This is a genomic window from Streptomyces doebereineriae (assembly GCF_031845645.1).
Lineage (GTDB): Bacteria > Actinomycetota > Actinomycetes > Streptomycetales > Streptomycetaceae > Streptomyces > Streptomyces canus.
Window position 1 is genome coordinate 112,805 of the sequence record NZ_JAVREZ010000020.1, and the last position, 57,671, is coordinate 170,475.

The window sequence follows — 57,671 nt, forward strand, 5'->3', positions numbered from 1 at the left end:
GCGATGCGAGCGGCCGCCGCGCTCGGGGCGGGTGCGGACGCGGAGGACGTGGTGCAGCAGGCCTTCGTCAAGGCGTACTGCGGGCTGGGCCGCTTCAAGGAGGGCTCGGCGTTCAAGCCGTGGTTCATGTCGATCGTGGCCAATGAGACGAGGAACACAGTGCGGACGGCGGCGCGCCAGCGCACGCTCGCCGGCCGTGAGGCGGCCTTCGCGGAGGCCGGGCCGCTGATACCGGAATCGGCGGACCCGGCGGTCGCGGCCGTGGAGATAGAGCGCCGCGCCGCGCTGGGGTCCGCGCTGGAGAAGCTGAGCGAGGAGCACCGTCTCGTCGTCACCTACCGGTATCTGCTGGAGATGGACGAGTCCGAGACGGCCCAGGCCCTGGGCTGGCCCCGGGGGACGGTGAAGTCCCGGCTGAGCCGCGCGCTGCGCAAGCTCGGCAAACTGCTGCCGGATTTCGAGCCCCGGGAAGGGGGTGATGAGCGTGAGTGAGTCCTACGGCGGTGAGGGCGCGGGGGGAAGCGCGCGTGAGCGTGCGTCCCGGCTGCCCGAGGAGCTGCGGGCGCTCGGGCGTTCGCTGGACGCGCCGGGTGCGGGCGGGGCCGAGTCGATGGTGGAGCGGGTGCTGGAGCAGATACTCGCCGAGCGGCTGCCGGTGCCGGTGGCCCAGGCACCGGGTCCCGGTGAGCGGCTGCGGGCGGTGCGGCTCTGGACGCGGATGCGGTGGCGTTCGCTGGCCGCGACCCTGTGCGGGCTGCTGGCGGTCCTCGCGCTCACGCCTCCGGTGCGGGCGGCGGTCCTGGACTGGTTCGACTTCGGCGGGGTCGAGGTGCGGTACGACCCGTCGGCGGTGCCTTCGCCGGGGGCCGAGGTGCCCGGCTGCGGTCGCTCGGTGTCGCTTGCCCAGGCCGAGCGGCGGGCGGGGTTCGAACCGCTGGTGCCGTCGGCGCTCGGCGCTCCGGACGTGGTGACGGTGACGGCCGAGCCACGGGGGCGGTCTCTGGTGAGCCTGTGCTGGCGTGAGCGGGGGGACACCATCCGGCTGGACGAGTACCGGGCCCGTCTGGACATCGGCTTCGCCAAGAGTGTGCGGGAGCAGCCGGAGTGGCTCTCGCTGGACGGGGACTCCTCCGAGCCCGGTGGGGCCCATGACACGGCGCTGTGGTTTCCGCGGCCCCACCTGCTGAGCTTCTGGCTGGTGGACGCGGCCGGCTCCCACTACACCCGCGAGCAGCGGACCGCCGGGCCGACGCTGCTGTGGATGCACGGGTCGGGTGTCCTGGACATGCCGGATGTGACGCTGCGGCTGGAGGGGGTCGCGTCGAAGGCGCGGGCTGTGGAGATCGCGAAGTCCCTCGGTGAGCCGGGTCACGAGGGCGCGGGGAAGTCCTCGGATTAGTGCGCGCGGGGTGGGAACCCCGACGGGCCGGGCGGTGTACCAGAAGTGACACGCGGCTCGCGGACGGGCCGCACGGGGATCGTCTGTTGGGGGCCGGTATGAAGAAGCGTGTGGCTGGACCGAGGGGCCGTTGTCGTGAACTGGCGGCGGGATCGGGTGCGTTGGCGGTGGCGCTCGCACTCACGGTGTGGGGTGCGCCCTCCGCGTCTGCGGGCGGACCGACGAGCGTGCTCGTGGTCTCGCCGGAGAGCGGGGAGACGGCGTCGCTCTACTTCTCCGACGACGAGTACGGCGAGTTGGAGCGTCTGCTCGGCCCTCCGGGTGCGGGCGCCCGCACCGAGCCACCCAAGGTGAATCTGCTGGCCGCCCGGCAGATCAACGTCACTTGGATGGCGCACGACGTCTCACCGTGGCGGCTCGACCAGGTCTTCCCGCTGGCCGACACGGACGAGGTGTGGATACACACCGCGGACCAGGTCCCCGAGTCAGTGAACGGCCACTGGCACCGCACAAAGAATCCACCCCAACTCCGCGCACTGTTGAAGGAGTTGGGAGTGATGGGCAATGCCTACGGCGAGGGCCATGCCATCTTCCCGACGCCCGGGCAGGAACCGGGAAGCGACGCGGGGGCGGTGGCCACGGAGGCGTCCGCGGGCCCGTCCTCCACGGTGGACGACGCCACCGAGTGGTGGTGGGCACTTCCGGGGCTTGCGGCCGGAGCCGTACTGGCGCTGGTGCTGCGGCCGTTCGCTCTGCGGATGCGAGGGGACCATGTGCGCCGGGAGCCGGGGCCTCGGCAGGAACTGCGTGATCTGTGACGAAAGGAGGTGCCCGCGAGCTGGAGACAGCGAGGCTGATTGATCGAGGGGGATGACAGTGCGGAGCAGACACACAGGGACGCGGCTCGGGCCGCGCAGGGCGTTAGCAGCGCTGGCACCAGTGGTGGTGGCGGTGACCGTGCTCGGGGCGCCGGCGGCCGCGGCGACGCGGGCGACGCGAGGAGCGGGCCTCGACCGGCCCGACCTGGCGATGGTCGTCACCGGCGGCTCGGGCAGGACTGAGGCCGTGCGTTCCGACGAGCCGTACTTCACCCGCCTGTGGCAGCTGCTGCAGCCCACGTACTCGGGCACGGAGCGGGTGTCGGGCGCCTGGGAGGAGGGTCGGTACCCGGCGGTGCGGGTCACCGTCGTGTGGGGGCTGACGGGTGTCGGCGGCTGGCCCCGGACGGATTCGGCGCCGGGGGGTGATGTGGCGGTGGCGCGTCAGGACCAGCTGTTCCTGACGGGGGACGGCACGCCGTGGGTGCGCTCGGATCCGGCGCCGGAGCGGCAGGACGACGACATCCGCTGGCACCGGGCGCCGCGGGCGGTTTTCGATCAGCTGGACCGGGCCGGCCTCGTCGGCGGCGCCGGGGAGGAGCAGGAAAAGGAGGGGTCCAGGAGTTCGACGGACCCGGAGCACGGCGTGTGGTGGGCGGTGCCGGGGCTCGTCGTGGGATTCGCAGCGGGAGCCGGCGGCACGCGTCTGATACGCCGCGCGGCGGTCGGGCCAGGAGCCGGACCGCCGCGGGATGAGCCACGACAGGAACTCATCGATCTCTAGGAGTCACCGGTCTTTGACAACTCAAGAGAGGACGTGTGTCAGCCGAGGTCGATCTCCGGGTACAGCGGGAAACCGGCCACGAGGTCGGTGGCCCGGTGGGAGATCTCGTCCGCGACCTTCGGGTCCAGGATGTGCTGGGCCTTGGAGGGGGCGCCCTTGCTGGTGGTGCCGGGCTCCGTGGTGGTGAGGACACGGTCGATGAGACCGGCGACCTCGTCCATCTCGGCGGTGCCCAGGCCACGGGTGGTCAGGGCGGGGGTGCCGATGCGGATGCCGGAGGTGTACCAGGCGCCGTTGGGGTCGGCCGGGATGGCGTTGCGGTTGGTGACGATGCCCGACTCGAGCAGGGCGGCCTCGGCCTGGCGGCCGGTGAGGCCGTAGGAGGAAGTGACGTCGATCAGGTTGAGGTGGTTGTCGGTGCCCCCGGTGACCAGGGTGGCGCCGCGGCGCATCAGGCCCTCGGCCAGGGCGCGGGAGTTGTCGACGATCCGCTGGGCGTAGTCCTGGAAGGAGGGCTGACGTGCCTCGGCGAGGGCGACGGCCTTGGCGGCCATGACGTGCGGAAGCGGGCCGCCGAGGACCATCGGGCAGCCGCGGTCGACCTGGTCCTTGAGGGAGTCGTCGCACAGCACCATGCCGCCGCGCGGGCCGCGCAGCGACTTGTGGGTGGTCGTGGTGACGATCTGGGCGTGCGGGACCGGGTCGAAGTCGCCGGTGAGAACCTTGCCGGCGACGAGACCGGCGAAGTGCGCCATGTCGACCATGAGCGTGGCGCCGACCTCGTCGGCGATCTCGCGCATGATCCGGAAGTTCACCAGGCGGGGGTAGGCCGAGTAGCCGGCGACGATGATCAGCGGCTTGAACTCGCGGGCCGAGGCGCGCAGCGCGTCGTAGTCGACCAGACCGGTGGAGGGGTCGGTGCCGTAGGAGCGCTGGTCGAACATCTTGCCGGAGATGTTGGGTCGGAAGCCGTGGGTGAGGTGGCCACCGGCGTCCAGGGACATGCCGAGCATGCGCTGGTTGCCGAAGGCCTGGCGGAGCTCGGCCCAGTCGGCGTCGGAGAGGTCGTTGACCTGGCGGACGCCGGCCTTCTCCAGGGCGGGGACCTCGACACGCTGGGCGAGGACGGACCAGAAGGCGACAAGGTTGGCGTCGATGCCGGAGTGCGGCTGGACGTAGGCGTGCCGGGCGCCGAAGAGCTCCCTGGCGTGCTCGGCGGCCAGGGACTCGACGGTGTCGACGTTGCGACAGCCGGCGTAGAAGCGGCGGCCGATGGTGCCCTCGGCGTACTTGTCGCTGAACCAGTTGCCCATCGCGAGGAGGGTGGCCGGGGAGGCGTAGTTCTCGGAGGCGATCAGCTTGAGCATCTCGCGCTGGTCGTGGACCTCCTGGCCGATGGCGTCGGCGACGCGCGGCTCGACGGCGCGGATCACGTCGAGGGCGGCGCGGAAGGCCGTGGACTCGGTGGACAGGGGCTGCTGCTCTGACATGGCGGCCTCCGGGCTGCGTGGCTTGAAGCGGTCACGGATCACGGTTCGGCCCAGGCGCACGGCACTTGGTCACTCACAGGCCGCTCCCCGATGGTCCGTCCCATCCCAGCGCGCCAGTCACGGCCTGTCGGCCAGCCTACCGGGCACGTGGAACGGCCCCGGCGCGGCGTCCACCATGCGAGCGACGGCTTCGAGGCCGGGGCAAGGGCCGGGGCCTCGAAGCCGGGGCGGTGGAGGACGTCAGAACAGCGCGTCGGCGAGGCGTTCGATCTGGTCGGTGTCCGAGGCCCAGCAGTAGAGCATCACCTCGTCGGCTCCGATGCCGACGTAGGCGTCGGCGGCCTCGCGGATCTGCCGGGGTGTGGTGAGCAGGCCGGCCTCCATGTACTCGACGTGGCCACTGAAGGCGTAGTAGTCGCGGAGGTTGCGGCGGGCCCGGTCCAGGGTGTCGTCCGGGCCGAGAGCGACGTTCGCCTGGGCGACCAGGCGGGGGCGGCCGGGGCGGTCGTGTTTCTGCCAGGCCGTTTCGGCGGCGCGGAACAGGTTGGACATGAAGGAGGGCGGCAGGGCGGCGCCGAGGAAACCGTCGCCGAAGCGGCCGACGCGTTCGAGGGCAGCGGGGGCGAAGCCGCCGAACAGTACCTCCGGGCCACCGGGGGTGGCGGGGGCGGGGCCGAGGGGGCCGATGTCTTCGCCGTACGGCTCGCCGGACCAGATGCGGCGCAGCAGGGTCATCTGTTCGTCGAGGCGGCGGCCTCGACGGTGGAGGTCGATGCCGGCGGCCAGGCAGTCGTCCTCGCGGCCTCCGACACCGATGCCGAGCGTGAAGCGGCCGCCGGAGAGGCGGTCGAGGGTCGCGGTCTGCTTGGCGAGCAGAGCGGTGTTGTGGAGCGGGGCGATCAGCACCTCGGTCTGGACTCGGATGCGGGATGTTGCACCGGCGAGGGTCGCAAGGGTGACGAGGGGCTCGGGGTTGTCGTAGACGAGGCGGTCGAGCAGGCCGAGGGTGCTGAAGGGGCTCGCGTCGGCGCGCCGGGCCCAGGTGAGCAGCTGGGCGGGGTCGTCGATGGGGAGGCCGAGGCCGATGTTCATGGGAGAGTCCTCCGGAGGGCGTACGAGATCCGCCGGTCGGCCGGATCCGGTGCCGCCCCTCCGTGGTGCCGCGCGCTGTGCGCGGACCTGCTCCCGTTCTGCGGCGATGGTTCCAGAGAGCGTGTGCGTCAGAGTGTGGCGACCGTAACGCGATCGGACGGGGTGCGACAACGCGTTTTCGCCGGGCGCTCGCGGACGCGGCCTCGGCGACACGGCTCGTGTCCGGCGGACAGCCTAGAGATCAGTGAGAGCCGGTCCGAAGCCAGCCTGCCTCTCGCCACCTCCCCTAAGGTCACTTCGTGCTCTTTGGAATGGTGTGTGCGCTGGGTGCCTCCGTCTGTTTCGGGACGGCCACCGTGCTCCAGGCGATGGCGGCGCGGGCGGCGGACACGGGCGGCCGCGACGGCGAGGGGACGGCGTTCGCGGTGACGCTGTTCCTGCGGGCGGTGCGGCAGTGGCGCTATCTGGCGGGGCTGGCGCTGGACGGGGTGGGGTTCCTGCTGCAGATCGCCGCGTTGCGGTCGGTCCCGATCTACGCGGTGGGCGCGGCGCTCGCGTCGAGTCTCGCGGTGACCGCGGTGGTGTCGGCGCGGCTGCTGCGGGTCCGGCTGAGCGCGGGCGAGTGGGGTGCCGTCGGGGTCGTGTGCGCGGGGATGGCGCTGCTGGGGATCGCGTCCGGGACGGAGGGCGACCGGGGCGGGCCGTCGGCCTTGAAGTACGCGATGCTCGGGACGGCGCTGGCCGTGCTGGGGCTCGCGCTGCTCGGTGGGCGACTGCCGGAGCGGGGACGGGCGTTGGCGCTCGGGCTGGGGGCCGGGTTCGGGTTCGGGGTGGTCGAGGTGGCGGTACGCCTGATCGACTCGCTCGCGCCGTCGGCGCTGCTGGCCAACCCGGCGACGTACGCACTCCTCGTCGGCGGCGGTGCGGCCTTTCTGTCGCTGACCTCGGCGCTGCAGCGGGGGTCGGTGACCACGGCGACGGCCGGGATGGTGATCGGGGAGACGATCGGGCCGGCGCTGGTGGGGGTGGTGTGGCTCGGGGACCGTACCCGGGAGGGGCTGGCGTGGGTGGCGGTGCTGGGTTTCGCCGTGGCCGTCGCGGGGGCGTTGGTGCTGGCCAGGTTCGGGGAGGCCCCGGAACATTCCGCCCCGCATTCCCCTTCCCGAATTCCATAAGGGTTACTTGAGTTACTTCCGGTACAGCTCGACAGAATGAGCCATGCCGACCGAAAGACCGATAAAGGGTCACGATCCGGACAGTCGAAAAAAGCTTCGTTGAATATTTGAACGTGTTGTGAAGGCCTTGCGTATACGACGGCGTGAGCAGTAATCCCGTCACCGTCACCGTGGCCTATCACGTGGTGCCGGGCCGTGAGGCCGACTTCCACTCCTGGGGGTGGGCCATGCTGGCCGCGAGTGCGCAGCAGCCGGGCTTCCTTGGAGGTGGCGTCCTTGTCGACCAAGAGGCGGAGTGGCATGTGGTCTATCGCTTCGTCAGCGAGGGAACGGCCCGGGCCTGGGAGGATTCGCCCGTCCGGACCCAGTGGGACGGCCGGGCGGTGGGCTTCGCCCGGGAGACGGAGCGCAGGAGCGTGCGGGGCTCCAAGACGTGGTTCGACTCGCAGACCACCACACCGAAGCCGCCCGCCCCGCCGGCGAAATGGAAACTGTGGTTCGTGAACATGAGCGCGGTTTTTCCGCCGGTGCTCCTGTTCAATCTGATCGTTCTTCCTTATCTCGGCGGACTCAATCCGCTCGTCCGCACGCTGCTGTTATGCCTGTGTGTGACGGCTCTCGTCACCTGGATTCTCATGCCCCGGCTTCAGCGTTTCCTCAGGAAATGGCTGTATCCGCCGCTCCAGGCCCTTCGCGGCCGGCACAAAAGACGGACCGCATAGGTCCGGAACGAACCGAGGGAGGTGGGCGGGTGAAGACCCTGCTCATCGACAATTACGACTCGTACACGTACAACCTGTTCCAGCTGATCGCCGAGGTCAACGGCGAGGAACCGGTCGTCGTCCTCAATGACGCGGTCGGCGCCCTTCCCGATCTCGGGGCATACCTCGCGCGATTCGACAATGTCGTGGTCTCGCCCGGACCCGGGCACCCGGCCGAACCGCGCGACTTCGGACTGAGCACCGCCGTGCTCGCCGAGTCGCCGATTCCCGTCCTGGGCGTCTGTCTGGGACACCAGGGCATAGCGCTCGGCGAGGGAGGCCGGGTGGGACCCGCCCCGGAGCCGCGGCACGGTCATCTGTCGACGGTCCGGCACGACGGACGGGACCTGTTCCGGGGGCTGCCGCAGGAATTCACCGCGGTCCGCTACCACTCGCTGGCCGTGTCCGAGCCGCTCCCGCAGGCGCTGGAGGCCACCGCCTGGGCCGAGGACGGCGTGCTGATGGGGCTCAGGCACCGCAGCCGGCCACTGTGGGGCGTGCAGTTCCATCCGGAGTCCGTGCTCACCGACTACGGCCACCGCATGCTCGTCAACTTCCGCAATCTGACGGCGGAACGGGCCCGCAGGCCGCGTACGAAGAACACCGCGGTGCCCCCGCCCGAGGCGGTGATCCCCCGGCCCGCGCGGGTCGTCCCGCGCCCCCGGCCGGCTGCGCCCGCCTACCGTCTGCACACTCGGCGCATCGCCGGCGCGGTCGACACCGAGGCCGCCTTCACCCGGATGTACGCGGCGTCGAGGCGGGCGTTCTGGCTGGACAGCGCGCTGGTCGAGGACGGGCGTTCGCGGTTCTCGTTCTTCGGTGACGACAGCGGTCCGCTCGCGGAGTTCGTCCGGTACGACGTCGAGAGCGGAAAGTGCGAGATCGAGCGGGCCGGGCGGCCGACGAGGAAGGTCGCGGCGAGCGTCTTCGACTATCTCGGACGGCAGTTGACGAGCCGCCGGGTGGACGGCGCCGGGCTGCCCTTCGACTTCACCGGTGGCTATGTCGGCTACTTCGGCTACGAGATGAAGGCCGACTGCGGCTCACCGAACCAGCACACCTCCGGCGTCCCGGACGCCTGCTGGCTGTTCGCCGACCGGTTGATCGCCGTGGACCATCTGAAGAGGTTCACCTACGCGGTCTGTCTGGCCGAGGACACCCCGCAGGCCACGCGGGAGGCCGAGGACTGGCTGGAGAGCACGCTGGCCCAGCTGACCTTCGTCGCCACCGAGCCGGACCCGACGGCGATACCGCTGCCGACACCCACCGGAGCCACCGACCCCGGCCTCGACCCCGACCTCGGCGCCGCCGAGCCCTGGCTGGTGCGGGACCGGGCGACCTATCTCGCCGACATCGAGTCCTGCGGACGCGAGCTGCGGGCGGGCACCAGCTACGAGGTCTGTCTGACGAACGCGGCCCGGTTACCCGCCCCGCCGGACGCGTACGAGTTCTACCGGGTGCTGCGCCGGGTCAACCCGGCCCCCTACGCGGCGTTCCTGAGGTTCGGGGACGTCGACGTGGCCGGTTCCTCCCCCGAGCGGTTCCTGCGGATCACCCGGGACGGGATCGCCGAGGCCCGGCCCATCAAGGGCACCGCGCCGCGCGGGGCCGGGCCTGAGGAGGACGCCCGGCTGCGGGACGCACTGGCGTCGGACGCCAAGACGCGCGCCGAGAACCTGATGATCGTCGACCTGCTCCGCAACGACCTGGGGCGGGTGTGCCGGACCGGCTCGGTGCGGGTGACCCGGCTGATGGCCACGGAGACGTACGCGACCGTGCATCAGCTCGTGTCCACCGTGGAGGGGCGGCTGCGGGAGGGGACGGATGCGGTGGAGTGCGTGCGGGCCTGTTTTCCCGGTGGCTCGATGACCGGGGCGCCGAAGCTGCGCACGATGGAGATCATCGACTCCCTGGAGACCGAGGCCCGCGGGGTCTACTCCGGCGCCCTCGGCTATCTGGGGTGCGGCGGGGGCGCGGATCTCAACATCGTCATCCGTACGGCCGTGTTCGCCGACGGGCTGATGCAGCTGGGCGCCGGAGGTGCGATCGTCCTCGACTCCGATCCGGTCGCCGAGTACGACGAGATGCTGCTGAAGACGGCGGCGCAGATGAAGGCGCTGCACCTGCACACCGCGGAGCGGACAGCGGAGCAGCGGCGACACACAGCCGTCCGCGCCGACGCCCGCGGAGGGCACACGGCCACCGAGGAGCCGGTCCGATGACGACTGCCCAGCCCGTGCTGTCTTCGGCGGGGTTCGACGCCCCCGGCAATCTCGCCGCCCAGCTCGCCGATCTCGCCGAGCGGCGCGGCTGGGTGGACCGGCCCGCCTTCCATCAGGGCCACCGCGCCTGGACCCACGGCGAGGTGCACGCGCTCGCGGCCCGGGCGGCCACCGTGCTCGCCGGTCACGGCATCGGGCCGGGTGACCGGGTGGTGTTGGCGTTGCCGGACGGGATCGCCTGGGTGACGGCCTTCCTGGCCGTGGCGCGCCTGGGGGCCGTCGCCGTCCTGGTCAACCCCGAACTCCCCGCTGCCGACCACGCGTTCATGGCCACGGACGCCGGCGCCGCGCTGTGTGTGACGGGGCCGGGTCTGGAGGACCGGTTCGCCGAGCGGCCCCGGCTCGGCTCCGACCAGCTGCTCGCGCTCACCGCCTCCGCCGAGCCGGCCCCCGCCCACCGGGTCGACGCGCACACGCCGTTGTACGTCCAGTACACGTCGGGCACCACGGGCCGTCCCAAGGGGGTTGTGCACACGCACGGCGACCCGAAGGCGTACCACGACCTCATCGGCCGGCGGCTGCTGCGGGTCGGCCAGGACGACGTCACCCTGTCGGTGTCGAAGCTGTACTTCGCCTACGGCTTCGGCAACGCCTTCGTCTTCCCGCTCTTCTCCGGCTCCTCCGCCGTACTCGTGGACCGGCGCCCGACCCCGGCCGCCGTGGACGAGCTCATCGCCCGGCACCGGGTGACCCTGCTCTACTCCGTGCCCTCCGCGTACGCCGCGCTGGTGGCCGACCGGGGCAGCGGGCACGAGGCCTGCTTCGCCTCGGTGCGGGCCGCGGTGTCGGCCGGCGAAGGTCTGCCGGAGGGGCTCGGCGGACAGGTCACCGAGCTGCTCGGTGCGCCGGTGCTGGAGCAGATCGGCTCCACCGAGGCCGGTCACGCCTTCTGCGCCAACGGCTTCGGCCACAACCGTCCGGGCACCGTCGGCCGCCCCGTGCCCGGCTTCGAGGTGGAGCTGCGCGACCGCGCAGGCCACCCGGTCCCGGACGGCACGGAGGGCGAGCTGTGGGTACGCGGCCCGACGGTGACCCCCGGCTATCTCAACCGGCCCGAGGAGACCGAACGCACCCTGGTCGGAGGCTGGCTGGCCACCCGTGACCGGGCGGTTCGCGAAGCCGACGGCACCTACCGGCATCTGGGCCGCGCCGACGACATGGAGATGGTCGGCGGCATCACCGTCTCCCCGCTGGAGGTGGAGGCCGTACTGCGCACCCACCCGGCGGTGAAGGAGGTCGCGGTCGTGGCCGTCACCGACGGGAGGGGGGTCGGCCGGCTGCGGGCGTTCGTCGTCCCCGTCGCCCCGGTCCCCGACGGAAGTCTCCAGGAGGACCTTCTCGGCCTGGCCCGCGCACAGCTGGCCGCCTTCAAGGTGCCCAGAAGCGTGAGCCTCGTCCCGTCGCTCCCCCGCACCCCGACCGGCAAGCTCCGCCGTCACCTGGTCCGCCGGGGCGCCTGGTGACCGACCACGGCAAGGACGCCCCGCAGGCACCGCACCAGCACCGTAGCCGCACCGCTGAGAGGAACGCCCCCATGCGAGAGCAGCAACCCTCCTTCACCGACCGGGGTTTCTACCTGGGTCCGGTGTTCCGCCGGGCGGCCGACCGGCACGGCGCCGTCTTCGTGACCCTGGACCGGCCGCTGGACACCCATCCCGCGCTCGGTGTCGATCTCACCTACACGGCGTTGGCAGAGGTCGTCGAGGATCTGTCCGGACGCCTGTGGGAAGCGGGGGTGAGGCCGTCGGAGCAGGTGGTCGTCCACAAGACGGACAACGTCGACATCGTGCTGCTGGCCTGCGCGGTCTCCCGTATCGGCGCGGTGCCCGTGCTGCTCTCCCCCGGGCTGGCCGGTGAGGTGGTCGGGGAGTTGATCGAGCGGCTCAGGCAGCCGTGGCTGGTCACCGACCGGGCCAAGCTGGAGGGGCCGCTGATGGGGGTCGGCCTCCGGGTGCGGCAGGTCCTCGCCGTGGACGACGCGCCGGGCGCCGAGCGCCTGGAGAAGTACGCCGGCACCGAACCCCCGCCGCTCGTACGCCTGCATCCCCGCGAACCGGCGCTGATCACCCACAGTTCCGGCACCACCGGCCTGCCCAAACTCGCCGTGCACTGCGCGAACACCATGTGGAACCGGCTCGTACCGCAGAAGGCGATGGGCTGGCCGACGCGCGGGGAGACCGCGGCGCTGCACATGTCGTTCGTGCACTCGCGCTTCTACCATCTGCTCGGCGTCCTGCTGCACTTCGGCAGCCCGCTGGTGCTGATCACCGACCCGGACCCGGCCGCCGTGGGACCGCTCCTGACCAGGCACCGGCCGGGCATCGTGGAGACCCACCCCAACACGTTCGTGCTGTGGGAGGAGTTGGCCGACGCGCCCGGTGCCCCGCTGTCGCGGGTGCGGTCCTACGGATCGACGTTCGACGCGATCCACCCGCGCACGGTACGGCGGCTGCTGGGTGCCTCGAAGCGCCGTTCGCCCTGGCTGATCCAGCTGTACGGGCAGAGCGAGACGGGTCCGGTCGCCTTCCAGTGCTTCACCCGGCGCAGTGCCGCACGCGCGGACGGGCGGCGGGTAGGGATCGGCATACCCGGCTTCACCCGCGTGCGCGTGACGGGGCCGGGCGGTGAGCGGGTCGCCGCCGGGACCAGCGGCCGTATAGAGGCCCGTACCAGGGGCCGCATCCTCACCTACCTCGGCATGCAGGACCGCTACGACCGTCAACTCAACGACGGCTGGTGGGAGATGGGCGACATGGGCTACCGCAGTCGCCTCGGCACCCTGCATCTGATCGACCGGGAGATCGACCGGATCGACTCCGTGCACAGCAATCTGGAGGTCGAGGACACCCTGATGGAGCGCCTGGAGGAGCTCCGGGAGGTCGTCATCGTGCCGGGTGCGGACCGGGAGCCGGTGCCGGTGGTGTGCGTGCGCGGGGAGCAGCCGCTGGACCTCGGGCGCTGGCGGGAGGCGACGGCCGATCTGCCGGCGATGGCCGAGCCGCGGCAGTGGCGGTTCGAGGAGCTGCCGATGACCGCGACCTGGAAGGTGAAGCGGGTCGAGATCACCCGGATGCTCGCGGCGGGTGCGCGCGCGTGACACCGGTCGTGGTGGTCGGCGCCGGCCCCGTGGGTCTGTCGGCGGCCCTCGCGCTGCGGGCGCGCGGGCAGGAGGTCGTGCTGCTGGAGGCAGAGCCGCAGGACCGTGAACGCCCCGGCAGCCGGGCCCTGTTCGTGCACCGCGAGACGCTCGCGCTGCTCGACGGGATGCGGCCGGGACTGGCCGACGAGATCACCGGGTACGGGCAGACCTGGCGGACCCGGCGGACCCTCTACCGGGGCCGCGAGGTGTACTCCCGCACCTATCCGCCGACGGAGGGCCCGCCGCCCTTCACCAGCCTGCGCCAGGTGGACACCGAACGCTTCCTGCGGGGCGCGTGTGAGCGGGCGGGTGTGGAGTTCGTGTGGGACGCACGGGTGCTGGACGTCCGCACGACGGCGACCGGGGTCCGGCTGAGCTGCGGCGACGGCCGGGAGTGGACCTGTGCGTACGCCGTCGCCGCCGACGGTGCCCGGTCCGCCGTGCGGGGCGCGCTGGGCATCGCCATGGAGGGCGAGCGGGGCGAGGGCTTCCATGTGGTCGTCGACGTGGCCCACACCCCCGGTGCCGAGCCGGCGCCCGAGCGGATCTTCCACTACGAGCATCCGGGCGCCGGCGGGCGCAGTGTGATGCGGGTGCCGTTCACCGGGGGCTTCCAGGTCGACCTGCAGTGCCGGGACGACGACCGCGAGGAGGAGTTCGGGACCGAGGAGGCCGTACGACGATGGCTTCCGGCGGTGGTGGGCGAGGGGTACGGCGAGCGGATCCTGTGGGTGTCGACGTACCGCTTTCTGCGCAAGGTGGCCGCCTCGTTCACCGATCCGCACCGGCGGGTGCTGCTTGTCGGGGAAGCGGCGCATCTCTTCCCGCCGTTCGGGGCGCGGGGCATGAACAGCGGCATCGCGGACGCGGCGGCAGCGGCGGAGGCCATCGCGGGCGGGACGGTCGAGGCCTTCGCCGACGTACGGCGGTCCGCGGCCCTGTTCAACAGCACCGCCGCCGGGGCCGCGCTGGACCATCTGCGGCCCCGGCGCCGGATCGTCCGGGCCCGTCAGCGGGCGGCGGCGGCGCTCGCGCCGGTGCTGCCGTGGTGCGGCTCGTGGCTGGAGCACGCGCCGTACGGGCCACGGCACGGAGCGCCGGTGAACGCCGGCCGAAAATACTGAGGAAGGAGCGGCTGTGACACAACCGGTCGTCGTGGAGGGGCTGTCGGCGTGGTCACCGGCCCGTGGGCTGACCCCTGCCGCGGAGCCGACGACACCCCTGCTCGCCGCGGACTCCTGGCTGGTGCGGGACGGCAGGGTGCGCGGGCTCGAACGCCACCGGGAGCGGTTCCTGCGGACCTGCGGCGAGGTGGGCGGGCCGCCGCTGCGCCGGCTGCTGGAGTTCTGGCGGGACATGACCGACGCGCTGCCCCGTACGGGCGAGTGGTTCCCCCGTGTCGAACTCGCCTCCGGTTCACTGGAGTTGCGGCTGCTGTTGCGGCACGCTCCCCCGCTCGGTACCGGCGTCAGGGTCTGGGCGACCGGCCAGGCCGATCCACGGACCGTGCCCCGCCGCAAGGGGCCGGACCTCGGCACCCTCGCCCGGGTGCGCGAGCGGGCGTCCGGTGCGGGCGCCGAGGAGGCGGTGCTGGTCGCGCCCTCCGGCTCCGTGCTGGAGGCGGCCACCGCCAGCGTGCTGTGGTGGGAGGACGACACGCTGTGCCTGCCTCCGCCCCGGCTGCCGGTCCTGCCCGGGGTGACCGTCGCCCTCGTCCAGGAGCGGGCCCGGCGCGAGGGCATCCCCGTCGCCCACCGCGAGCGGACCGTGGCCGGGCTGGACGGCCGTGAGGTGTGGCTGGTGAACGCGCTGCACGGAATCCGGCCGGTGACGGGGTGGACCGGAGAGCCGTTGCGGGCGGCACCGGCACAGCGTGCCCCGGAATGGCGGGCGTGGCTGGACAGCCTCATGGAGCCGCTGCCGAGCAGGTGAATTCGCTACCGAGAAATGCGCCGGACCATATACGGCCCGGCGCATTCAAAGGTGCCTGAATTCAATTCTTCGGCGCCGGCTGATAACCCCCCGGCACCATGCGCGTGGCAATGGCGATCCGGTTGTACGCGTTGATGACGGTCGCCGCCCAGATCAGCGCCGCGATCTGCGTCTCGTCGAAGACCTCCGCGGCCTCGGCGTAGACCGCGTCCGGCACCTGACCGTCGTGCACCAGGGTCACGGCCTCGGTCAACGCCAGTGCGGCGCGCTCGCGTCCGGTGAAGAAGGGGGTCTCCCGCCAGGCGTTCAGGGCGTAGACGCGCTGCTCGGTCTCGCCCGCCGCACGGGCGTCCTTGGTGTGCATGTCGAGGCAGAACGCACAGCCGTTGATCTGCGAGGCGCGGATCCGGATCAGTTCCAGGAGTTCCGGTTCGACCTTGGCGTCGTGGGCCGCGGAAACGGCGGCGGCGTGCAGGGCGCCCATCGCCGCCGACACGTCGGGGGTGCTTTTCTTCAGGGCCACACGGGATATGGATGCGCTGTTGTTCATGGGGCGACTCTATCCACGCGACCGTATTCGTGAATGGGGAACAGCTGAAATGGGCGGTGTTATTCGGGCAGCACCGCGCACAGCGCCTCCAGCGCTGTCGACCAGGCGTGGTCCGGCGGTGTCCCGTAGCCCACGACGAGCGCGTCGTGCCGCTCGACGGTGGCCTCGGGATGCTGGTAGCGGTGCAGCCCGTGGACCGCGAGGCCCTGCCAGGCCGCCGCCCGCAGCGCCGACTGCTCGGTGCCCGGCGGGAGCCGCAGCACCACGTGCAGACCGGCGGCGATCCCCGTGGCGTGGACGTTCGGGGCCCGCCGCGCGAGCTCGGCGACCAGGGCGTCGCGGCGGCGCCGGTACCGCAGTCGCGCGGCGCGCACATGACGGTCGTAGGCACCGGAGACGAGGAACTCGGCGAGGGTCAGCTGGTCGAGGGAGCCGCAGGAGTCGATGCCGCCTTTGGCGGTCAGCACCTCCTCCATGAGGCCGGGCGGCAGCACCAGCCAGCCCAACCGGAGGCCGGGGGCGAGGGACTTGCTGGCCGTGCCCGCGTGGACGACGTGGTCGGGGTCCAGGCCCTGGAGGGCACCGACGGGCTGGCGGTCGTAGCGGAACTCGCCGTCGTAGTCGTCCTCGACGACCAGGCCGCCGGTGCGGCGCGCCCACTCGACGACGGCCGCCCGCCGGTCGCGGTGCAGGGTGCCGCCCATCGGGAACTGGTGGGCGGGGGTGAGCAGCACCGCGTCCTGGTCGGTCAACTCCCCCGGGTCCGTGCCGCGTTCGTCGAACGGCAGGGGCACGGTCCGCAGACCGGCGGCAGCGAGCAGGTTCCAGTGCACGTCGAGGCCGTACGACTCCACGGCGACCGTGCGGGCACCCCGGGCCCGCAGCACCGCGCCGAGGAGGCGCAGGCCGTGCGAGAACCCGGCGCAGACCAGGATGTGTTCGGGGTCGGCGCGCACCCCGCGGGCGCGGGAGAGATAGCCGGCGAGGGCGGTCCGCAGTTCGATGCGGCCGCGCGGGTCGCCGTAGTCAAGGGCCTGGTAGGGGGCGGTGGCGAGGGCACGACGGGCGGCCTTGAGCCACTGCGCGCGCGGGAAGGAGGCGAGGTCGGGGGTGCCGGGGACGAGGTTGTGGGTGGGGCGCCCGGGTACGCGGGGCCGGGGCGGGGCGCCGGTCGGCGGGACGACCGTACGGTCCGAGACGCGGGTGGCCGAGCCCTGGCGGGCGGTGAGCCAGCCCTCGGCGACCAGGTCGGCGTAGGCGTCGGCGACGGTGTTGCGGGCGACGCCCAGGTCGGCGGCGAGGACGCGGGAGGAGGGCAGTCTGGTGCCGGGTGCGAGGCGGCCGGTGCGGACGGCCTCGCGCAGGGCGTCGGTGAGGCCCCGCCGGACGCCTCCTCCGGTGGGTTCCAGGTGCAGGTCGACGCCGAAAGTGGCCCAGGGTTTCGCCATGGAAGTGGACCATACCCCTGGGCTGCCTGGCTCCTAGGGTCGAGGCATGACCACAGAGGAAGCCGTCCGGTACAGCCCCGAGCACACACCACGTCTGTCCTGGGCCCAGCATGCCCCCGAGGTCTACAAGGCGATGCTCCGTCTCGACACGGCCGCCCGGCGTGGCCTCGACCCCCGGCTGCTGGAGCTGGTGAAGATCCGCGCGTCGCAGCTCAACCACTGCGCGTTCTGCCTCGACATGCACTCCAAGGACGCCCTCGCGGCCGGTGAGAGTGTCGAGCGGATCATCCAGCTCGGCGCGTGGGAGGAGTCGCGGCACTTCTACACGGAGAAGGAGGCCGCGGCCCTCGAACTGACCGACTCGGTCACGGTCCTCACCGACGGGTTCGTGCCGGACGAGGTGTACGACCAGGCGGCCAAGCACTTCGAGGAGGCCGAGCTGGCCCAGCTGATCGCCGCGATCACGGTGATCAACGCGTGGAACCGGTTCGGTGTGACCTGCCGTATGGTCCCGGGCCACTACGAGGCGGGGAAGCACCAGTGAGCCGTACGGAGGTCCTCGACCGCGAGGTCGGCCGGGCCCTGTCCGCGCTCAGCGCCGCCGCGAAACGAGGGCTCGGCGACCCCGCCCTCGCCGAACTCGTCGTCATCCGGGCCTCGCAGCTCAACCACTGCGCTTTCTGCCTGGACATGCATCTCGGGATCGCCCGCGAGCACGGGGTGAGCGAGAAGCAGCTCGATCTGCTCGCCGCCTGGGAGGAGGCGGAGGGCGTCTACGACGAGCGGGAGCGGGCCGCGCTCGCGCTGACGGAGGCGGTGACCGTCCTGACGGACCGGTTCGTGCCGGACGACGTGTGGGCCGCTGCCGCCAAGCAGTTCGACGACGGGCAACTCGCCCATCTCCTCGGTCTGGTCGTCGCCATCAACAACTGGAACCGGGTGATGGTCGGTCGCCGGATCCCGCCGGGGGGTTACCGGCCGTGAGGAAGGTGGAGGTCTTTCGCGCCCTGCACCGCAGCCGCCTCCCGGGCGATCCGCTGGTGCTGCCCGGCCCCTGGGACGCCATCAGCGCCCAGGTGTGCGAGGAGGCCGGGTTCCCGGCGCTCGCCACGCCCAGCGCGGGGATCGCGGCCGCGCTCGGACACGAGGACGGGTCCACACCGGCCGACGAGATGTTCGCCGCGGTGGCGCGCATCTGCGGGGCAGTGGACATCCCCGTGTCGGCGGACGTCGAGGGCGGGTACGGGCTGGCGCCGAAGGAGCTGGTGGAACGGCTGCTGGCGGCGGGTGCCGTGGGCTGCAACCTCGAGGACTCCCGCCAGGGTGTCCTCAAGGACTCGCGCGAGCACGCCGAGTGGCTCGCAGAGGTGCGGTACGCGGCCGGTGACCAGCTGTTCGTCAACGCCCGCGTGGACGTTTTCTCGTACGGCGACGGCGATCCCGAACGGGCCATCGAGCGAGCCGCGTTGTACGTCGCCGCGGGCGCCGACTGCGTCTATCCGATCGGCGCCCCAGTGAGCGTGCTCCCCCTGCTGAGGTCCGGTATCCAGGGGCCGGTCAACATGTTCGCCCGACTGGACGGCGAGGGCCCCTCGCCCACCGAACTCGGTGAACTCGGGGCCACTCGCGTCACGTTCGGACCGGGGCTGCAGCGGAGGATGGCCCGACAGCTGCGGGAGAGCGCCGACCGCCTCCAGCGATAGGGCTGTTCAGGACAGCCACGCCTTCCACGTCGACGCGTGGCTGTCCACCCACTTCTTCGCCGCCTCCTCCGGCGTCAGCTTCTGGTCGGCGATCATCAGGGAGACCTCGTTCTGGTCCTCGGTCGTCCACTTGAACCTCTTCAGCAGGGCCGCCGCCTTGCCGCCGGACTTGGCGAAGTCCGTGTTGAGGTACTTCTGGAGCGGGGTGTGCGGATAGGCGCAGGTGATCTTCGCCGGGTCCGCGTCGCAGCCCTCCTTGTAGGCGGGCAGCTTCACCTCGGTCATGGGGACCTTCTCGAACAGCCACTGGGGGGCGTACCAGTAGGTCAGGAAGGGCTTCTTCTCCTTGGCGAACTGCCTCATCTGGGTGATCTGCGCGGCCTCCGAACCGGCGAACACCACCTGGTAGTCCAGGTCCAGGTTCTTCACCAGCGCCTTGTCGTTGGTGACATAGGACGGGGAGCCGTCCATCAGCTGGCCCTTGCCGCCGCTCTCCGCGGTGCGCAGTTGCGAGGCGTACTTGTTGAGGTTCTTCCAGTTGGTGACGTCCGGGTGCTGTTTGGCGAAGTACGTCGGGACGTACCAGCCGATGTGCCCGGTCACACCGAGCCCGCCGCCCGGCGTGATCGTCTTCTTGTCCTTGACGTACCGCTGTTCCTGCTCGGGGTGGCCCCAGTCCTCCATGATGGCGTCGACCCGGCCCTGGCTGAGCGCGTCCCAGGCGGGGACCTCGTCGACCTGGACGGTGTCGACGCGGTAGCCGAGCCTGTGCTCGAGGAGGTACTGGGCCACGGCCACGTTGGCCTGCGCGCCGACCCAGGACTGGACGGACAGGGTCACCGACTTGGCACCCTGCGCGTTGGCGAAGGGCGAGGCCTGCTTGGTCATGTCGGCGGCACCGCAGCCGGTGAGCAGCACAAGGGCGCCGCCCACCGCGATCGCACGTACTCGCATGTCAGGCTCCCTTCCCCGTGCGGCGTTCGGTCGGCTGGGTCACCCGGTCGAGCATCAGGCCGAGGCAGACGATGGCTGCGCCCGCGACCAGGCCGGTCGCCAGGTCGCCCTGGGCCAGGCCGAAGACGGTGTCGTAGCCGAGCGCGCCTCCGCCGACCAGGCCGCCGATGACGACGACGGCGAGGACGAGCACCACGCCCTGGTTGACGGCGAGCAGCAACGCGGGCCGGGCCAGCGGGAGTTGGACCTGCCGCAGCTGCTGCCAGCTGGTCGCGCCGAGCGACCTCGAGGACTCCATCGCGGCCGGGTCGACCTGGCGCAGGCCCTGCGTGGTGATGCGGACGACTGCGGGCAGCGCGTAGACGACGGCCGCCGCCGCGGCGGGCGCGCGGCCCACGCCGAACAGCGCGACGACCGGGATCAGGTACACGAACTGCGGCATGGTCTGGAAGACGTCCAGGACGGGCCGCAGCAGCCGCTCGACGCGGTCGCTGCGGGCCGCCGCGACGGCCGTCGCGAAGCCCAGGACGAGGGTGACGGCGACGGCCGCGAGGACCTGCGACAACGTGTCCAGCGCGGGTGTCCACACACCGAGGACGCCGATCGCGGCCATGGCGAGGACCGCGGTGAGCGCGGTGCGCCAGGTGCCGATCAGCCAGGCCAGAGTGGCGACGATGAGCAGCACGGACCACCAGGGCAGCCCCTGGAGCCCGTCGCGGACCGGGTCGAGGACCCAGGTGGTGAAGTGGCCGGCCCAGTCGGCGGTGCCGCCGACGACGGGGACACCGGAGTAGAGGTGGCCCGTCATCCAGTCGACGGCCCGGTTGACCGGCTCGGCGATGTTCAGGGTCCAGGCGTCCGGCCAGTCGAGACGGCCCAGCAGACGTCCGGCCACCGCCACGACGACGGCTCCGGCAAGGGCGTACGCCCATCCCGCGCGCCCTCGTGGCTCGGTGCCGTCGCCCGCCGCGCCCGTCACCCGGTCGAGGACAACGGCGAGCAGCACGATCGGGATGCCGGCCGCGAGCGCCGCGCCCACGTCGACCGAGGCCAGCGCCTGGTAGACGCGGTCACCGAGGCCGGCGGCGCCGATCACGGACGCGATGACGGCCATCGACAGCGCCATCATGATCGTCTGGTTGAGGCCGAGGAGGAGTTCCTTGCGGGCCAGCGGGATACGGGCGGTCAGCAGCCGCTGGCGGGCGGTGGTGCCGAGCGACTCGACCGCCTCCAGGACCTCCTTGTCCGCGCCCTGAAGGCCGAGCGCGGTGAGGCGGGCCATGGGCGGGGCGGCGTAGACGACGGTCGCGAGGACGGCGGCGGGCACGCCCATGCCGAAGACCAGGACCACCGGGAGGAGGTAGGCGTAGGCGGGCATCACCTGCATGGTGTCCAGGACCGGACGCAGGATCTTGTCCATACGGCGGGACAGCCCGGCGGCGAGGCCCAGCAGGACACCGACGACGACCGAGGCGAGGACGGCGACGACCATCAGGGCGAGGGTCTGCATGGTGGGGACCCACATGCCGAGCAGACCGCAGGCGAGGAACGCCGCCGTCGTGCCCACGGCGAGCCTGACGCCGGCGACCCGCCAGGCCACGAGGGCGCCGAGCGCGGTGACGCCGGCCCAGCCCGCGCCGAGCAGGACGAGATACACGGCGCGTACGGAGATCACGACCGCGTTGCTGACGTAGCCGAAGAAGTAGAGGAACAGCGGGTGGCTGTCGCGGTTGTCGATGATCCAGTCGCTCGCCTTGGAGAGCGGGCTCGTGAGGTCGACGGTGAGGGCGCTCGGCCAGCTGCCGCTGGCCCAGCGGGCGTTGGCGAGCGGCACGAGGACCGCAGCGGCGAGGGCGATGAGCAGCAGCTTGTGGACCGCCCGGTGCCTGAGCAGACCGGTGGGCAGGGCGCGGGGCGTGGACGCGGTGACGGTTGCCATCAGACGGCCTCCTTGCGGAGCTCCGTTCCGGCGGCGCCCTTGCCGAGCTCCGTTCCGGCGACGACACCGAGCAGGCGTTCGTGGTCGACTACGCCGAGGCACCGTCCGTTCTCCACGACGCACGCCGGCCTGCCGCTGCCGGCGACGACCTTGATCGCGTCGGCGACGACGGAGTCCGGGGCCAGTGCGCCCGGGTGGGTGGGGCCCGCGCAGTCGCCGGGCTTCATGGCCCTGCGGACCGTCATGACCTGTTCGCGGGGCACGTCCCGGACGAACTCGCGGACATAGCCGTCGGCCGGGGAGCCGACGATCTCCTCCGGGGTGCCCAGCTGGACGACCTTGCCGTCGCGCATCAGGGCGATGCGGTCGCCGAGTTTGAGGGCCTCGCTCAGGTCGTGGGTGATGAAGACCATCGTGCGGCCCTCCTCACGGTGCAGGCGGACGACCTCCTCCTGCATGTCCCGCCGGATCAGCGGATCGAGCGCGCTGAACGGCTCGTCGAAGAGGAGGACCTGTGGGTCCACCGCCAGCGCCCGGGCCAGGCCGACGCGTTGCTGCTGGCCGCCGGACAGCTGGGCGGGCCTGCGCTGTTCCATGCCCTCCAGGCCGACCTTGGCGACGACCTCGGCGGCCCGCGCCCGGCGCTCGGCCTTCCCCATGCCCTGGATCTCCAGGCCGTACGCCACGTTGTCGAGGACCGTGCGGTGCGGCAGGAGGCCGAAGTGCTGGAAGACCATCGCGGCGCGGTGGCGGCGCAGTTCGCGCAGCCGGGACTTGTCCATCGCGCGGACGTCCTCGCCGTCTATGCAGATCGTGCCGGCGGTCGGCTCGATGAGCCGGGTCAGACAGCGCACCAGCGTGGACTTGCCGGAGCCGGACAGGCCCATGACGACGAAGACCTCGCCCTTGCGGACGTCGAAGCTCACGTTGCGGACGGCCGCAGTGCAGCCCGTCTGCGCGCGCAGATCGACAGGGTCGAGGGCGGACAGTTCGGCGTCCTCGGGAACGCGGTCCGCCTTGGGGCCGAACACCTTCCACAGGCCGTCGACGGAGAACACGGCCTGGTCCGTCGTCGGCGGATTCTCCATGGTCGCGGTCGTACTCATCACGCACCACCTCCCAGCAGGTCTACGGCTTTCTCGCCGACCATGAGCACCCCGATCATCGGGTTCACGGCGGTCATGGTCGGGAACACGGACGCGTCGGCGATGCGGATGCCGTCCAGGCCCCGGATCCTCAACTCGGGGTCCACCACGGCCAGTTCGTCGTCGGTGGCACCCATACGGCAGGTGCCCGCCGGGTGGTACACGGTGTGCGCGACCTTGCGGGCGTACTCGCTCAGCTCCTCGTCACCGGTGACGTCGGGGCCGGGGCACACCTCCCGCTTCAGCCAGCCGGCGAGCGGTTCGGCCCGCGCGATCTCGCGGGCGATTTTGATCCCGTCGACGAGGGTGCGGCCGTCGTAGTCGTCCTCGTCGGTGAAGTAGCGGAAGTCGAGGGCGGGCTTCACCTCCGGGTCGGCGCTCGTGAGGTACAGGCGGCCGCGGCTCTTCGGCTTGGGGATGTTCGGGGTCATCGAGACCCCGTACGCCGGGCGTTCATAACCGAGACGTTCCGGGTTGTCCGTGAAGGGGACCTGGTAGAAGTGGAACATCAGGTCGGGGCCCGCGTGTTCGGGGTCGCGGCGCACGAACAGGCCCGCGTCGGAGTCCATCGCGGAGTTCTCGGGGATCGGTCCGTTCGTCTCCCAGACGATCACCGACTCGGGGTGGTCGAGGAGGTTCTCGCCGACGCCCGGCAGGTCGTGCGCGACCGGGATGCCGAGCGCTTCGAGGTCCGCACGGGGGCCGATGCCGGAGTGGAGCAGCAGACGCGGCGAGTCGACGGCGCCGGCGCACAGGAGGACTTCGCGGCGGGCCCTGATCAGGGTCTCCTCGCCGTCCTTCGTCCGCACGTGCACGCCTTCCGCACGCGTGCCGTCCAGCTCCAGCTTGTACGCCCAGGTCTCCAGGAGGAGGCGGAGGTTGGGCCGCTCGTCCATCACCGGGTGCAGATACGCCACCGACGCCGACGAGCGCTTGTTGTTCTCCGGGTGGTAGGCCAGGTCGAAGAAGCCGACCCCGTCGTCGAACGGCTTCTTGTTGAAGCCCTCGACGCGGGGCACGTCCAGCGCCTTCTGGGCCGCGTCGACGAAGTCACGGGCGATGGCGTTCCGGTCCTTCTCGTCGACCGGGACGATGTTGTTCTTCAGCCGGGCGTAGTACGCCTCCATCGGCACCGCGCCCCAGCCCTTGGCGCCCGCCTGCTCCCACTCGTCCCAGTCGGAGGGCAGCGGCTTGAAGGCGATCAGGGTGTTGTGGGAGGAGCAGCCGCCGAGGACCCGGGCGCGGCTGTGCCGGATGTGGGAGTTGCCGCGCGGCTGTTCGGTGGTGGGGTAGTCGTAGTCGAGTTCGCCGCCGAGCAGGCCCATCCAGCGCCGCAGGGTGAGGACGTCGTCTCTGCCGACATCGCTCGGGCCGCCCTCGATGACGGCGACGGTGACGTCGGGGTTCTCGGTGAGACGGGACGCTATGACGGAACCTGCCGTTCCGCCGCCGATGACGACGTAGTCGTACTCCTGTTTGGGGTCGGACATGGGGGTACTCCAGGGAAGTCTTGAGAGGAGAGGGGGGCGAGTGGTCTCAGCCGGCGAACCAGCGGACCGGCTTCGGCGCGAGGTTCTGGTAGACGTGCTTGCTCTCGCGGTACTCGGCGAGTCCGGCGGGGCCGAGCTCGCGGCCCACTCCGCTCTTTCCGAAGCCGCCCCACTCCGCCTGCGGGAGGTAGGGGTGGAAGTCGTTGATCCAGACGGTCCCGTGGCGGAGACGGCCGGCGACCCTGCGGGCACGTCCGGCGTCGGTGGTCCAGACGGCGCCGGCGAGGCCGTACTCGGTGTCGTTGGCGAGGGCGATCGCCTCGTCCTCGGTGCGGAAGGTCTCGACGGTGAGGACCGGTCCGAAGACCTCCTCCCGCACGACCCGCATCTCGCGGTGGCAGCGGTCGAGGACGGTCGGCTCGTAGAAGTAGCCGTCGGCGGGACGCTCGGCCGACGGCTCGGGGCGCTGTCCGCCGGAGCGCAGCACCGCGCCCTCGGCGAGCGCGGAGGCGACGTACGACTCGACCTTGGCGCGCTGCTGCTCGGAGACCAGCGGCCCGCACTCGACACCGTCCTCGGTGCCGCGGCCGAGGCGGATCTTCGAGGCCCGGCGGGCGAGTTCGGCGACGAAGCGGTCCCGGACGGACTCCTCGACGATGAGGCGGCCACCAGCGGAGCAGACCTGGCCGCTGTGGATGAAGGCGGCGTTGAGGGCCTGGTCGACGGCGGTGTCGAAGCCCTGGGGGGTGGCGCAGGCGTCGGCGAAGACGACGTTGGGGTTCTTGCCGCCGAGTTCGAGGGCGACCTTCTTCACCGAGACGGCCGCCGCCTGCGCGACCTTCGTGCCGCTGACCAGGCCACCGGTGAAGGAGACGAGGTCGACGTCGGGGTGCTCGGCGAGCCGGGCGCCGACCGTGTGGCCGGGCCCGGTGACGATGTTGGCCACACCTTCCGGCAGACCGGCCTCGACCATCAGCTCGATGAGCGCGATCGTCGTCATCGGGGTGATCTCGCTCGGCTTGACCACGAAGGTGTTGCCGGCCGCGAGCGCGGGAGCGATCTTCCAACTGGCCTGGAGAAGAGGGTAGTTCCAGGGCGTGATCAGCGCGCACACGCCGACGGGTTCGTGTACGACGACGCTGTGGATGTCGGTCGAGCCGGCGTCGACGACCCGGCCGGGCGCCTCGCCCGCGACCAGGTCGGCGAAGTAACGGAAGGCGTCGGCGACACAGTCGATGTCGACCCGGCCCTCCTCCACGGTCTTGCCCGCGTCACGGCTCTCCAGGAGGCCGAGCTCTTCGCGGTCGCGTACGAGAAGATCGGCGACGCGGCGCAGAAGTGCGGCGCGTTCAACGACGGGGGTCAGCGGCCAGGGGCCTTGTCCTGAGTCGAAGGCCTGGCGGGCGGCGGCGACCGCCAGGTCGGTGTCCTTCTCGTCCCCCTCGGCGACCACGGCGAACGGCCGCGCGTCGGCAGGGTCGATGATCTCGCGGGTGGCTCCGGAGACGGCTGCGCGCCACTCGCCGCCCGCGTGGATGGTCTGCGGCTCCTGCCGCGCCTGCTGTCCGGCCATGATCGGTGTTGCCTTCCGTTCCTGTTCAGTTCCCCTGCGTCACATACGTGTCACTCACGGGGACCGTCGTCGCCTGCCCCCGCGCCTCGATTGCATGCGCAATCGGTGGCCGAAAGTGGGCTGGCTCACTGAACATGAGGGCAAAGCAGGACAAAAGGCACGGCGGCGGGTACGGCCGGACGCCGGTTCAGTCGATCGACGCCGCGTCGCAGGAGTAGGGCGCGCAGAAGCCGGAGAGGGCGGTGGTCAGGAGTTCCAGTTCGTCCTCGCTGCCGTCGTTCTCCAGGCCGTACGCGGCGATCGCGTAGATGAGGCCGTCCTGGGCGACGAACCGCTCGTCGTAGACGTGCCAGGGGCCCACGTCCGGCTCACCGCTGAGGGAGTCGGCCCGGTACTCCAGACGCTCGCCCGTGAACCCGTCCTCCTCGACGGGCTGGAGGTCCAGCTGCTCGAAGCCGTCCGGCTTGGTGGTCTCGGCGGAGAGGTAGAGCTCGAAGGACGCCTCCGGGGACTCCTCCGCCACCTGGTACACCTGGAGTCGGCGTTCGCCGTCCGCGCTGCGGTAGTTGACCACGTCGATGCCGTACTTGGACGTCACGGTGGTGCGCGACCAGCCCGCGGGCCGTGCGATACGGAAGCCCTCCTCGTCCTCGTACAGCTCGTACCCGGCGGGGAGTTCGGGCGCCGAGGCGAGCGGGGACGCCGTGTCCTCGGTCGGCGAGGGGGTCGGCGACTCGTAGGGGCCGCTCTGCTGCGAGACGACTCCCGTGGGCGCCGGGCTCGGGTCACCGGCCTTGTCGTCCTCGTCCCCGCCGCCGACCAGCGTCAGCATCAGGGTCACGGCGACCCCGACGGCGGCGACCCCGCCGAGCACGGACCAGAGGAGCCGACGGTTCGTCCGGGTGGGAGGCGCGGTGACGGCCGTCTGAGCGGCGGTCGGTGCGGCGGTCTGTGCGGCGGTCGACCAGGAAGTCCCCGACCACTCGGCCGACGGCGCGGATCCGCCACCGAGCTGCTCGACGGAGGACCAGCCGCCGTCGGGGGCGCCGGGTCCGTGCCAGGTGCTGCCGCCTCCGGTTCCGGGCCAGCCGGCGGGAGGGGAGGGCGGGGGCGGCAGGACGGGGGCGGCCTCCGCGGACGGTTCCGTGGAGCCTGACCCGGCAGCCGCGTCCACGGTCTTGTCGGGGGCTGCCTCCGCCCCGGCCGACCCGGCCGCCGGCGGCCACACGGGCGCGACCGGCCCGGCCGCGGGCGTGGCGGTCCCGTCAGCCGGCGGCGCGCCGTCCGATGCTCCGTCCGCGGCGCCGGGCACTCCCGGCGGCCACGTCGGCACAGCGCCCGGCCGGGCCGGTGGCGGCGGAGTGACCGGACCGGTCGCGGTCCCACTGCCGTCCCCGTCCTCCCACCGCTGCGTCTCCTCGTTCCAGTACCGCACGCCCCCGCTCATGGCGTCCCCTTCCCCTTCACCGCGTCCCCCGTAGACCGGCACTTACCGCACCGTGCCCTGTCACAACCCCAGCAGCCCCGCCACGGCCCCCGCCGAGGCGACCAGACCGACCAGCGCCTGCGAGTCGTCCAGCAGCGCCCGCAGACGTTCCCGGCGGGTCGGCCCCGCCTGCCCCGTCGTGACGATCTCCTCCTCCGCCTCGGCCAGCGCGGTGTCCAGCGCCGCCGTCTCGTCGGTGGCCCTGAGTCGCGTGAGGTCCTCGCGGAGTTCCCGTACGGCGGTCAGGAGCGCCTCGGCGGTCTCGTCCCGCTGGGGCGCCGTACCGTGGTGGCTCTCGGCGTGCGCGTGGCTGCCGATGGCGAAGGTGCTGCCGTGGACGCCGCCGCTGATGCTGACGCCCGGCTCATCCGTTGTCATTGCCGCTGGTTCCCTTCTGTGGCGCAGACCCCGCGCCACCGTTGGCGGAGGAGGCGGTGGCGTTCTTGCCCACCGCGAAGGTGCTGCCGTGGACACCGCCCTCGACGTTCACGCCGCCGCTGCTGATGTTCACGATCTTCTGGACGAACTCTCCGGTCTGGTAACCGGATTCGGCCAGCGCGGTCAGCACGCCGTGCGCGACCCGGTCCTGCACGCTCCTGAGGTAGCGGGAGGCGTCCATCTCCTGGAAACGGGACCCCTCGTCCACCGAGCCCAGCTCCCGCACCGACAGCGCCGGACCGTCGGGCAGCGCGCCCGCGTGGCCGCCGGTCAGCAGCTTCCACGCGTACCCCACGCCCCTGCCCAGGGTGACGAGGGAGCGGGCCGCGGAGCCCGGCACCCGGGCCACCGCCCAGGCCGCCTTCCCGACCACGTTGTTGTGCCGGTAGGTGTGGGCCGTGCGGTCGGCGTCCTTGAAGTCCTCGCGCACCGGAAGCAGCACATGCGGGGCGATCTCCAGCATGAGCATCCGGCCCTGGGTGTGGACCCGCACGAAGACCGTGACGACCAGCTCCTCCTCCCAGCCGCCGACCCGGATCCGCAGGAAGTGGCGCCGCTTCTCGGCGCCCTCCTCGACCGCACGCGCCCGGTGGTCCTCGAAGGCCTGCGGGTGGTACGGCGCCTCCTCGCGGCGGCGCAGCCCCTCCGCGGGCAGGAACACGCACTCGTCGATCTCCAGCCAGCGCAGCCGGTCGCGGACCGTGTGTCCGGCGAACTCGGAGGGCAGCCGCAGCTGTTCGAGCAGCGGGCGGATCTTCTCCAGGACCGCGCGGTTGTTCAGCGGCAGCTGTTCCTTCTTCATCTCGTCCGGCCGCAGCTCGACGGCGAGCACCCAGGTCTCGTAGGCGGCCCCGGCCCCGCAGAAGGGACGCTTCTCGTGGTACATGACCAGCGGCGCGTGCTGCTCGACCCGGATGCGCTGCTTCAGCCGCTGGAACCGCTGCCCCTCGGCCCGCTCGGCGGGGTCGCCGGCCGCGTCCGGGAAGCGCTGCGGGGACAGCTCGGCGCCCATCGCCCGGGCGAACTGTCCGCGCTGCGCGGCCACGCACCCCGCGATCAGCGCGAAGACGACGATCACCAGCCAGGCCTGCAGGGGCCCGATGAGCCCGCTGACCCGGTCGAAGTCGGGGAACAGCAGATCGGAGGGGCCGGTCGAGTCGCCGTAGGAGCCGTACGAGTCGCCGTAGCCGTACGAGTCGCCGAAGGACCCCGAGTCACCGTAGGACGACGAGTCGTCGTCGCCTCCGCCGAACGCGACGACGAGGGCCAGGATCAGGAACATGGCGAAGACGAGCCGCCCCCACCAGCGCACGAAGAAGGCCGGCACCCGCCGGTACAACGGCGGGTTCGCGCTCTTGCCCCGGATCCATGAGGCAGCCGCGAGCATCAGGCTGGGACCGAGGAACACGAACAGCAGCCCACCGGTCAGCGGCAGCCCGATCACCCACAGGCCCAGGATCAGCCCGGCCCACAGGAGCTCCTGGCGCCGGGCCCGCAGCGCGTGCGCGAGCACCCGGGCCGCGTCGAGGCCGAGCGAGGGCGCCACGATCCGCTGTTCGTTCAGGTGCAGCTGCTCGATGACCCGGTCCCGGTAACCGGAATCCAGGTAGGTGCCCGCGCACAGCAGCCGGGTCGCCTCACTGGCGTGCGGTGGTGTGGCCGGCCCAGGTGGTGCCGACGAAGGTGGTGCGCCGCCCGATGTCGGCTGCGGTTGCTGAGGCACGAACGCAGTACTCACGCCACTTCCCCCGATGCGTGCAAAGGCCTTGCTCAGTGCTGTTGTTGACAACCAATCAGCATAGAGGTGCGGGTGGGGTCGGCGAACCGGAATGCGGACCTGTGGACAGCGGCAGATTCATTTGACTAAAGTCAAAGATTATGGACCCGGTGTCGACAGTGCACGTGGCGGAGTTCCGCCGGTTCAACCGCTACTTCACCCGCCGTATCGGCGCCCTGGACGACCACTACCTCGGCCAGGACCGCCCGCTCGGCGAGGCGCGGCTGCTGTTCGAGATCGGCGACGGGGTCTCGCTGCGCGAGCTCAGGACCCGGCTCGGTCTGGACGCCGGATATCTGAGCCGGATGGCGAAGACCCTGCAGGCGCAGGGCATGGTCCGGGTCAGCGTCCACCCCGGCGACAGCCGACTGCGCATGGTCGAGCTGACCCGCGCCGGAAGAATCGAACTCGACGAGCAGAACCGCCGGGCCGACGCCCTCGCGGCCGGTCTGCTCGACGGACTCACCGGGCCCCAGCGCGACCGGCTCACCGAGGCGATGAGCACCGCCCAGCGCCTGCTGCGCCTGGCCGGCATCACCGTGGCCCCGGTCGACGGCGCCGCCCCCGACGCCCGCGCCTGCCTCGACGCCTACGCCGCCGACATCGACGCCCGCTTCCCGGAGGGCTTCGACAAGTCCGACCTGGTGCGCCCCGAGGAGGTCTCCGGGAACGCGGGCGCGTTCTTCGTGGCGTACGAGGAGGGCCGCCCCGTGGGCTGCGGCGCGCTGCGCCGGCTGGAGCCGCGTGTCGGCGAGATCCGCCATGTGTGGGTGCACCCGGACGCCCGCCGTCTCGGCCTCGCCCGGCGGATCCTGGCGGCCCTGGAGACGGAGGCCGTCACCCGCCGCCTGGCCGTCCTGCGGCTCGACACGCATGCCTCGCTCACCGAGGCGCGGACGATGTACCGGGCGTGCGGCTACACGGAGATCCCGCCGTACGTGGATCACGTCTACGGCGACTACTGGTTCGAGAAGCGGCTGCCCGGCTGACCGCGGGTCACGGCGGACCCGAGAGCTCACTCCGCCCCCACGCCGCACTCCGTGTCCGCCGGGCAGAAGGAGGCCAGCGCCCTGGTGAGCGGCTCGCGCACCAGGGCGGGCGCGAGGTCGGCGGGGCCGGCGGCGCGGATCGCGTACAGCCTCCCGTCGGCGGCCCGGAAACGGTGGTCCACGACCTGGCGGGCGCCGAGGTCCGTGTCGTCGTAGCGATAGGCGAGCTCGGCCCAAGTGGTGCCCGAGGCCCGGTCGATGACCTGATAGCCGGGCCGACGTGAGAAGCCGTAGCCGGGGTCGTTCTCGGCCAGGCCGAGGGACTGGGCCGGGGTGTCCTCCGCGACCCGGAAGACCTGGAGCCGGCGGCCGTCGGCGGGGGCGTCGTAGACGACGACCGGAGCCGATTCCCCCTGCTTCTCGGTGCGGGTCCAGCCCCGGGGAACGTCGACGGTGTAGCCGGCGGGATCCTGGAGACGGCGGTACCCCGAGGCGGTGGAGACGGAAGCCGACGGGGACGGCGTGGCCGTGACGCCCGGGGCCGGACCGGCGCCCCTGCCGGAACCGGATCCGAGGGAGGTGTCGCGGATGAGCCACCAGACACCGACCCCGACCGAGACCCCGACCAGGACGGCCACCGCGAGGGCGGCGAGCACCCGTCGGACCCGGTGGGGCGCGTGCGGGGGACCCGCGGGAGCCGGCGCCACCGGTGGCCAGGGAGGGGCGGCAGAAGCCGGTGTCCCGGCCGTCGCCCAGGGAGGCGCGAACGAGGTCTGCGTCTGGGCGGACGCCCACGGCGGGGCGGTCCCCGTCTCCCCCGAGCTCCAGGCCGCCCGGCCACTCTCCTCGCTCGGTTCGTGTTCCGCTCCGGAACCGGAGCTGTAACCGTTCCAGCCGTTCATCTCGAACCCCCGCATCACCCCACCGGGTACTGCGTCGACCGTAGGGCGAAAAACGGCCACGGGCCCTGTTCCGGAAGGAACCGGAACAGGGCCCGTGCAGGCTCGTGACAGAGCCGTCGAGAAGACTCAGATGAGACCGAGCGCGCGCACCGCCTCGCGCTCCTCCGCCAGCTCCTTCACGGAGGCGTCGATGCGGGCGCGGGAGAACTCGTTGATCTCCAGGCCCTGGACGATCTCGTAGGCGCCGTCCTTGGTGGTGACGGGGAAGGACGAGATCAGGCCCTCCGGGACACCGTAGGAACCGTCCGACGGGATGCCCATGGAGGTCCAGTCGCCGTCCGCGGTGCCGTTGACCCAGGTGTGGACGTGGTCGATGGCGGCGTTGGCGGCGGAGGCGGCCGACGAGGCGCCACGGGCCTCGATGATGGCCGCGCCGCGCTTGGCGACGGTCGGGATGAAGTCCTCGGCCAGCCACTTCTCGTCGTTGACGGTCTCGGCGGCGTTCTTGCCGGCCACCGTGGCGTGGAAGATGTCCGGGTACTGGGTGGCGGAGTGGTTGCCCCAGATGGTCAGACGCTTGATGTCGGCGACCGTGGTGCCCGTCTTCTTCGCGAGCTGGGTCAGCGCGCGGTTGTGGTCGAGGCGGGTCATCGCGGTGAAGCGCTCGGCCGGTACGTCCGGGGCGGCGGCCTGGGCGATCAGCGCGTTGGTGTTGGCCGGGTTGCCGACGACCAGGATCTTCACGTCGTCCGCGGCGTGGTCGTTGATGGCCTTGCCCTGCGGCTTGAAGATGCCGCCGTTGGCCTCCAGGAGGTCGCCGCGCTCCATGCCCTTGGTGCGGGGGCGGGCGCCGACGAGCAGACCGACGTTGGTGCCGTCGAAGGCGACGTTCGGGTCGTCCGTGATGTCGATGCCCTGGAGCAGCGGGAAGGCGGAGTCGTCGAGCTCCATCGCGGTGCCCTCGGCGGCCTTCAGCGCGGGGGTGATCTCCAGGAGGCGAAGCTTGACCGGCACGTCCGCGCCGAGCAGCTGGCCGGAGGCGATGCGGAAGAGCAGGGCGTAACCGATCTGGCCGGCCGCGCCGGTGACGGTGACGTTCACGGGAGTGCGGGTCATGGCGTTCTCCGTATGACAGCTGGCGGTGGGGCGTCCCTGCCCCGGACGTTTGATCGATCTCTTGGCGTCAAGAGAGATCCAGCGGTCAGGCTATCGCGCATCCGGGATGTCGGACGTCCGGCCCCGTGTGGCCCACCCCACAACCACCCCGCGGCCTGCCCCGCGAACGACCGACAAAAGAGGCGGCCGCCCGTCCGGGAGAGGGGGACGAAGGCGGCCGCCGTATGGGGGTACCGATTTCCGGACTCCCGTGGGGGTACGGTTCGCGTGCCCCCGATTCAGCACCCCATGCACGGTCGCTGAAGATTTACCTACCGAGCGTGCGGGCGCCCGCTCAGTCGGTGCACCCCGACTGCCCGGAAGCCAGCGTCACACAGGCCTTCGCCTCACCGGCGTCCTTCACCGCCACCATCGGCGTATAGGCGATCGTGTCCCCGGCCTCGGTGATGTTCCCGCTCTGCTCGGTCGCCTTCCCCGCGGTCACCTCGACCTTGTCCCCCTGCCCGGCCTGGGTGACCCTCCCCCAGGCCGCGCCACAGGTCTCGCTGTACCGCACCTCGACCACGGTCGCCCCCACCGTCGCGGTCTTGGCGGTCGTCACGAGATTCCCACTGCACCCCATGGCCTCGGCGTCCTTGCCGGTGCACCCCGCACCACTGCACTTCACCCCGGCGGGCAACGAGACGGACGCGCTGGCGGACGGCGACGCAGACTTGTCGGCCCCCGTCTTCTTCTTGTCGCCGCCCCCGTCGGTCAGGAAGAACACGGCGGCGACCACGACCAGCACCCCGACGACCCCCGAGAGGAACATCGTCAGCCGCCGCTTCCCGCCACCGGAGCCACCGGACCCGGCGGACCCACCGGCGCCACCGGAGGAGCCGTCCCCGGGCCGCGCGTCCTGCGGCTCGTCGTACGGTCCGGGCGCCCCCGGCGTCCACCCCGGACCGCCGGCGGAGACGGGCGCCGCCGCGGCCGTACGCCCCGAAGAGGGCTGCGCGGGCCCCTGATATCCGGCCACGCCCCAGGAGTTCCCGCCCGAGGAGCCGTGCCGTGCCTCCACGCCGTCGGCTTCCGGCGCCGCCGGCTGCGGCGGCACCGTAGGGGCGACTCCCGCGGGTCCCGCCACCCCCGGCGTCGCCGTCGCGCTGCTGCTCCTGCGGGCCGTCTTGCTGCCCTTGACGTTGGCGGGCGGCGCCCCGAACTCGCCGAGCGCGGCCCGCGCCTGGGAGATCCGGATGGCCTCCATGGTCATGTCGTGGCGCATCTCCGAACGGCTCCAGGCCCGTTCGGCGAGCTCCCACATCGTCGTCAGGTGAACGGGATTGGTGCCGGTGACCTCGGCCAGGGCGACGATCGCACCCTTCGGCGCGAGCAGCCGGCCGTTGAGATACCGCTCCCAGGACGTCTTGCTGTAACCCGTGCGGTCGGCGACGGCCGCGATGCTCAGGCCGCTGCGGTCCACGAGCCGCCGCAATTGGCTCGCGAACTCCCTGACCTGCGGATCCAGTTCATCCGGCAAAGCCCTCCAGCGAGGCATTGCTCCCCCTCTTTCCCCCCGGTCGGTGCTGGTTGTTCCCCGCTCCCCCGTGCCCCCCACAGGAGTGCGTCCGCCAAGGATCTCAGCTCCCGGCGCGGAGACGCACGGGGGCGTCGGCAAGTTCGACACATTAGCTCCGCTGTCGAACGGTTCTGTGTCAAATGCGCGAACTTGTCAATACATCGTCACAGGAGGAACACACCGGTAATAACGCCCGTCACGGGAGTTCCCGGCTCACCCGGACGCCACGGCACCGGCCACCCCGGCCAACAGCAGGAGGACAAGCAGAAGTACGGCGAACAGCAACAAGCGGTTCATTCCGCGGCCGCCCTCTTCGGGGCGCTCGTCCCACCACGGCAGGGTCGGATCGTCCTCGTACTCCTCGCCCCCGGCGGTCGGTGCGGGCGCCGTCGTCGGGCGGGGCCAGGCCTGGACCGCCAGTTCCCAGCGCACACCGAAGCGGTCGGCGTCGGTGGTGTCGAGACCCGCGATCCGGCACAGGGCGGCGACGGCCTGGCGGGGCGGTGGCTGGGTGGCGTTGAGATAGCGGTGCCAGGAGGACTTGCTGTACGCGGTGCGGGCGCCGAGCGCGACCAGGCTGAGCCCCGTGCGGTCCTTGAGCTGTCTGAGCTGCTCCACGAAGTGCCGTACCTCCGGCGGCAGATCGTCGGGCAGCGCCTGCCAGCCACTCATCGCCCACCTCCACGGCGTCCTCACCTGCTTCCAGGCAAGTGACGACGTCAGAGGCCTGATCGGTTCCTGGTCCGGGGGCGGTTGTGGCTGGTCACGCACACCGTGCCGGAACGGTCACGGCTGTGCCACAGCGACCTGACAGCCGTTGAACAGGCCGTTCGCGCCACGGGAGGCTGAGCCGTGACGGCGGTCCGTCCCTCATCGGGGGTGGGGGCGGACCGCCGTCCCTGCACCGCCCGCGCCTGCCCCGGGTCAGTTGCTGCTGACTGTGAAGTGCAGGGTGTCCTTGAGGAAGGGGATCACCAGCCACGGGTTCGGCTGCACCATCATCGCCAGCAGGACGATCGCGGTACCGAGCACGCCGTAGGTGGCGATGTCGGTGAAGCGGGAGCGCACGGCGAGCATGCCGACGTCCGGCAGCAGCCAGCGCAGCACGGCACCGGCGAGCAGGGCGAGGCCGATGAGCAGCGTGCCGTAGCGGAACTGGTCGACGGCGGTCAGCAGCAGCCCGAGCGCCACCGTGGCCAGCACGGCGAGCACCGGCCACTGCCGGGCGGGCGCCGGAGCGTCCCGCGGCGCGGCCCGGCCACCGCCCTCGGGCCGCGCGGTGTCCCTGGTGAACAGCGGAAACCGCCGTGTCGCCCGCCGCGGCCGCCCGTCGACATCGGGCGCGCTGATCGCGTCCCGCACGACGACTTCGGCCTGCGACTCGGGATCCGACGCGGTGTCCGACTCGCCATCGGCACCGCCCGATTTCCCGGCGGCGCCATCCGCGGCAACCGTGGCACCGGACTCACGGACCTCGTCCACCTCGGCGGCCGTGCCACCCGACATCCGGAGCTCCTCCGTCTCGGCCGTCCTGACACCCGGCTTTCGGGACGCGCCCGACGCCACATCCTGCTCCTGAGAGCCCCGCGCCGCGGCCGCCCGCTTCCCGGCCCCGGGCGCCTCGCCCACCGGCTCCCGGGACCCGACGCCGTCCACACCCGCCTCCCGGTGCCCCTGCGCCTCGGCCGCATCCACACCCGCCGTCCGCGACCCGCCCGCCTCAGCCGACTCCGCGCCCGCCTCCCGAGAGCCCCGCTTCTCGGGGCCCCGTGCCTCAGCCGACACTGCGCTCCGCCGCCTCGACCACGTTGACGAGCAGCTGGGCGCGGGTCATCGGGCCGACGCCGCCGGGGTTCGGGGAGATGAAGCCGGCGACTTCGGCGACGCCGGGGTGGACGTCGCCGACGATCCTGCCCTCGGCGTTGCGGGAGACGCCGACGTCGAGGACGGCGGCGCCCGGCTTCACGTCCTCGGGACGGATCAGGTGGGCGGAACCGGCGGCGGCGACGATGATGTCCGCACGCTTGAGGTGCGAGGACAGGTCACGGGTGCCGGTGTGGCACTGGGTCACCGTCGCGTTCTCACTGCGCCGGGTGAGCAGCAGCGGCATCGAGCGGCCGATCGTCACGCCACGGCCGACGACCACCACCTCCGCGCCCTTGATCTCGACGCCGTACCGGCGCAACAGCGTCAGCACACCGTTCGGCGTGCAGGGCAGCGGCGCCGGCTCGTTGAGGACCAGCCGCCCGAGGTTCATCGGGTGCAGCCCGTCCGCGTCCTTGTCCGGGTCCATGAGTTCGAGGATGCGGTTCTCGTCGATGCCCTTGGGCAGCGGCAGCTGGACGATGTAACCGGTGCACTCCGGGTCGTCGTTCAGCTCGCGGACGACCGCCTCGATCTCCTCCTGCGTGGCCGTCTCGGGCAGTTCACGCTGGATGGAGGCGATGCCGACCTCCGCGCAGTCCCGGTGCTTGCCGGCGACGTACTTCTGGCTGCCGGGGTCGCTCCCGACGAGGATCGTGCCGAGGCCGGGCGTGACGCCCTTCTCCTTCAGCGCCGCCACGCGGGCGGTCAGATCGGACTTGATCGCGGCTGCGGTGGCCTTGCCATCGAGAATCTGGGCGGTCATGTCCCCATCCTCGCGGATGACCCGGCCCCGGTTCCAATCCGGGTTCCACGATTGGCCCGCTCAAGATCGGCGAGGTTGCACTTGCACAACGCATACCGAATGAGGCTGGACAACAACACACCCGCCTAGAACGATGTCTGGCGCAGTATCGCGGTTGATGTTCGGGGGGCAAACCGCTCAGACCGTGACGTTCCTCCGCGCAGTCCGCATTGTCCCCAGCTTGGCCCACGGAGGATCATCATGAGTTTCGGCTCGCCCAACAACCCTTACGAGCAGCCGCAGAACCCCCAGAACCCCCAGCAGCAGCCCGGTTACGGCTACCCCCAGCAGCCGCCGCAGCAGCAGCCCGGTTACGGATACCCGCAGCAGGCCCCCCAGGGCGTACCGCCGCAGCAGGGCTACCCCCAGCAGCCGGGCTACGGCTACCCGCAGGCGCCGCAGGTCCCGGCCTCCGCCTACGGCTACCCGCAGCAGCCGGGCTACGGCGCGCAGCCCCCGTACGCGAACTGGGGCCAGCGCTTCCTCGGCACCCTGGTCGACATGCTCGTGTTCGTGGTCCCGTACATCATCGTGGGCGTCGGAGCGGCCAACAAGACGGCGGCCCTGGTGATCATCGGCTACCTCGGCATCATCGGCATCGCGATCTGGCTGCTGATCATGGAGGGCCGTACCGGCCAGACGCTCGGCAAGAAGGCGCTCGGCATCCGCCTGGTGCGGGAGAGCGACGGACAGCCCCTCGGCGTCGGCATGGCCTTCGTCCGCCGTCTCGCGCACTTCCTGGACAGCCTCGCGTGCTACCTCGGCTGGCTGTGGCCGGCCTGGGACGCCAAGCGCCAGACCTTCGCCGACAAGGTCTGCTCGTCCATCGTCATCCGTACGAACTGAGCGCTGCTTCACCACAATCGGCGGCGGATCGCCACGTCGCCTTCTCGCCATACTTCCCCCGGGGCCGTGTCACGTCGTGACACGGCCCCGGGGCGTCACCCACCCTGGCTCGTAGACACGCGGGGACGGGGAGACGGACCGTGTACAGCATCATCGTGGTACCTCCGCCGACCACGGAGGACCGGACTGCACCACAGCAGCTGCGACTCGCCCCGGGCGAGCGGCTGACCTTCGGACGCGGCGCCGCCTGCGCGGTGCGGATCCCCCATGAGGGGGTGTCCCGAAGAGCCGGCGAGATCACCGCGCAGGGCGCTTTCTGGGCACTGAGCAACCTGTCCGGACGCCAGACGTACGTCGTGGAGAACCCGGAGGGCGCGGGCGAACACATCAAGGTCGGGCCGGGGCGCCTGGAGGCGCCGGTCCCCTTCGAGTTCTCGCGAATCGTGCTGCCGGCCGCGGGCGACCTGATCGCCATCGACGTGTGGGCGCCGCGCCACGACTATCTGCGCGCCGACGGCGACATCGAGGGGACGACCACCGCGCCCGCCTTCTCCGTCGACCGGACCACGCGGTACTTCGCGGTCCTGGCCGCCCTGTGCGAGCCCCGGCTGCGCGGCGAACCGCACGCCCCGCTGCCCACCGTGGACCAGGTGGTCGAGCGGCTGCGCCCCAACTGGGCGGCCGCCTCCCGCACTTCGGTGCAGTGGAACATCGACTACCTGGCGGTGAAGCTGCGCCTGAAGCCCGGCCCGGAGGAGGCCGACCCGGGCCCGCGGCTGAACGGCAAGAAGGAGTCCCTGGTCTCCCTGGCGCTCCGCTTCGACCTGGTCCGCGAGGAGGACCTGGTGGTGCTGACGGGTTCCGGCGGGGCGGCCCGGTGACCGAGCCGTACGCCGTACCGGTCCCCCGGGGCTACCGGGTGGGCGGCTGGGAGGTGCGCGAGCCGATCGCCACGGGCGCCTTCGGAAGCGTGTACGAGGGCCGGCGGCGGGACGGGCAGCCCGCGACGGCCGCCCTGAAGTTCCTGCCCACCGGCACCGGGACGCCCCGCCGACTCACCCATCTGCGGGAACTCGTGGAACGCGAGGTGCAGTTGTACCGCAGGCTCAGACGCCCCCGTCTGATCCGGATGTACGACACCCTCGTCGTCGACGACCCCGAGCGCCCGGAGTTGGACGGCGCCACCGTTCTCGTACTGGAGAAGGCACAGACCTCCCTGTCGGCCCTGCTGGCCACCCGGCCCCGCCCGCCGTCCGGCCCCGCCCTGCTCGCCCAGATCTGCGAGGGACTGGCCCAGCTGCACCGCGCGAACTGGGTGCACGGCGATCTGAAGCCCGCCAACGTCCTGCTGATGGAGGACGGTTCGGCCCGGCTCGCCGACTTCAACATGGCCGCGGAGCTGGAGGGCACCCACGCCTACACCCCCGCCTTCTCCACACCCGACTACACCCCGCCGGAACTCCTGTGGGCGGAGATCGGCGAACGCGGCCGCCGGATCCGCCCCTCCGCCGACGTCTGGGCCTTCGGCGTCCTCGCGCACCTGGTCCTCGCCGACACCTTCCCGCTGCCCGGCGGCACCCCGACGGCCCGCCGGGACGCGGCCGCCGCCTACGCTCGTGGCACCGACGATCTGCGGCTGTCCCCCGAACTCCCCGACGACTGGCGGGAGATCATCCGCGACTGCCTCACCCGCACACACGCCGAGCGCGTCACCGCCGAGCCCCTGTTGCGCCGTGTGGAGACGGCGGCCGGAACCTCCCGCTCCCCCCGCCCGTTCTTCGCGCGCCGCCTCCGTCGTACGACGATCACGGCGGCCGTGCTCGCCGCCGGCGCGCTGGCCGCGCTGGGTTACGGCATCAGCGACTGGACCTCGGACGACAACGGCCCCACCGGCGACGCCTCCGCACCGGCGACCGTCTCACCCGCGGCCTACGGCGCCGCCGAACTCCGTACGGACAAAGGCGTCCCGGCCCCCTACCGGGTACTGATCGTCGAGTCGGCGCACGACTGCGCGCAGGAGGACGTCACCCCGGCTCTGATCGCCGCCATGCTGAAGGCGGAGAGCAACTTCGATCCTGATCTGTCCGATCCGGCCAACGACGAGTACGGCATCGCACGTTGGACCCCCAGGGTGCTGCGGTACTGGATGAACGCCGACGGCACGCCCGCCGACACCATGCCCCAACCCCCCTTCCCGCCCGCCGAGTCCATCCCGGCGATGGCCCGTTACCTGTGCTGGATCGCGCCCCGCCTGGACGCCGGTCTGCCGGGTGACCGCCGGGTGCTGATCGCCGCCGCCTACCGGACGTCGTACGACAAGGTGAACGACGCGGGCGGGGTTCCCGCGAAGAACCGCGACTACGCGGCCCGGATCGCGCAGTACCTCAAGGAGTACACACCGCCCGGCAGGAAGTGACCCTGAGACTTCTCAGGTACCCGCGCGGGGGGCGGACCGGCAGGGTGGGCGCATGCCGCTTCGGCGGCACCACCACCGAGGTTCACCTGGGGGTATGGACGTGAACATCATCAAGCCCGCCGCACTGCTGCTCGCGGCCGGGGCACTGGTCGCCGGCTCCGCGGCGTCCGCGTCCGCGGCCGTACCGGACTCGCGCGAGGGCACCGCACCGGACGGCACGCGGGTGACCGTCGTCACGGACGGCAACCGCGACCGGGCCGCGCCGGCCGACCGGGATCTCTCCACCCCGGACGGCACGCGGGTGACCGGCGGCTACCACCACGACGGCACGCGCGTCACCGGCGTCCGGCCCGACGGCACCCGGGTCACCTGATCCGGCGCGGACCGCGCGGTCTCCGGCCCTTTCGGGGGAGGGCCGGAGACCGCGCTCACGTATGCGCGGGCCTCGTTCCCCCGGTATCCCGGCACTCCCCGACAGCGGGGCGCTAGCCTCTCCTCAGTCAACTGGCGTGACATGAGAGCACGTTGAGGAAAGAAAAGGCAGGTCGGGGGGACCGTGACAGACATACCGGCGGCCGGTGACGCGCTGCGGCAGGCGGGCGCGGCCCCATTGCTGCCCGCCGATCCCGGACGTATCGGACCCTACGTCCCGCTCGGGCTGCTCGGCAGCGGCGGCATGGGCCGGGTCTATCTGGCCCGGCGCGCCGACGACGCCCCGGGACTCGCCGCCGTGAAGGTGATCCGGCCCGAGTACGCCGAAGGCCCGGACTTCCGGCGGCGCTTCGAGCGCGAGGCCGCCGTGCACGGCCGGGTGCGCACACCGCGCGCACCGCACCTCCTCGGCACCGGATTCGACGACGCGCTGCTGTGGATGGCCACCGAGTACCTGCCCGGCCTCAACCTCGCCGAGGCCGTCCGCGAGTGCGGGCTGCTGGAGCCGGCCGGGGTGTGGCGGCTGGTCGCGGACCTCGGGGAGGCCCTGTCGGCGCTGGCCGCCGCCGGGGTCGTGCACCGGGATCTCAAGCCGTCCAACGTGATCCTGTCCCCCCGGGGTACGCACGTCATCGACTTCGGCATCTCCCGCGCGGCCGACAGCAGCGCGATCACCACGACCGGCAACCGGGTCGGCACGGCCGCGTACATGGCACCCGAGTACCTGCGCGAGGGCCGCTGCGACGCCGCCTCCGACGTCTTCTCGCTCGGCTGCACCATCGTGTACGCCGCCACCGGGCACGCCCCCTTCGGCGACGGGACCGGCGTGGACGTCATGCACCGGGTCGCCTTCGAGGCACCCGACACCGAGGTCATGGCCGAACTCGCGCAGGCGGACCCCGCGTTGGCCGCGCTGCTGTCCGCCTGTCTCGCCAAGGACCCCGCCGGGCGTCCCGCCCCGCGGCAGCTGATCGACGCGGCCACGGCCGCCGGGCACGGCCGCGCGTCCCACTGGCACGACACACTGGCCGCCCGGCTCCTGGACCGGCAGCAGGGGTGTGCGGTGCTGGAGGGCGGGCCCGTCCGGCAGTCCCCTCACTTCCGCACGCCCACGGAGCCGGTGCTCTCATCGGTCCCCGCCCCGGTCACCGGTTCCGGTAGGCGGCGGAGGCCCCTCTTGGCCGCCGTCGCGGGGATCGCCGTCGGAGCCGTGGCCGTCGGTGCCTTCCTGCTCACCCGTCCGGGCCTCGACTCCCCGGCCGCCGCCGCCCCGACGCGCTCCGGCAGCGTCAGCGCCTCCGCCGCGCCGACCTCTTCCGGGGCCGGCGCCTCCGCCTCACCCTCCGGCAAGGACGCCGGCGAGAAGAAGAAGGACAAGAGCGAGCCGCAGACGGCCGCCCCCGAGGAGAGCAGCAGCGCACCGGACAGCACTCCGTCCGCGACAGCCACCCGGAACAGCGGAGGCACGGGCGGCGGAAACAGCACCGCCCCCGCCCCCACCGCCACGGTGACCAGGACCGCGGCGCCCCCGGCCACCCCCGCCTGGATCTCCGGCTGCACCTACTACTCCGGCACCGAACTCACCGACTACGGCGACAAGGGCCAGCGGGTCGTGCAGGTGCAGTGCATGCTCACCAAGCGCGGCTACAGCGTGGGCGGTTCGGGCGTGGACGGCGAGTTCGGCAAGGACACCCAGTCGGCGGTCAAGCAGTTCCAGAGCGCCAAGGGGCTGGAGGTCGACGGCCAGGTGGGGCCCAACACGTGGGCGGCGCTACGCAGTTCGAGCTAGCGCCGCCCTCGGGTCGGGTCGGTGTCAGTGGAAGAAGTGCCGCGTCCCCGTGAAGTACATCGTGATGCCGGCCTTCTGCGCGGCTTCGACGACGAGTTCGTCACGGACCGAGCCGCCCGGCTGGACGACCGCCTTCACACCGGCCTCCAGGAGAACCTCCAGGCCGTCCGGGAACGGGAAGAAGGCGTCCGAGGCCGCGTACGAGCCCTGCGCGCGCTCGGCGCCGGCCCGCTCGACCGCCAGCTTCGCGGAGTCGACCCGGTTGACCTGCCCCATGCCGACGCCGACCGACGCGCCGTCCTTGGCGAGGAGGATGGCGTTGGACTTGACGGCCCGGCAGGCCCGCCAGGCGAAGGCGAGCTCGCCGAGCTCGTCCGCGCTCAGGGCCTCGCCGGTCGCCAGGGTCCAGTTCGCCGGGTCGTCGCCCTCGGCCTGGAGGCGGTCGGTGACCTGGAGGAGCGCGCCGCCGTCGATGGGCTTGACCTCGGCGGGGTGCGCGGGAGCGGCCGGGGCCTTCAGGACCCGGATGTTCTTCTTCTTGGCGAGGGCTTCGAGCGCGCCGTCCTCGTAGTCGGGCGCGACGATGACCTCGGTGAAGATCTCGGCGACCTGCTCCGCCATCTCCTTGCTGACCGGCCGGTTGACGGCGATGACGCCACCGAAGGCCGACAGCGGGTCACACGCGTGTGCCTTGCGGTGCGCCTCGGCGACGTCCGAACCGACCGCGATACCGCAGGGGTTGGCGTGCTTGATGATCGCGACGGCCGGCTCGGTGTGGTCGTACGCGGCACGGCGGGCGGCATCCGTGTCCGTGTAGTTGTTGTACGACATCTCCTTGCCGTGCAGCTGCTCGGCCTCCGCGAGGCCGACCCCAGTGCCGTCGACGTAGAGCGCGGCGGGCTGGTGCGGGTTCTCGCCGTAGCGCAGGGTGTTGCGGCGCTCCAGGGTGGCGCCGAGGAAGTCGGGGAAGAGCGACTCGTCCACGGGGGCGTAGGAGCTGGCGAACCAGCTGGCGACCGCGATGTCGTACTCGGCGGTGTGCCGGAAGGCCTCGGCGGCGAGCCGCTTGCGGGTGCTGAGGTCGAAGCCGCCGTCCTTGACCGCGGCGAGGACGTCGCCGTACCGCGCGGGGCTCGTGACGATCGCGACGGACGGGTGGTTCTTGGCGGCCGCGCGGACCATCGACGGGCCGCCGATGTCGATCTGCTCGACGCACTCGTCGGGGGTGGCACCGGAGGCGACGGTCTCGCGGAACGGGTAGAGGTTGCTGACGACCAGGTCGAACGGCTCGATGCCCAGCTCGGCGAGCTGCTGCCGGTGGTCCTCGAGCCGCAGGTCGGCGAGGATGCCGGCGTGCACGCGCGGGTGCAGGGTCTTGACGCGGCCGTCCAGGCACTCGGGGAAGCCGGTGAGCTCCTCGACCTTGGTGACGGGGACGCCGGCGGCGGCGATACGGCCCGCGGTGGACCCGGTGGAGACGAGTTCGACGCCGGCTTCGTGCAGCCCGCGGGCAAGCTCTTCGAGCCCGGTCTTGTCGTAGACGCTGACGAGCGCGCGACGGATGGCCCGCTTGCCGTTCTCGATGCTCTCGGCGGTCACTGGATAACTACCTTTCGTCCCTCAATGCGATAGCCGTTGCGGGCGAGCCGCCCCACGACCTCGACGAGCAGCCTTCGCTCGACTTCCTTGATGCGCTCGTGCAGAGCGCTCTCGTCGTCCTCGTCCCGGATCTCCACCACGTCCTGGGCGATGATCGGTCCGGTGTCGACGCCGTCGTCGACGAAGTGGACGGTGCAGCCGGTGACCCTGGCTCCGTACGCGAGCGCGTCGCGCACTCCGTGGGCCCCCGGAAAACTGGGCAGCAGCGCGGGGTGGGTGTTCACGAACCGCCCGCCGAAGCGCGCGAGGAACTCCTTCCCCACGATCTTCATGAACCCGGCGGACACCACGAGGTCGGGTTCGTACGCGGAGACGGCCTCGGCGAGGGCGGCGTCCCACTCCTCGCGGGTCTCGAAGTCCTTGACCTTGCGGACGAAGATGGGAATCCGGGCCCGCTCGGCCCTCGCGAGCCCCTCGATGTTCTCGCGGTCCGCCCCGACGGCCACGATCTCGGCACCGTAGGCCCCCGCACCGGTCGTCTCGATGGCGTCAAGGAGCGCCTGTAGGTTCGTACCGGATCCGGAGACCAGTACGACCAGTCGCTTGACCGGCCTGGCCTGCTCGGCCACGGGCTTGGCGGCCACGGCGGGGCCCTTTCTCGGGGGAGCGTTTGTACGGTCGTACGAATGCTTCGAGCCCCGGGATACGGGGAAGTCTACGAAGCGGCCGAACGTCAGCAACGATACCGGCACACCGGAAGGCCCCCACGGGACGGGGGCGTGGCCGGAAGGTAGCGTCTGGGAGGGACCGGTCCGGGAACGCGGGTGGTGCGCGGTGCGTTCACCGGGTGAGGCTCGCGCCGACGGGCCCACCGAACCGTTCCATCCACGCCGTGCAAGTCACATCCTTCAAGGGGAAGACGCTCACTTGATGTCGGACCGCAGCCTGCGACTCCTCACGCTCCCCCCGCAGTCGGTGCAGGGAGGGGAGCGCAGCGGCATGCTGCTGCGGGAGCAGCCCGCCTCGCCGCCGGACGCCCCTTCCTCCGACAAGAAGAACGGCAAGGGGCGGGGCGGTGCGGCCGAGGACGACAACCCCTTCGCCCCGCCGCCGGAGGGCACCCCGGACCGCCCGTGGCAGCCGCGCCGCCCCGAGGGCTCGGACGACGGCCAGGACGACGACGGCACCCGAGGGCGCACCCCGTGGGGCAGTCAGTGGAGCGACCGCCAGCCGGGCCGCTCCGACGGCGGCTTCGGTAGTCGCCCGGGCGCCGGCCCCGGCGGCGGCCCGGAAGGACAGGGCAACGCGGGTCCGGGCCCGCGCTGGGACCCGACGGACCCCGCCCAGCGCCGGGCCCGCTACGCCCTGCTCTCCGGCATGTGGGCCTTCTTCTTCGCCCTCTTCGGCTGGCTGTATCTGGCCCTGCTCCTGGGTGCCCTGGCCCTGTACTGGGGCATCAGCGCGTTGCGCGCCAAGCCCCGCACCCCGGACCCCGACACCCCCGTTCCGCCCCAGTCCGCCCGCCCCCAGACCACCGCGGCGGTGAGCGGCCTGGTCACCGCCTCCCTGGCCATCACCGTGGTGGCGGGGGTCTTCACCGCGCGGCTCGTCTACGACGACTACTACACATGCACGAACGACGCCCTCACCAACCAGGCGCAGCAGTCGTGCACGGACCTGCTCCCGAAGGAACTCCGGGGGCTGCTGGGCGAGAGCAGCTGACGCGTCAGTCGGTGGGCGGGGGCTTCTCCGGGGATTCCTCCGGCGGCGTGGACGCCTCCTTCAGTACCGCCCAGCGGGTCTCGTGCGACGGGTCGTCGGACCAGGGCGTCGGTGAAGGCACCGGCCCCGTCTGGGGCTCGGCGGGCAGGAAGTCGTACGGCTCGTAGGTGTCGTCCTCGTCGTGGCGGGCGTAGGTGTCGCCCTGGTCGTAGGTGTCGTCCTGGTCGTAGGTGTCGCCCTGGTCGTAGGTGTCGCCCTGCGGGTCGCTCGCCTCCTCGGGGTCGGCCGCAGGAGCGGTCCCGGGGGCTGCCCCAGGGGCAGTCCCAGGGGAGGTCTCAGGGGAGGTCTCAGCCCCGCCTGTCGCCTTGCGCGGCGAGAGCCTGGGCACCGGCACCCACTGCCGCGGCCCGCCTCGCGAGCGGCCCCGCCAGGTCCGTACCGCCAACGCCACCGGAAGCCCCACCCCCGCGATCCAGCCCACCACCGCTGCACCCACCTGCCACCACACCGGCCCGAACCGGGCCAGCGTCCCCACCCCCAGCGGTCCGCCGGCCAGCACGGCCAGCGGGGCGACCGTCCCGGCGCACAGCACCGCCGCCCAGCACACCGCACCCGCCGTCCGCCCCCACGACCACCCCGCGGCCGAGGCCCGTCCCAAGAACCACCCCACCACCGCCCCGGCCACCACCGGCACCACCCCCGCCACCCAGTGCGCCGGCTCCCCGCGCCCCGCCTCCGGCACCGCGGCCAGCAGCGGGAACGAGGGCAGCATCGGCGCGGGATCCGAGGACAGCGGCCCCACCACATTCCCCGCGCCGATGACGAACCCGGGCCCGACGGCATACCCCGCCGCCCACACGGCGGCGTTCGGCGCCAGCGCCAGACACAGCAGGACGACGGCGAACCGTCCCGACCAGCCCTCCGTCAGCTGCAGAAAGGAGGCTTGCGTCGCGGCGCCATGCGCCACCAGCGACACGCCCAGCAGCACCGCACCGCCCCCGACGAGCACGGCGATCCCGGCCCCCGCGGCTCGCGCCGCCACGGAGAGCCGGGCCCGGGCGTCCGCTCCGAGGACGAGCCGCCGCATCCCCCGGGGCAGCAGCACCAGCACTCCGTCCACGGCGTCGGAGGGACGGCCGTACGCCGTCCACACCCCCACGCCGGCCGCGCCCATGACGAGGACCGGCAGGCACACGCAGGTCCACACCCAGGAAGGCCGCAGCGCCCCGCCGGACGCGTACAGTGCTGCGGCCGCGGCGACCGGAAGGTATCCGAGCACGACCCCCGCCCACGCGGTCCGCCCGGAAGCCGCGGGCGACTCCTCGTCCTCCGAGGCCGCGTCCCGCGCCGCCCGGTGCACCAGCCACAACGGCAGCGCCAGCAGCAGCAACGGGGTGACGCCCACAGGCGCCGGAACCCCGGAGAGCGTGTCCGTCCGGACCAGTTCGACCCCGTGCGCGAGCAGCCACAGGGCCGCGGCCACGTGCAGCGCGCCACCCGGGCCGCTGTCGGGATACGGCGAACTGATCCACAGCATGATCACGAGCACGGCGAACGAACCGAGCCCCAGCCCGGCGGCCACCGCGCCACCCAGGAGGCCGGCGGCCAAGCCGGGCGTTCGGTCGCGCAAGCGGACGAGCAGGGGCGGCAACGACGTTCGGCGAGCGGTCATCTGGATCACGACCGCCATGCTCCCAACGACACGCGCTTTCCCGTCGTAACAGGCGAACCTCCGATGTGTCGCTCAATATACATCTATGTACTTTTTCGTACGAAGGGGCGCCTTGTGACGGTTCCTCAGCAGGAGCACGAGGAGCTCCCTGCCACGCCTCTGACACCCACTCAGGCCTTCGACGCGCTGTACGCGTTCTGCGCCCCCGCGCTCGTCCGGCAGGCCTACCTGCTCACCGGCCGCCGTGAGCTCGCCCGCGAGTCGGTCGAGCGGGCCTTCCAACTCGCCTGGCAGCGCTGGCCCGAGGTGGCGGTGGACCGGGACCCGGCGGGCCGGGTACGGATCATGACGTACGAGTACGCCCTCTCTCCCTGGCACCGTTTCCGCCCCCGCCACCGCAGCCCCGAGGAGCCCGTCGCCGACCCGTGCGACCGCGCGCTGCTGGCCGTACTCATGGAACTCCCGCCGTCACAGCGGCGCACCCTCCTGCTGTACGACGGCGTAGGCCTCGATCTTCCGGAGACTGCGGCGGAGACGGAGGCGAGCACCCCGGCGACGGCGAACCGGCTGATGAACGCGCGCGCGGCGATCGCGGCACGGCTTCCCGACCTGGCCGACCCGTCCGACCTGCACGACCGCCTGGTCTCGCTGGCCTCCAGGGAGCGGTTGCGTGCCGCGCAGCCGCCCGCGGTGAGGATCGGGAGCGAGCGCCGGGCACGCTTGTGGACCAGGGCCGCGATCGCGTTCACGGTCGCCCTGATCGGCACAACAGCGCTCACGATCCGGACGGCTCCTACGCATTACGAGCCGCCGATCGCGCCGGGGGCGGAGGTGCACGGGGTGCCGACGCGGGTGGCGCCGGGGGCGCTGTCGCAGGCGGAGACGAAACTGCGGAAGAAGCTGCGGGAGGAGACGGCGAGCGGTCCGGAGAGGCTGGTGCCGGTGGGTCGCTGACTGCGGGCAGGTGGGGGCCGTTCGCGCCACGACGCACCCGCACCCGCCCGACAACCGGAGCGGCACCCCCGTGACGCGCCGATGGGCCCGCTCCAACCCACGGAGCGAGCCCATCAACGGACAGCTGGGTAACTCAGCCGGCCAGGATCTCCCGCGCCAGCTTCGCCGTCTCGGTCGGCGTCTTGCCGACCTTGACGCCGGCGGCCTCGAGGGCCTCCTTCTTCGCGGCGGCCGTGCCGGAGGAACCGGAGACGATGGCGCCGGCGTGGCCCATGGTCTTGCCCTCGGGCGCGGTGAAGCCCGCGACGTAGCCGACGACCGGCTTCTTCACGTTCTCCGCGATGAACGCGGCCGCACGCTCCTCGGCGTCGCCACCGATCTCACCGATCATCACGATCAGGTCGGTGTCGGGGTCGGCCTCGAACGCGGCGAGCGCGTCGATGTGCGTCGTACCGATGATCGGGTCGCCACCGATGCCGACGGCGGAGGAGAAGCCGATGTCCCGCAGCTCGTACATCATCTGGTACGTCAGCGTGCCGGACTTCGAGACCAGGCCGATGCGGCCCGGCTTGGTGATGTCGCCCGGGATGATGCCGGCGTTCGACTGACCCGGGGTGATGAGACCGGGGCAGTTCGGGCCGATGATCCGGGTCTTGTTGCCCTGCGACACGGCGTACGCGTAGAACGCCGCCGAGTCGTGGACCGCGATGCCCTCGGTGATGACGACCGCGAGGGGGATCTCCGCGTCGATCGCCTCGACGACGGCGGCCTTGGCGAAGGCCGGCGGCACGAAGAGAACGGACACGTTGGCGCCCGTCTTCTCGATCGCCTCGGCGACCGTGCCGAAGACCGGGATCTCGTTGCCGTCGATGTCGACGGACGTGCCCGCCTTACGGGGGTTCACGCCACCGACGATGTTGGTGCCGTCGGCCAGCATGAGCTTGGTGTGCTTCATGCCCGTGGCACCGGTCATGCCCTGGACGATGACCTTGCTGTCCTTGTTGAGGAAGATAGCCATGGCTGTATCTGTCCCTCTTCCTTACTTCGCAGCCGCGAGCTCGGCGGCCTTGTCGGCCGCGCCGTCCATGGTGTCCACGCGCTGCACCAGCGGGTGGTTGGCGTCGGAGAGGATCTTGCGACCCAGCTCGGCGTTGTTGCCGTCGAGGCGGACGACGAGGGGCTTGGTGACTTCCTCGCCCTTGTCCGCGAGCAGCTGCAGCGCCTGCACGATGCCGTTGGCGACCTCGTCGCACGCGGTGATGCCGCCGAAGACGTTGACGAAGACCGACTTGACGTCGGGGTCGCCCAGGATGATCTCCAGGCCGTTCGCCATCACGGCCGCGGACGCGCCGCCGCCGATGTCGAGGAAGTTGGCGGGCTTGACGCCACCGTGCGCCTCACCGGCGTACGCGACGACGTCCAGGGTGCTCATGACGAGACCCGCGCCGTTGCCGATGATGCCGACCTCGCCGTCGAGCTTGACGTAGTTGAGGTTCTTCTCCTTGGCGGCGGCCTCGAGGGGGTTGGCCGCGTCCTTGTCCTGGAGGGCCTCGTGCCCCGGCTGACGGAACTCGGCGTTCTCGTCGAGGGAGACCTTGCCGTCCAGGGCGAGGACGTCACCGGAGGCGACCTTGGCCAGCGGGTTGACCTCGACGAGGAGGGCGTCCTCCTCGATGAAGGTCTTCCACAGGGTGACCAGGACGTTCTCGACCTTGTCGGCGACCTCGGCCGGGAAGTTCGCGGCCTGGACGATCTGGCGGGCGACCTCGGGGGTCACACCCACGTTGGCGTCGATCGGCGTCTTAGCGACGGCCTCGGGGCGGGTCTCCGCCACCTCCTCGATCTCCATGCCGCCCTCGACGGACGCGATGGAGAGGAAGGTGCGGTTGGCACGGTCGAGGAGGAAGGAGACGTAGTACTCCTCCACGATCTCCGGAGCCGTCTCGGCGATCATCACCTTGTGGACCGTGTGGCCCTTGATGTCCATGCCGAGGATGTTGGTCGCGTGCTCGACCGCCTCGTCGGCGGAGGCGGCGAGCTTGACGCCGCCGGCCTTGCCACGGCCGCCGACCTTCACCTGGGCCTTGACGACGGACTTGCCACCGAGGCGCTCGGTGGCTGCGCGGGCCGCCTCAGGCGTGTCGATGACTTCACCGGCCAGCACCGGTACATCGTGCTTGGCGAAGAGGTCCCTCGCCTGGTACTCGAACAGGTCCACGCGCTTCCGTCCCTATCAGTGATCTCGCGGTTCGTTGTCTGCGTGGGCGTGCCGCGAGGGCAACGTGACGTCCGACCGTGTCTGTCACAAGGGAGGCGCACACGGTGTCCGAGCGCGCGGCATGTCCGTCTCGCAGGTTATCGCTGCTTGCGGGAGGCCCCTAAATCGAGGGTCACACCTGAGCGGTGATACCTGTCACATGATGCCGCGCTCACTGGCACGGCGTGCCGCGTGTGAGGGTGCCGGGACGCTTCCACGAGGCATGGGGAAGGGCCTCACCGGGGTGGGGTCGACCCGGTGAGGCCCCTTGTGCAGCCCCCTTCTTCAAGGGGCCTGGGCGGTCGATCCCCACCCCAATGGGGACCGCTTCGCCCCGTCCGTGAGGTTCCGGCAGGACGGACCGACGGCTTTCGGCCGTCCGGGGACCGTCACCTCACGGAGTCGTTCGGCGGGAGACGGTCAGGCGCGGTACTGGATGTTCTGCGCGTAACCCGGGGTGACGGACTCGGCCACGCCCTGGACGCCGGTGACGGCGTGCCCGGCGAGCGGTCCGGCGGTGTCCTGGACGGTCGCGGTCAGATTCCCGGCGAAGGGGCCGACCTGCCCGGCGACGGGAGCGGCCTCGCCGACGACGCCGTACGCGAAGGGCGTGACGTCGCCCGTGACGCCGTACGCCAACGTCGTGGCACTGCCGACGACCGGCTCGACCGTCCGGGTCACGGTGCCGACGACCGGCTGGACGGCCCCCGTGACACCGTGCGCGAAGACCGGGACCTCACCCGTGACGCCGTACGCCAGGTCGGTGGCGTGCCCGGCGACGCCGTACGCGAGCGGCGCGACGTCTCCGACGACTCCGGTCGCGAAGGGGTGGACGTCCTCCGTGACGCCGTACGCCAGGGCGGTCGCGTCCGCGACGGCCTGCCCGGCGACCGGCAGCACGCCGTGCACGGCGGTGTTCACGACCGGGGGCAGCACGGCGTCGGTGGTGTTTTGGGCGACCTGCCCGACGAGACCGGTGGCGTAGGGCGGCACGTCGGCGACGACACCGTCGACGACGGGGAGCACTCCGGCGACCGTGCCGGTGGCGTAGCCGGCCACACCGTGCTGGATCCCCCCGACTCCGGCGACCGCGCCGCCGACGACGGGCCGCACGCCCTGGACTGCGCCGTCCACGACCGGGGACACGTCCCCGACGACTCCGTACGCCAGCGCGGTCGCGGCACCCACGGCGTGCCCGGCGGTCTGCGCGACCCCGCCCACAGCCCCTTCGGCGACCGGCGTCACGCCGCCCACCGCGCCGGTGGCGATCGGAGGCACCCCGCCCACGGTCCGCCCGACGGCGGGTGCCACCCCTTCGGCGACCGGCACGACACCGTCCACCGCCTGCGCGGCGACCGGCACCACACCGTCCACGGCGACGGTCACGACGGGAGGCACGACCGCGGCGACCGTCCGGTCGACGACGGGGGTGACGGTCCCGGGGACGCCCGCGACGGTGCCGAGAGCCTGCCCACGCACACCGTTCACCGTGCCCGTGATGTGGCTCGGGACGGAGGAGACCGTCGCCTCGGCGGTGGCCGTGACGGCGGTGGCCTCGGCTCCGGCCGTGGCGGAGACGCCGGCGATCCGGCCCTGCGTTCCGGCGAGCGTGGCGTGCGCGGTGCCGGTCGCGCCCGCGACGGTGTGCTGCTTGTTCGTCCGTACGACGCCGTCGACGCCCTGCGCCTGCGAACGGGCCGCCGACTGGACGCCCTGCAGCTTCGTCTGGGCGCCGGCCAGGGCCCGCTCCACCTCGGGGGCGAAGGCCGAGAGGGGGCCGAAGAGGTAGTCGACGCCGTTGTGGGGTGCGGTGGGTGTGCTCGGTGCGGTGGGCGCGGCGACGCCGGAGGCCTTGACCGCGGCGGCCTGCGCGGCGTTGGCCTTCGCCTCGGCCTGCGCGGCCCGGGCCGCCTTCGCGCCCTGGATGGCCGCGGCGCCCTTCACCTTGGACGCCTTGCTCTCGGCGACCTGGGACACCTGCGGGACCGTGACCTCGGTGTCTGCGTGACGCCGGGCCTGCTCGGTGGTGCCGGCGGTCGCCTTCCGCGCGGTGCCGGTGGTGTCGGCGACGGTGGTGGTGACGTCGGAGACGACGGCGTCGACCGTGTTGTCGAGGGTGTCGGTGACCGTGCCGAGGGTGTCGGTGACGGTGGTGTTCGTGTCGGACGCGGTGTCGGTCGCCGTGTTGGACACGGTGTCCGTCCCCGTGTCCGTCGCGGAGAGAGAGGTGGCCGGGAGCTCGTCCGCGCTGGCCACGGCGGAACCGAGTGCCCACGCACCGGTGACACCGGCGGCTATGACGATGGAACGGCGGATGTTCTTGTTCATGAGTGCGTCAGATCCCTGGATCTTGGGGTGCCTGGGGAGGCAATGGGGACATCCGGAGCCACGAGGCTCCAGGGGGGATCCGTCCGGAGATCTGAGGAGATCTGGGGGGTCCGAACGGCTGGGGCAGACCTGTTCCGCCCCCGCGCGGCAGGTCAGCTGCGGGGGAAGGTCTGCCCTAGCCGGGGAAGACGGGGATGTCCCGGTGCCTGTCCCGGGTCCCGGCCGCGTCGACGCTCGCGGCAGCACCGGGCACGAGCCGCAGCGGCGCCCGGTGGTCGAGGGTGACGGCATGCGCGTCGCCGTGTCGCGACGAGCCGTTGTCCACTGCCGACTTGCCGCCCAGGGCTCCGCCGTGGTTGTCGGAGGGCGCCTGGTGCGCGGGCGCGTGGGCGTTGGATGTCGTGGTGCGGTGGGCGGAGGCGTGTGCGGCGGCCTCGGTCACGGTGCCGTGACCGGCGAACCGCGGCCCGTAGACGGCGCCGTCGCCCGCGGAGCCCTCGTCGCCGGTCGGCTTCGTCGCCGCGTGATCACCCGGCTGGGGCTGCGGCGCCGAGGTGACCGGCGCGGGCACGGGCAGAGTCCTGCCCGGGATCCCGGGCAGGCCAGGCACCGTCGGGAGACCCGGCGCCGTGGGCAGGGTCGGCCACGACGGGGAGTCCGGGAACGACGGCAGCGTCGGCCACCCCGGCAGGGTGGACCCCGCCGGTATCCCGACCGTCTCGGTCAACCCCGTGGTCACCGTCTCGACCAGATCACCGACCGGACGCACGACACCGCCGGTCACGGCCCCGACGACGTCCTCGGTAACCGGCCGGAGAACCTTGTCGTCGGCCGGGTTGGTGAGGGCGTCGGCGCCGGACTTGGGGGCAACTGGCTGGGGGGAGCTGCCCTTTGGCGTGTCCGTCTCCGTGTCCGTGACCGTGGCGGTGGCGGTGGCCGTGGGTATGGCGGTGGCCGTGGGTATGGCGGTGGCCGTGTGTTTGGCCATCGGCTCGGCCGGCGGTTTCACCAGCTGACCGGCCGCCTTCGCCGGCAACGCTCCGATGCCGTCGGCCGCATGTGCCTGCTCCCCGCAGAGGAAGCCGAGCATGAACAACCCACCCACCAGCAGCACCAGTTGCAGCGCACGCCGCCCGACCGCCGCGCGCAGCACGCGCACCGCGGCACCGGGAAAGGCTGCTGACCAGGTCAAGAGGGGGCGGGTCCTTCCGTGCGACGGAACGAAGCGAAGCGAAACGGAATGGGACGAAATGGAACGGAATGGAGGCGAAAGGGAAACGGTGGGGAAGGGTGAAGACTGTGGAGACGCCGATCCTTGCACGGGGTGCCCGAGGTCGCGCAAGTCCCCTGTTACCGATGCGTAGTCATGTCCGTTTTGCTGGGCGAAGTCGCAGGTCACCCGGTCGACAAATCGCCAACAGGTGGCCCCGGTTCACACCGGGTCGGGTATCGGCAGCGGCCGCTTCTCGATGGCCGCCGCCATCACCTCCGGGAACAGGTCGGGAGTGCAGGCGAAGGCCGGTGCGCCCAGCGCGGCGAGCGCGGCCGCGTGCTCCCGGTCGTAGGCGGGCGCCCCCTCGTCCGACAGCGCGAGCAACGTCACGAACTGCACCCCGGACGCCTTCATCGCCGCGACCCGCTTGAGCATCTCGTGGCGTATGCCGCCCTCGTAGAGGTCGCTGATCAGCACCATCACCGTCTCCGCGGGCCGGGTGATCTGCGACTGGCAGTACGCCAGCGCCCGGTTGATGTCCGTGCCGCCGCCGAGCTGGGTACCGAACAGCACGTCCACCGGGTCGTCGAGTTGGTCGGTGAGGTCGACGACCGCTGTGTCGAAGACGACGAGCCGCGTGTCGATCGACCGCATGGAGGCCAGCACCGCTCCGAACACGGACGCGTAGACGACGGACGCCGCCATCGACCCCGACTGGTCGATGCAGAGGACGACCTCCTTCTTCATCGACCGGGAGGCCCGGCCGTATCCGATCAGCCGTTCCGGCACGATCGTCCGGTACTCGGGGAGGTAGTGCTTGAGGTTGGCCGAGATCGTGCGGTTCCAGTCGATGTCGTGGTGGCGCGGCCGGCTGATCCGGGCGCTGCGGTCGAGGGCACCGGTGAGGGTGGCGCGGGTGCGCGTGGCGAGCCGCTTCTCCAGGTCCTCGACGACCTTGCGCACGACGGCCCGTGCCGTCTCCTTCGTCGTCTCCGGCATCGCCTTGTTGAGCGACAGCAGCGTGCCGACCAGGTGCACGTCGGCCTCCACCGCCTCCAGCATCTCCGGCTCGAGGAGCAGGGTGGCCAACCCCAACCGGTCGATGGCGTCCCGCTGCATGACCTGGACCACGGAGGAGGGGAAGTACGTCCGGATGTCCCCGAGCCACCGCGCCACGGACGGTGCCGAGGCCCCGAGCCCCGCCGAACGGTCCTTCCCCGCCTGCCCCTTCCCGTCCCCCCTGCCGTAGAGCGCGGTCAATGCCCCGTCCATCGCGGCATCCTGCCCACTGAGCGTGCACCCGGTCCCATCGGCCGCCTCCCCGCCCAGCACAAGCCGCCAACGCCGCAGCCGCTCGTCTGCGGGGGCTGCAAAGGCTGTGGAGGCTGTCAGGGCATTGACCGGAATCAGCGCCGGGGCCGGGGCCGCATCCTCCGCAGCATCAGTCGCCCGGTCGTCGGCTGCGTCCCGCACGGGCTGTGTCGGTGGTTTCGCGGTCGAGGCCGACGTCGGGCCCTTGGTCGGATGCCGCGCTGGATTCGTCCGCGAGTGCGGGCTCCTGGCGGGAACCGTCGTCTCCGGCGTCGTCAGGTCGTTCGGCTCGGTCGTCATCCCCGTGCTCCTGTCCGGAACCGGTCCCAGAGCGGGACCACGGCCACACTCGTCACCGGGCCGTGTTTCACGCGGGACCCGGCCCTGTGCCCGAGCGCATCTCCGCGCCCGCCCCCGGCGGCGGTGGCTGTCCTGTCGCCCCCGCCTCCCGGAGTCCCAGATACCTCGGTCATCGTCCCGCCACCCCCGCAAGGTCGTTGTCGTCGGCGTTCGCCAACTCGTCTTCGTGGTCGTCGTCCAGGCCGAGCAGCAGCCGCAGCACCGGCAGCACGGCGTCCGCCCGGTCGCCGTCGAGGTCGGCCCCGAAACCCGGTATCCCGACCCCGGCCCCCGCCCCACTCCCCCGCTGTCCCGGCCCTCGCCGGATCAGTTCGCCCAGCGTCCGGCGTACTCCCGGCTCGTACGCCGAGAACGTGCGCCGCAGCAGCGGCAGCACATCGGTGAACGCCTCCGCCGGAACCCCGGTCAGCCAGGCGTCGACCAGTCCGAGCAGCCGCTCGTCGTGCACGAGAAGCATCCCGCCGCCGGACCCCCCACCGACGAAACCCTCGATCCACGCGGCCGCGTCCCCCGGCGCCGTCCCCGGCGACAGCACGAGACCCATGAGCCGCGCGGCCTCGTCCTGCGCCAACTCCCCGTCGTCCAGTAGCAGCCGCACAGCCCGCCCCCGAATGACACCGGGCACGGTGTCTCGCAGGGACAACACCTTGAGCACGGCCTGCCAACGGCCACGGAGGCCGCGGTGAGCCGGAGCCGGGACGTCTCCCCTGTCGTCCGGCCCGGACACGGCGGTGGCAGCCGGGCCCTGTTCCGGTACGGCCGTTGCGGCGCCCTGGCCGTCCTTCCCCGCTACCGTCGCTGAACGGCCGCTCCGATCGCCGTCCCGCTGCCCTGAAGCCCCGGGCGGGTCCTGTCCCGGGTCCGTCACCTCGCCCAGCAGCCCCACCGACCCGTGGACCGCGTCCACATGACGCCGCATCTCCTCCGCCGCCTCCGCGTCCAGCGCGGCACAGGCCGGGGGCAGTCCGACGAAGACCCGCTCGGCGAGGCCCGCGGCGACCTCCGTCAGCGCGCCGGTGCCGGTGCCGCGCACATCGCCGTAGCGCAGGGAACGGACGAGGGCCGGCAGTGCCTGGGCGAGATGGCCGACGTCCGCGTCCAGCGCGGCGCGGTCGGCGAGAATCTGCATCACCGTGGGCAGGGCGTCCGGGAGTTCTGCCAGCAGGCACCGCTCGGCGAGAGCGGTGACGTCGGCGAGCCCCGACGCGGAGACGGCGTCCGCCTCCGCCTTGGCCGTCGCTGCGGCAAGCACGGTCGTGCCCCACACCCCCGCCTCGGCGACCCGCACCGACAGCTCCGGCTCCCACCGCAGCCGCCATGTCTCCCGGAACGTGCCCGTGCTCCCCCGCGAGGCCGTCGGCTCACCCCACGCCACGCCCAGCAGCCGCAGCCGGTGCAGCAGCCTGCTGCGCTCGGCGTCGTTCTCCTTGCGCAGATCAAGCTCCAACTCCCGGTCCAGCGCCTCCGGTTTGAGCCGAAGCCGCCGCTGGATCCGGTCGAGGTCGCGCTGCAACGGCACCGCGGGTGCCGCCTGCGGCACCTCCCCCAGGACGTCCCCCACCACCAGCCGGTCGTGCACCAGCGCCAACGGCACGTCCGAGCCCTCGCACATCACCGCCCGCACCGCGTCGGTCGTCTCGCTCAGGCCGGGCAGGGGACGGCCGCGCATCGCCGCCAGCGTCTCGGCCAGCCGTACGGCCTCGATGACGTGTGCCGAGGACACGATCCGGTCCTCGTCCCGCAGCAGCCCCGCCACCTTGGTCAGCCACCGCTCGACGGGGCGGTCCGGCGCGCCGAACAGGTGCCCGTACCAGCCGGGTGAGTCGATCCCCGCGCCGTAGCCGCTGTGCCGCGAGAGCCTGCGGTACGTCCACGGCACCCACGTCATGTCCGCCTTGACCTTGGGGAGCCCCTTCAGCAGCGCCTTGTCGGCGGCGACCGTGGTCTTCCGCCGCAAAGCGGGCACGTGCCAGGCCCCGCACACCACGGCCACGTCCTCCCCGAACTCCCGCTGTGCCGCCCGCACCTGGAGCCGCATGTACGCCTCGCGCACGAGGTCCCGGTCGTGTCCGCCGGTTCCGTACGTCTCCCGCAGCACCCCCATCGCCTCTTCCAACACGGTGAACGGCTCGAACACATCCCCCTGTCCCGTCCCCCGGTGCTC

49 protein-coding genes and 1 riboswitch (2 of these 50 running past the window's edge) are annotated in these 57,671 nt (G+C 72.0%); of the genes, 22 read left to right on the top strand and 27 right to left on the bottom strand.

What is annotated here, in order from left to right; genetic code table 11:
• From RNB18_RS40565 to RNB18_RS40580, 4 genes are all read left to right on the top strand, one after another.
• Positions 1 to 492 carry the 3' portion of an RNA polymerase sigma factor gene (locus RNB18_RS40565; RefSeq protein ID WP_394817757.1) on the top strand. Its footprint begins 69 nt before the window's first position, so only the last 492 of its 561 coding nucleotides appear in the window; the start codon falls outside the window, past its left edge; its stop codon occupies positions 490 to 492.
• A complete protein-coding gene (locus RNB18_RS40570) occupies positions 485 to 1,399 on the top strand; it encodes a hypothetical protein (RefSeq protein WP_394817755.1) in 915 nt (304 codons plus the stop codon). The genes RNB18_RS40565 and RNB18_RS40570 overlap by 8 nt, the downstream gene beginning before the upstream one ends.
• A gap of 110 nt (positions 1,400 to 1,509) precedes the next feature.
• Positions 1,510 to 2,217 carry a hypothetical protein gene (locus tag RNB18_RS40575; protein WP_311719129.1) on the top strand — a complete coding sequence of 236 codons (708 nt, stop codon included), beginning with the start codon at positions 1,510 to 1,512 and terminating at the stop codon, positions 2,215 to 2,217.
• 139 nt (positions 2,218 to 2,356) lie between these two features.
• Positions 2,357 to 3,001: a hypothetical protein gene (locus RNB18_RS40580; protein ID WP_311719181.1), complete on the top strand. Its 645-nt coding sequence runs from the start codon at positions 2,357 to 2,359 to the stop codon at positions 2,999 to 3,001.
• 38 nt (positions 3,002 to 3,039) lie between these two features.
• Here RNB18_RS40580 and RNB18_RS40585 read toward each other — a convergent pair whose 3' ends face one another.
• A complete protein-coding gene (locus tag RNB18_RS40585) occupies positions 3,040 to 4,491 on the bottom strand; it encodes a glycine hydroxymethyltransferase (protein WP_311719130.1) in 1,452 nt (483 codons plus the stop codon).
• Positions 4,492 to 4,532: 41 nt separating this feature from the next.
• Positions 4,533 to 4,622: riboswitch (ZMP/ZTP riboswitch) on the bottom strand.
• A gap of 109 nt (positions 4,623 to 4,731) precedes the next feature.
• Positions 4,732 to 5,583, bottom strand: coding sequence for an LLM class flavin-dependent oxidoreductase (locus tag RNB18_RS40590; protein WP_311719132.1), 852 nt, complete (start codon positions 5,581 to 5,583; stop codon positions 4,732 to 4,734).
• Between the two features lie 311 nt (positions 5,584 to 5,894).
• Here RNB18_RS40590 and RNB18_RS40595 point away from each other — a divergent pair, with 311 nt between their 5' ends.
• The 7 genes from RNB18_RS40595 to RNB18_RS40625 all read left to right on the top strand — a co-directional run bounded on the left by RNB18_RS40595 (position 5,895) and on the right by RNB18_RS40625 (position 14,872).
• Positions 5,895 to 6,758, top strand: coding sequence for a DMT family protein (locus tag RNB18_RS40595; protein ID WP_311719182.1), 864 nt, complete (start codon positions 5,895 to 5,897; stop codon positions 6,756 to 6,758).
• 143 nt (positions 6,759 to 6,901) lie between these two features.
• A complete protein-coding gene (locus RNB18_RS40600) occupies positions 6,902 to 7,480 on the top strand; it encodes an antibiotic biosynthesis monooxygenase (protein ID WP_311719133.1) in 579 nt (192 codons plus the stop codon).
• Positions 7,481 to 7,509: 29 nt separating this feature from the next.
• Entirely contained in the window at positions 7,510 to 9,741 is a 2,232-nt protein-coding gene (gene pabB, locus RNB18_RS40605) for an aminodeoxychorismate synthase component I (RefSeq protein WP_311719134.1), read from the top strand.
• On the top strand, positions 9,738 to 11,264 hold the full coding sequence (locus RNB18_RS40610; RefSeq protein ID WP_311719135.1) for a benzoate-CoA ligase family protein: 1,527 nt from the start codon (positions 9,738 to 9,740) through the stop codon (positions 11,262 to 11,264). Before pabB ends, RNB18_RS40610 begins: the two co-directional genes overlap by 4 nt.
• 71 nt (positions 11,265 to 11,335) lie before the next feature.
• Entirely contained in the window at positions 11,336 to 12,898 is a 1,563-nt protein-coding gene (locus RNB18_RS40615; protein ID WP_311719136.1) for a class I adenylate-forming enzyme family protein, read from the top strand.
• Complete coding sequence (locus RNB18_RS40620; RefSeq protein ID WP_311719137.1) at positions 12,895 to 14,064, top strand: FAD-dependent oxidoreductase; 1,170 nt, start codon at positions 12,895 to 12,897, stop codon at positions 14,062 to 14,064. The genes RNB18_RS40615 and RNB18_RS40620 overlap by 4 nt, the downstream gene beginning before the upstream one ends.
• 13 nt (positions 14,065 to 14,077) lie before the next feature.
• The gene (locus RNB18_RS40625; protein ID WP_311719138.1) at positions 14,078 to 14,872 is read left to right on the top strand and encodes an aminotransferase class IV; all 795 of its coding nucleotides are present in this window, start codon (positions 14,078 to 14,080) and stop codon (positions 14,870 to 14,872) included.
• 61 nt (positions 14,873 to 14,933) lie between these two features.
• Here RNB18_RS40625 and RNB18_RS40630 read toward each other — a convergent pair whose 3' ends face one another.
• Together RNB18_RS40630 and pdxR are read right to left on the bottom strand one after the other, a co-directional pair.
• Entirely contained in the window at positions 14,934 to 15,422 is a 489-nt protein-coding gene (locus RNB18_RS40630; RefSeq protein WP_311719139.1) for a carboxymuconolactone decarboxylase family protein, read from the bottom strand.
• A 59-nt stretch (positions 15,423 to 15,481) separates the two neighbouring features.
• Positions 15,482 to 16,870 (bottom strand): MocR-like pyridoxine biosynthesis transcription factor PdxR, encoded by a 1,389-nt coding sequence (gene pdxR / locus RNB18_RS40635; RefSeq protein ID WP_311719140.1) that lies wholly within the window; start codon positions 16,868 to 16,870, stop codon positions 15,482 to 15,484.
• Between the two features lie 46 nt (positions 16,871 to 16,916).
• Between pdxR and RNB18_RS40640 the strand changes: the two genes are divergently transcribed.
• From RNB18_RS40640 to RNB18_RS40650, 3 genes are read left to right on the top strand one after another with little or no spacing between them, the layout of a single operon-like run.
• Positions 16,917 to 17,414, top strand: coding sequence for a carboxymuconolactone decarboxylase family protein (locus tag RNB18_RS40640; protein WP_311719141.1), 498 nt, complete (start codon positions 16,917 to 16,919; stop codon positions 17,412 to 17,414).
• Entirely contained in the window at positions 17,411 to 17,854 is a 444-nt protein-coding gene (locus RNB18_RS40645; protein ID WP_311719142.1) for a carboxymuconolactone decarboxylase family protein, read from the top strand. The genes RNB18_RS40640 and RNB18_RS40645 overlap by 4 nt, the downstream gene beginning before the upstream one ends.
• Entirely contained in the window at positions 17,851 to 18,573 is a 723-nt protein-coding gene (locus RNB18_RS40650) for an isocitrate lyase/PEP mutase family protein (protein ID WP_311719143.1), read from the top strand. Before RNB18_RS40645 ends, RNB18_RS40650 begins: the two co-directional genes overlap by 4 nt.
• A 6-nt stretch (positions 18,574 to 18,579) precedes the next feature.
• Here the strand turns inward: RNB18_RS40650 and RNB18_RS40655 are convergent, their stop codons facing one another.
• From RNB18_RS40655 to RNB18_RS40690, 8 genes are all read right to left on the bottom strand, one after another.
• Positions 18,580 to 19,527 carry an ABC transporter substrate-binding protein gene (locus RNB18_RS40655; protein WP_311719144.1) on the bottom strand — a complete coding sequence of 316 codons (948 nt, stop codon included), beginning with the start codon at positions 19,525 to 19,527 and terminating at the stop codon, positions 18,580 to 18,582.
• A 1-nt stretch (position 19,528) separates the two neighbouring features.
• On the bottom strand, positions 19,529 to 21,466 hold the full coding sequence (locus RNB18_RS40660; RefSeq protein ID WP_311719145.1) for an ABC transporter permease: 1,938 nt from the start codon (positions 21,464 to 21,466) through the stop codon (positions 19,529 to 19,531).
• On the bottom strand, positions 21,466 to 22,572 hold the full coding sequence (locus tag RNB18_RS40665) for a quaternary amine ABC transporter ATP-binding protein (protein WP_311719146.1): 1,107 nt from the start codon (positions 22,570 to 22,572) through the stop codon (positions 21,466 to 21,468). The genes RNB18_RS40660 and RNB18_RS40665 overlap by 1 nt, the downstream gene beginning before the upstream one ends.
• A complete protein-coding gene (locus tag RNB18_RS40670; protein WP_311719147.1) occupies positions 22,572 to 24,101 on the bottom strand; it encodes a GMC family oxidoreductase in 1,530 nt (509 codons plus the stop codon). Before RNB18_RS40670 ends, RNB18_RS40665 begins: the two co-directional genes overlap by 1 nt.
• A gap of 46 nt (positions 24,102 to 24,147) precedes the next feature.
• On the bottom strand, positions 24,148 to 25,674 hold the full coding sequence (locus RNB18_RS40675) for an aldehyde dehydrogenase family protein (RefSeq protein WP_311719148.1): 1,527 nt from the start codon (positions 25,672 to 25,674) through the stop codon (positions 24,148 to 24,150).
• A 187-nt stretch (positions 25,675 to 25,861) separates the two neighbouring features.
• Complete coding sequence (locus RNB18_RS40680) at positions 25,862 to 27,121, bottom strand: hypothetical protein (RefSeq protein ID WP_311719149.1); 1,260 nt, start codon at positions 27,119 to 27,121, stop codon at positions 25,862 to 25,864.
• 60 nt (positions 27,122 to 27,181) lie between these two features.
• Positions 27,182 to 27,538, bottom strand: a complete 357-nt coding sequence (locus RNB18_RS40685) for a hypothetical protein (RefSeq protein ID WP_311719150.1) — start codon at positions 27,536 to 27,538, stop codon at positions 27,182 to 27,184.
• On the bottom strand, positions 27,525 to 29,336 hold the full coding sequence (locus tag RNB18_RS40690; protein WP_311719151.1) for a hypothetical protein: 1,812 nt from the start codon (positions 29,334 to 29,336) through the stop codon (positions 27,525 to 27,527). The genes RNB18_RS40685 and RNB18_RS40690 overlap by 14 nt, the downstream gene beginning before the upstream one ends.
• Positions 29,337 to 29,476: 140 nt before the next feature.
• Between RNB18_RS40690 and RNB18_RS40695 the strand changes: the two genes are divergently transcribed.
• Positions 29,477 to 30,364 carry a bifunctional helix-turn-helix transcriptional regulator/GNAT family N-acetyltransferase gene (locus RNB18_RS40695; RefSeq protein ID WP_311719152.1) on the top strand — a complete coding sequence of 296 codons (888 nt, stop codon included), beginning with the start codon at positions 29,477 to 29,479 and terminating at the stop codon, positions 30,362 to 30,364.
• A gap of 26 nt (positions 30,365 to 30,390) precedes the next feature.
• On the opposite strand, the gene RNB18_RS40700 is transcribed toward RNB18_RS40695, so the two are convergent.
• From RNB18_RS40700 to RNB18_RS40725, 6 genes are all read right to left on the bottom strand, one after another.
• Positions 30,391 to 31,281: a hypothetical protein gene (locus RNB18_RS40700; RefSeq protein WP_311719153.1), complete on the bottom strand. Its 891-nt coding sequence runs from the start codon at positions 31,279 to 31,281 to the stop codon at positions 30,391 to 30,393.
• 111 nt (positions 31,282 to 31,392) lie between these two features.
• Complete coding sequence (locus RNB18_RS40705; protein WP_311719154.1) at positions 31,393 to 32,382, bottom strand: malate dehydrogenase; 990 nt, start codon at positions 32,380 to 32,382, stop codon at positions 31,393 to 31,395.
• Positions 32,383 to 32,716: 334 nt separating this feature from the next.
• Entirely contained in the window at positions 32,717 to 33,901 is a 1,185-nt protein-coding gene (locus RNB18_RS40710; protein WP_311719155.1) for a helix-turn-helix domain-containing protein, read from the bottom strand.
• A gap of 252 nt (positions 33,902 to 34,153) precedes the next feature.
• Positions 34,154 to 34,612: a helix-turn-helix domain-containing protein gene (locus RNB18_RS40715; protein WP_311719156.1), complete on the bottom strand. Its 459-nt coding sequence runs from the start codon at positions 34,610 to 34,612 to the stop codon at positions 34,154 to 34,156.
• A gap of 252 nt (positions 34,613 to 34,864) precedes the next feature.
• Positions 34,865 to 35,446 carry a DUF3017 domain-containing protein gene (locus RNB18_RS40720; RefSeq protein ID WP_311719183.1) on the bottom strand — a complete coding sequence of 194 codons (582 nt, stop codon included), beginning with the start codon at positions 35,444 to 35,446 and terminating at the stop codon, positions 34,865 to 34,867.
• A gap of 268 nt (positions 35,447 to 35,714) precedes the next feature.
• Positions 35,715 to 36,569, bottom strand: coding sequence for a bifunctional methylenetetrahydrofolate dehydrogenase/methenyltetrahydrofolate cyclohydrolase (locus RNB18_RS40725; RefSeq protein WP_311719157.1), 855 nt, complete (start codon positions 36,567 to 36,569; stop codon positions 35,715 to 35,717).
• Positions 36,570 to 36,809: 240 nt separating this feature from the next.
• On the opposite strand from RNB18_RS40725, the gene RNB18_RS40730 reads away from it, so the two are divergent.
• From RNB18_RS40730 to RNB18_RS40750, 5 genes are all read left to right on the top strand, one after another.
• Complete coding sequence (locus RNB18_RS40730) at positions 36,810 to 37,454, top strand: RDD family protein (protein WP_059204835.1); 645 nt, start codon at positions 36,810 to 36,812, stop codon at positions 37,452 to 37,454.
• A 140-nt stretch (positions 37,455 to 37,594) separates the two neighbouring features.
• Positions 37,595 to 38,335, top strand: coding sequence for an FHA domain-containing protein (locus RNB18_RS40735; protein ID WP_311719159.1), 741 nt, complete (start codon positions 37,595 to 37,597; stop codon positions 38,333 to 38,335).
• On the top strand, positions 38,332 to 39,870 hold the full coding sequence (locus RNB18_RS40740; protein WP_311719160.1) for a serine/threonine protein kinase: 1,539 nt from the start codon (positions 38,332 to 38,334) through the stop codon (positions 39,868 to 39,870). Before RNB18_RS40735 ends, RNB18_RS40740 begins: the two co-directional genes overlap by 4 nt.
• 94 nt (positions 39,871 to 39,964) lie before the next feature.
• A complete protein-coding gene (locus tag RNB18_RS40745) occupies positions 39,965 to 40,243 on the top strand; it encodes a hypothetical protein (protein WP_311719161.1) in 279 nt (92 codons plus the stop codon).
• Positions 40,244 to 40,426: 183 nt separating this feature from the next.
• Positions 40,427 to 42,091 (top strand): protein kinase domain-containing protein, encoded by a 1,665-nt coding sequence (locus tag RNB18_RS40750; RefSeq protein WP_311719162.1) that lies wholly within the window; start codon positions 40,427 to 40,429, stop codon positions 42,089 to 42,091.
• Between the two features lie 24 nt (positions 42,092 to 42,115).
• Here RNB18_RS40750 and purH read toward each other — a convergent pair whose 3' ends face one another.
• Together purH and purN are read right to left on the bottom strand one after the other, a co-directional pair.
• A complete protein-coding gene (purH, locus tag RNB18_RS40755; RefSeq protein WP_311719163.1) occupies positions 42,116 to 43,690 on the bottom strand; it encodes a bifunctional phosphoribosylaminoimidazolecarboxamide formyltransferase/IMP cyclohydrolase in 1,575 nt (524 codons plus the stop codon).
• Complete coding sequence (gene purN, locus RNB18_RS40760; protein ID WP_311719164.1) at positions 43,687 to 44,334, bottom strand: phosphoribosylglycinamide formyltransferase; 648 nt, start codon at positions 44,332 to 44,334, stop codon at positions 43,687 to 43,689. The genes purH and purN overlap by 4 nt, the downstream gene beginning before the upstream one ends.
• Before the next feature lie 286 nt (positions 44,335 to 44,620).
• Between purN and RNB18_RS40765 the strand changes: the two genes are divergently transcribed.
• Positions 44,621 to 45,412: a hypothetical protein gene (locus RNB18_RS40765; protein ID WP_311719165.1), complete on the top strand. Its 792-nt coding sequence runs from the start codon at positions 44,621 to 44,623 to the stop codon at positions 45,410 to 45,412.
• A 4-nt stretch (positions 45,413 to 45,416) separates the two neighbouring features.
• Here RNB18_RS40765 and RNB18_RS40770 read toward each other — a convergent pair whose 3' ends face one another.
• A complete protein-coding gene (locus RNB18_RS40770) occupies positions 45,417 to 47,102 on the bottom strand; it encodes a cell division protein PerM (RefSeq protein WP_311719166.1) in 1,686 nt (561 codons plus the stop codon).
• A 45-nt stretch (positions 47,103 to 47,147) separates the two neighbouring features.
• Here RNB18_RS40770 and RNB18_RS40775 point away from each other — a divergent pair, with 45 nt between their 5' ends.
• On the top strand, positions 47,148 to 48,038 hold the full coding sequence (locus RNB18_RS40775) for a sigma factor-like helix-turn-helix DNA-binding protein (protein WP_311719167.1): 891 nt from the start codon (positions 47,148 to 47,150) through the stop codon (positions 48,036 to 48,038).
• Between the two features lie 133 nt (positions 48,039 to 48,171).
• Here RNB18_RS40775 and sucD read toward each other — a convergent pair whose 3' ends face one another.
• From sucD to RNB18_RS40805, 6 genes are all read right to left on the bottom strand, one after another.
• Positions 48,172 to 49,056, bottom strand: a complete 885-nt coding sequence (sucD, locus tag RNB18_RS40780; RefSeq protein ID WP_046261564.1) for a succinate--CoA ligase subunit alpha — start codon at positions 49,054 to 49,056, stop codon at positions 48,172 to 48,174.
• Positions 49,057 to 49,077: 21 nt separating this feature from the next.
• Positions 49,078 to 50,256 carry an ADP-forming succinate--CoA ligase subunit beta gene (gene sucC, locus RNB18_RS40785; protein ID WP_057607820.1) on the bottom strand — a complete coding sequence of 393 codons (1,179 nt, stop codon included), beginning with the start codon at positions 50,254 to 50,256 and terminating at the stop codon, positions 49,078 to 49,080.
• 459 nt (positions 50,257 to 50,715) lie between these two features.
• On the bottom strand, positions 50,716 to 52,623 hold the full coding sequence (locus RNB18_RS40790) for a hypothetical protein (protein ID WP_311719168.1): 1,908 nt from the start codon (positions 52,621 to 52,623) through the stop codon (positions 50,716 to 50,718).
• 175 nt (positions 52,624 to 52,798) lie between these two features.
• Positions 52,799 to 53,815, bottom strand: a complete 1,017-nt coding sequence (locus RNB18_RS40795) for a hypothetical protein (protein WP_311719169.1) — start codon at positions 53,813 to 53,815, stop codon at positions 52,799 to 52,801.
• A gap of 240 nt (positions 53,816 to 54,055) precedes the next feature.
• On the bottom strand, positions 54,056 to 55,246 hold the full coding sequence (locus tag RNB18_RS40800; protein WP_311719184.1) for a VWA domain-containing protein: 1,191 nt from the start codon (positions 55,244 to 55,246) through the stop codon (positions 54,056 to 54,058).
• 370 nt (positions 55,247 to 55,616) lie between these two features.
• On the bottom strand, positions 55,617 to 57,671 hold the 3' portion of the coding sequence (locus tag RNB18_RS40805; protein WP_311719170.1) for a DUF5682 family protein. 624 nt of this gene lie beyond the right edge of the window; the window shows 2,055 of its 2,679 coding nt (coding positions 625–2,679); its start codon lies off the right edge, out of view; its stop codon occupies positions 55,617 to 55,619.

Excerpts from the sequence above, each read along its gene's own strand:
- RNB18_RS40610 (WP_311719135.1), top strand. The coding sequence starts at position 9,738 with ATGACGACTGCCCAGCCCGTGCTGTCTTCGGCGGGGTTCGACGCCCCC.
- pdxR (WP_311719140.1), bottom strand. The coding sequence starts at position 16,870 with ATGGCGAAACCCTGGGCCACTTTCGGCGTCGACCTGCACCTGGAACCC.
- RNB18_RS40730 (WP_059204835.1), top strand. The coding sequence starts at position 36,810 with ATGAGTTTCGGCTCGCCCAACAACCCTTACGAGCAGCCGCAGAACCCC.
- RNB18_RS40765 (WP_311719165.1), top strand. The coding sequence starts at position 44,621 with ATGTCGGACCGCAGCCTGCGACTCCTCACGCTCCCCCCGCAGTCGGTG.
- RNB18_RS40660 (WP_311719145.1), bottom strand. The coding sequence starts at position 21,466 with ATGGCAACCGTCACCGCGTCCACGCCCCGCGCCCTGCCCACCGGTCTG.
- RNB18_RS40590 (WP_311719132.1), bottom strand. The coding sequence starts at position 5,583 with ATGAACATCGGCCTCGGCCTCCCCATCGACGACCCCGCCCAGCTGCTC.
- RNB18_RS40790 (WP_311719168.1), bottom strand. The coding sequence starts at position 52,623 with ATGAACAAGAACATCCGCCGTTCCATCGTCATAGCCGCCGGTGTCACC.
- RNB18_RS40615 (WP_311719136.1), top strand. The coding sequence starts at position 11,336 with ATGCGAGAGCAGCAACCCTCCTTCACCGACCGGGGTTTCTACCTGGGT.
- RNB18_RS40770 (WP_311719166.1), bottom strand. The coding sequence starts at position 47,102 with ATGGCGGTCGTGATCCAGATGACCGCTCGCCGAACGTCGTTGCCGCCC.
- RNB18_RS40670 (WP_311719147.1), bottom strand. The coding sequence starts at position 24,101 with ATGTCCGACCCCAAACAGGAGTACGACTACGTCGTCATCGGCGGCGGA.
- RNB18_RS40585 (WP_311719130.1), bottom strand. The coding sequence starts at position 4,491 with ATGTCAGAGCAGCAGCCCCTGTCCACCGAGTCCACGGCCTTCCGCGCC.
- RNB18_RS40595 (WP_311719182.1), top strand. The coding sequence starts at position 5,895 with ATGGTGTGTGCGCTGGGTGCCTCCGTCTGTTTCGGGACGGCCACCGTG.
- RNB18_RS40705 (WP_311719154.1), bottom strand. The coding sequence starts at position 32,382 with ATGACCCGCACTCCCGTGAACGTCACCGTCACCGGCGCGGCCGGCCAG.
- RNB18_RS40745 (WP_311719161.1), top strand. The coding sequence starts at position 39,965 with ATGGACGTGAACATCATCAAGCCCGCCGCACTGCTGCTCGCGGCCGGG.
- RNB18_RS40700 (WP_311719153.1), bottom strand. The coding sequence starts at position 31,281 with ATGCGGGGGTTCGAGATGAACGGCTGGAACGGTTACAGCTCCGGTTCC.
- RNB18_RS40775 (WP_311719167.1), top strand. The coding sequence starts at position 47,148 with ATGTGTCGCTCAATATACATCTATGTACTTTTTCGTACGAAGGGGCGC.
- RNB18_RS40665 (WP_311719146.1), bottom strand. The coding sequence starts at position 22,572 with ATGAGTACGACCGCGACCATGGAGAATCCGCCGACGACGGACCAGGCC.
- RNB18_RS40640 (WP_311719141.1), top strand. The coding sequence starts at position 16,917 with ATGACCACAGAGGAAGCCGTCCGGTACAGCCCCGAGCACACACCACGT.
- sucD (WP_046261564.1), bottom strand. The coding sequence starts at position 49,056 with ATGGCTATCTTCCTCAACAAGGACAGCAAGGTCATCGTCCAGGGCATG.
- RNB18_RS40630 (WP_311719139.1), bottom strand. The coding sequence starts at position 15,422 with ATGAACAACAGCGCATCCATATCCCGTGTGGCCCTGAAGAAAAGCACC.
- RNB18_RS40715 (WP_311719156.1), bottom strand. The coding sequence starts at position 34,612 with ATGAGTGGCTGGCAGGCGCTGCCCGACGATCTGCCGCCGGAGGTACGG.
- RNB18_RS40685 (WP_311719150.1), bottom strand. The coding sequence starts at position 27,538 with ATGACAACGGATGAGCCGGGCGTCAGCATCAGCGGCGGCGTCCACGGC.
- RNB18_RS40680 (WP_311719149.1), bottom strand. The coding sequence starts at position 27,121 with ATGAGCGGGGGCGTGCGGTACTGGAACGAGGAGACGCAGCGGTGGGAG.
- RNB18_RS40695 (WP_311719152.1), top strand. The coding sequence starts at position 29,477 with ATGGACCCGGTGTCGACAGTGCACGTGGCGGAGTTCCGCCGGTTCAAC.
- RNB18_RS40655 (WP_311719144.1), bottom strand. The coding sequence starts at position 19,527 with ATGCGAGTACGTGCGATCGCGGTGGGCGGCGCCCTTGTGCTGCTCACC.
- RNB18_RS40675 (WP_311719148.1), bottom strand. The coding sequence starts at position 25,674 with ATGGCCGGACAGCAGGCGCGGCAGGAGCCGCAGACCATCCACGCGGGC.
- RNB18_RS40720 (WP_311719183.1), bottom strand. The coding sequence starts at position 35,446 with ATGTCGGGTGGCACGGCCGCCGAGGTGGACGAGGTCCGTGAGTCCGGT.
- RNB18_RS40725 (WP_311719157.1), bottom strand. The coding sequence starts at position 36,569 with ATGACCGCCCAGATTCTCGATGGCAAGGCCACCGCAGCCGCGATCAAG.